Genomic DNA, 54,460 nt, shown 5'->3' with positions numbered 1-54,460 from the left:
TGAGCTCGGCATCGAACCAGAAGCCCAGGCCATTCAATATCCCGATATTCGCTTACACACGCGGACCGGCAAGCGATCGTCGGTACGTACGAGTCGAACGAAGGTCAAGTCGTCCACGCCTACGAGAAAGACGATAACATATACATTGAGATTCAAGACAATGAATTTGAAACTCGTTCCGTTAGCCCACGCGCATTAACGATCCAACTTCAAGGGGATGAACACCTGCTGCAATTCAACGACGGTCGACTGCAATTTGGGTTTCGCCAACTGCTGAGAAAAGCGTAACACTTGTCAAACCTTGTCCTTTTTTGACACATATTCCCCACCTAAGCCGAATAGTAATAAGAAGGCGGTGGGGTTTATGAATGCATTTATTGTGTTGCTTGAAGAGATGTTGGTGCTTTACTGCATTCTCATCTTTGGATGGCTTGCTCAGCGGTTTAAGCTGTTGCCACCCATGAGCAAGCTCGTATTTACGAGACTGCTCCTCTATGTCACCCTTCCATGTCTTATCGTTTCCTCCATGCACTTATCTTTTGAATATGAACGTGTGTATGCCGTTATTACGTTAATCGTAATGTCATTCCTGTTTCTCAGCATTACCCTTTTGTATGGACGGTGGCTCTCTAAAGCCATGCAACTCCCTGACTACCGATCCGGTGTTTTCAAAAACTTATTGCTTTTTGGCAACCAAGGCTTCATCGGCGTTGCCGTCGTTTTTCAACTGTTTGGTCACGAAGGGATGTTTCTAGCTGCAGTCTTTAACCTTATTTATTTCATCCTCATCTGGACGTACGGCATTGCTGTTATGAACGCACCTACCCACCAGTATGGAAGAATCCAGGACTTATTGCGACAGTCATCGGATTAGTCTTTTTCTTTCTTCCGATCTCTTTACCCGTTGCACTGCTCGCATCTATTGATGCGGTCGGACAGATGACCATCCCTCTGTCCATGATTGTCATCGGTGTCATCCTCTCAGAACAACATTGGCGCTCACTTGCGAGCCTCTTGAAAGATCGCTTATTATGGTTCGCCGTTTCCCACCGACTTCTCATCCTGCCACTACTCATCTTCTTACCTCTCGTCTTGCTCGACATCCCGTTTCAATGGCTTGCCGTCGGCGTACTCTTATCAGCAACACCTTGTGCACCCACCATTAGTTTGTATAGCGAGCTGTACGGCGGTGACACACCTTTCGCCTCGGTCGCTGTTGTGCTCACCACACTACTCGCCGCCTTCACACTCCCCTTACTCTACCTTATCTTTTTAGCCCTCACGTAAAAAAAGAAAGCGGACTGCTATCCGCTTTCTTGCAATGATTGAACGAGCACGACTTGATCACGGAGCTGGATGCCGTTTTCAAAGATCGGTTGTTCATATTCGTTTATAAAGTGATCATGTACGATGTGAGCCATCCGAAATCCGCATTTTTGATATACGTACAGTTGCGCTACTCCGGTACTACCCGTTTTTATCATAATCTGAGCAAATTTCATGCGCCTCGCTTCTGCAATTGCGTGTTTAACAAGCTGGGTTCCAAGTCCTTGACCTTGGAACCGCTCATCGACGGCGACATTCATGACCTCCACCTGATTGTCAGCCTGCGCCATTAGCACATAAACACCGACAATGGCACCGCCACGTTCCAATACATATACACACCCTAACGCTCCGTACGTTTGTATCTTCCCTTGATCAGGGTCGGCGAGGGAGAGCAGCACCACGGGTAGCGGCTCATCGCCTCTTAGCTGTCTTATACTGTGGTTCATTGTCGTTTTTTCTACCCTTCTATCAATATCTCGGAAAACGCCCTTGCTAGCCTCACTTGGCCTCGAAAGGCGAGCGCCGCCTCTTTCTCTAGATCTGAAACATCGCCATATTGAGGAAGGTGAGTAAGTACCAATTGTTTCACACCTGCCGCTTCAGCAAGTTCACCTGCTTGCTTACCGCTTAAATGACCTGGAATTTTCTCGATCATATGATCGTAAGTGGAAGCTTCACTCACGAGCGTATCAGAACCTTGGGCAAGACGTACGACATTCTCACTCCACGCCGTATCCGCAGTAAACGTGATCGAATAATTCTCCGAGTCGAAGCGAATTGCAAGGCAATCGACAGGATGAACAGTCTTCGTTGTCTTCACTACCCACGGTCCTATCGTTAATAACTGCTCTGCCTCTAATGAAATCCCCATTGACACCTCATGATAATTCAGCCTTGAAAACTGCTCCTTGTCATACGGGTGCGCATAAATCGGCAGTGTAGCCGTTCGCTTCCCTAGGTGAGAATCAATGAGTAACGCATGCTGTAAGCATCCAATATCCGCTACATGATCCGGATGGTAATGACTGACCACAACCGCATCAAGCTCATGAAGTGGTATTATTTGTTGGAGCGCTGACAAAACACCACTCCCACAATCAAACAAACATCGAAACCCTTTTTCTTCCAATAAAAAAGCAGAGGTGGCCTCCCCTCGCTTCGGGTACGCACCCCAAACACCGATTGGTGTGATGTTCATATGGATCAGCCTCATTCGAATGGTCGTCTATATGCGTTAAAAACGCGCTACTGTAAGTAAATCCAGCTTTCTCAAAAAACGCAGACTCACAACAAATCTCAGAAGAAACATACAAGAGCGTGATGGCTTCTTCCACCTTAAATTGCTTCACCGCATCCATTATACTTTCAAGAATCTTACGATCTCGATATTGCGGTGTCGTATAAGCACTCGTTATGACCGCATAAACATTTTGTTCTTGATCTGGGTAAGGAAACCCTCGAGAAACTTTCAATGACATCTGTCCAGTCAAACTTCCATCATCTTCTGCTACCCAAACATAATGCTCATCACTCAAAATAATTTCAAACAAGTAATTATTATACTCCTCATGGAAAACAGTATAACTACTCGCATCCAAACTACTGTCTTGTTCTTTTGCATCCGTCCAACGCATTACGATTAATTGCTCAACATCATCGAGCGTGGCAAAGCGGATTTCCATAGTTTCACCCCGTAATCATAATAGTATTGCTCGGCTGAGGTGTTCGCTTTCTACCTTACAAACCCATGGCAACAACGTGAAAGAATACCCTATCATTATAACAAAATTCTACACGTAAAGATGATGTTTTGTCGAAAAAGATCAATATTTCTTTCTATTCCTAATCTTTTTATGTTCTTTTCATAATATACGAATTTCTTTTGAGCCGATACTTTACAATGCATCTCAATCATACTTTCCATTGATACATAAGTCTAGCGTCCTTTGGTTATATTTTCTAGATTATAGGATGATTTTAATAGATAAAAGCCAATTTTACTACACTCTATACCCGAAAATCACACATACAAGTCATCTTTGAAATAAATTTTCAATCCAAACAAAAACCGATGCCCAGCATTGCCAAACTCTTCCGACTGTGCTAAGATATGAACGTGACGTCAAGCATACATATTCCGCAGTAGCTCAGTGGTAGAGCAACCGGCTGTTAACCGGTAGGTCGCTGGTTCGAATCCTGCCTGCGGAGCCATTTTATCGCTTCCTTAGCTCAGCTGGTAGAGCGCATCCATGGTAAGGATGAGGTCACCGGTTCAAGCCCGGTAGGAAGCTCCATCTAAACACTAATAACGACGCGGGTTTCAGCATTTGCTGGAACTCGCTTTTGTTTTGATATGAGGTCATTTGGTGCCAAAGTGGTGACCTTTCGTGAAGTGCAGTAGTAAAACACTGCTATTTTTTAACATTTGATAAAGAACGTTTGTTCGCATATAATGAAAATAAATTCCCGATCGAGGGGGTGCATGATGAGAAGAAATAAATTAACGCCGGGAAGCAACATGCGCTGGGAATCAATGCGAATGATCTTGCCGGAGCACCGGAAATGGAAATGCATTAGAAAACAAATGGAACCATCCCTATCGACACTGGAACTTCAAACCTGCCCCCAAAAAACATTTGCAAACTTTCTAATATTAGTTTATAATACAGAAAAATCACCCGATTGAACCGAAGGCTTGCGTTTATATGTGAGCTACTTAGTAGGTGATATTGGGTGGCTATTTTTATGTCTTTATTGTCGATAAATATTTATCAAAATGAATAAAAGACAAACACATAGATTAACCTAGTAACGTCCGCTCCAATTCCTGCTGTTGACACGTCCTTTTAGGGCGTGTCTTTTTTTAAGAATAAAATACCTATAAGGAACAACCAAACAAGCAATAACAACCCTACAGCCTCAGTAAATTCGTGGATGCTTTGACGACCAAACATTAAAAAGAACCAAGAACTCAAGTATGAAAAGATATGTAAACTACCAATAAATAGTCCCGATATAGCTATCCTAGGATGTAAATTTTTGAGCATCTTAGAATGTGACAGAATCCATACTCCAATTGCAAGATTGGACAAAATATAAACGCTTGTAGAAAAGCCACCCTCAATCATAGTCCATTCAAATAAATGTACTGCAAATTGTTGAGAGAATTCATTTGTTGCTTCGCTATACAGGTTTATTGAATAGGCTACACTTGCAGCTTGAAGCATGAGCGACAAAGAATAGAACATAAAACCTATTACACCAAAGATTAATCCAATAATGTTAGTTAACTTCTTACCTGGAATTGATTTTAAAAAACAAAATAAACCAATAGGAATAGCTACAGTAACGAGCATAATAATCGACTTACTCCCATGGTCTAAAGCCAAGTAGCCAACATGGGAAGAGTGATACTCTAGCCCTTTTTGACTTATTGACATTCCGCTATCGTGGATCAAAAAAGGGTTTTGGATAGAAAAAATTATGTTATATACCATCCAACCAACTATAATTATAATATGTATAAATGAAATGTAGCCTAAAAACTTCAAAAGTACACCTTCCTCATAAATGTACAGCATTTAGTATGTTTTTATTTCAACAATATCGTTTACCGCAAATACAAAACCCCCGCCATGACAGCGAGGGCATTTATCGGAAACGACCGTTCCCGACTCTCTCACCTTAAATTTACTGATTATTTCACCTCTTGTCAATCCGCTCATTTAAAGATCCGCCGTAACCCTCGACCGTGACCTTACCTGCTGCCCTTCTAGCGATGCGTAAACTATTTAAACAAACAAGCCCCGCTCACAAAGAACGGGGAATTTATCGGAACCTGCTTGACTAGTTCCGACTCTCTCCATTTAAATCTACATCGTTTTACACTCAGTTTCAATAAAAAATTAGAAAATTATAAATATAACTAGACATTCCCACTCCATCAATGTACATTATACTCATAGTGCGTGGGGGCGCATTGGCAATGTTCTTTGACGGATCGCCGTATGCCATGAAAGTGGCACGTGCGGTGAAGGCTCGTTATAAAGTTGAGATAGAGAGAAGGCATAAGACGAGAATAGCGAAGATGATGAGAATAGCTTATTGGCACCACCGGAAATTACTCCAGTAGATTCAGTCGTCGGCAGCTTCGTTACTTTTACATCTCAAGATAATGATTGGTTAGAAAGTTATCACAGTTTATCAGTTAGGTTACCCTCAGGTATAACTCATACAAACATTCGAAGAGATGTTACAGATGATATTATTAATTCTCGTATGACGGCTTCTGAGCCAATGGTTATGATTTTCACTTTTAGTCTCATGGTTATGAAGATGCGGAAGTAACAGTGAATGTGACTGAATCATATTAAGAGCACGCACTATGCGGGCTTTTTTTAATCCAAGTTACCCGTGCGGTCAAGCGCAGACGCAAGTTGCTCTCTGGTTACATACTCACCTGGTCGTTCGCCATTAAGCACACCGTTATTTTCAGCTTTTGTCCATGCGCCGATATGAGCGTCTGAAGGGTTGCTCCTGCTCGATCCATTAGCCATAGCCGCTTTTGCTAAAGTACCAAATAGATCGCTCTGCTTGAGTGTACCTGCTTTTAGCTTATCCTCCATATCACTAACGCCAAAGCGCCGCACAACGTCCTCAATCGCTTTATTATTGCTTAAAAAGTCCGCATCTAACACTACATACTCCTCCTCATCCTCTGTAGTCTCTGACTTAACCTGCTCCACTGCCCCAACACCAGCCAAAAACGACGCAAACCCCTCACGCAATAGCCTAGCCGGGCAGTTTTTACCTGTCTCCTGACGGTGTGTAGTGATGACACTAATGCCCAACGCTTGCAAATGAGCAATCAGCGCTTGAGCGTTAGCTTTCGTCTTTTGCCAGTTGCCGTCTGAGTTAACACATATCTCTATACCGACGCTATTAATATTGCCCGCGCCCGAGTGCCAGCCACGCTCGTTAATCGGCAAATGCTGGCGGATCTCCTTATCGTCAACTGTAAAATGCCAAGACACCGATCGTCTGCGTGCGTCTGCTCCTTTGACGTATCGACCGTGCATAGCCGCGTTGGCACCTCTTGATGCGTTGGCTGTCTCGTGTACAACGATCTTATTTGGCGTTTGCCAGTGCCCCGGCCGGTTGCTGGCAGACCGAGGGATCATATCAGATATAATGTTGACCATGCCTACACCTCTTGTTTATCTGCCGTCTGCATACGGTGCCATCCGTCCTGTATTTGAGCGCGGATGAGGTCATCAGACACCTCGATTCCGTAGCGCTCAAGTATTTTGGAGGCGTACTGTGTTGCCTCTTCAAACTTTAGCGCGCCGGACTCGCCGCTGAATTGCTCCTCGATGCGCTCAACCGCCACGTTTGTGATCTCAGCGATGATGCCGAGGTTGTCACGGTCTGCAGCGATTTCCAAGTACCGTTTGATTTTTGGTGTAAAATAAGAAACAGCCGCCGCAATTAAGATGCCGACAGCTGATAAGACTACCTCTATTAATGATGTTTGTAGTGCTTCTAACATGTGATCATCTCCCTCATTATTTAAAATGCTAACCTCTCTACGCCAAACGCCGCTGCAAAGATGATAAATGCGACGGTTAAAAACCACCACAATCTCGTCAGTGTTTGGTCCTGTAATTTAACGACATTCTTCGTGCTGTCCAAAACTTGATCTTGCTTTGTGCTAACCTCTGCCATTTGCACGGATGCTTCACTCATTTTCTCTTTCAATCCATTAACCGCCCGGCGTACTTCGATCATCTCGTCTTCAATCTTGTCGATACGCTTATTCGTTACTTTCGTGTCAGCTTTTGCTTCACTTCGTGCTCTCCCGAGTTCTTCCTCGAGTGTATCTAATCTTTTTGTAAGTGATTCTATTTCTAAGTCTCTTTGCACTGTCGCATCCAAGTTCCCACCCCTATCCATAAAAAAATAGCACCTCACCGGGCGCTCTGTCGCATCTCTCTCTTGATAACCTTGATAAAGCTAGGCAAATCGTGTCCAAACGTTACAGATAGCGAGCGACCCTTATCACGCTCGATCACCTCCTCGATATCCTCAATCCTTGCATCAAGGTTACGCCCCATTTGCGGTTTTGTACGGTCACAATGTCGCCTAAATCATAGTCAACCTCATATTTAAACGGAGAGCCGTCAATAATTTGGCAGGTGAACGACTGCTTGCGTGCCTTTTCTGCCAGTGATTCCTCGCCGCGTTGCCTAAGCTCTTCGTCAATATCTTCAACCGGACGCGGGACCATCTCGCCCGTATCCTCGTCCTCAATTTCCTCTTCGACATCTCGAGCATCAACAAACGATTCTCGCCGATCAAGTCCGTCCCCATCGCCGACAACCACTATACGACGCTCTGCGCCCTCGCCCTGTCCAGCTACATAAACTACTGAAGCGTAGTCAACAATGCTATCTAAAAACTGTTGCTCGGCGACGCTGTCAAACTCGGGGCTAAATATAACGGGCGGGTTATCGCTTTGTCCCTGCGTCAGGTCTCGACCCTCGGACACGTCCATAACCCACTTGCGTTGCTCATAATCGAGATAGCAGTACCACCCTAAGCCTGTGAGCGTCGACATGCGCTCGAGCTCAGCGTCCAGCTCTTTATATGAGGCTTGCCACTGGATGCGCCGCCCTCGCTGTTGATCCGGTGCGATGACCACTTGATCTTTGCGACGGATGCCTTTGTGTCGATCAGCTTCTTCCGGTGCGACCACGTTGTTGTTAAAATAGTGTTTCATGACCGTTTCTGCTGCTGCGGTTATCCGATCATAATCTCTACCGGAAGGGGCGAGAGTAAGCGAGTCTTTTGCAATGCCCTCTAACGTCACACCTTGTATGGTCCATAGCTCTGACTCTGCGCCCGCTTGATCCACCGCCGCCTCTCGGTGCAAGATACGCCCTACACGGTTTACATCGTTGCCAATCATAATCAGATTGTTTATTTCCAACTGTGATATATCCACCGAGTTTTGGTTGATGACGAGCTGAAAATCCCCGACGCCGGACCACCGCCGGGTGTGGATCATGGACTCGTACTGGTCAATCTCGGTCAACAACTCCACGTTCTTCGTAAATATGCGTAGAGGGTACATATCTCACCTCGTATTCTTTTACTTATACATAGAACTCTTTTTTTAATCTCTCGCGATACAAGTCCTGTAATTTATTCACAGATTCCACTAAATCATCATAGTGAATAGCAGCCTTGCTTGAAATAGTTTTAGTTTGTCTTAAGATCCCAAGATTGTTCTGAACCTCTCTCAACAGTATTACTTCGTCATCGTCAAGCCATATACCATATGTTATCTCAAATTCATTCATACGCTTCTCATAAACTGAAGCCCAGATGAATTTATCATTGTCGCCATCACTTTTCCACATCTCAATAATAATTCTTGACATTTTATCGTAGGCTTTTACTTTATTGTTTTTATATTCTCTCCTTATCTCATCTTTATACAAAGACTTCTTTGAGAAATGAGCGAACGCTTGTGGAACGATGGAACCTAAAATTGCTGAAGCAGCAGCTATAATTGCAATCTGTAATTCAATAATAATCATCCCCTTAATGTATTTAATGGAAATACTACTATACATCTTAGGAATTTGAACATAAAAAATACGCCCTACTCGGCGTTATCCTCATCATATTTTTGACCTGTGATCTGCTCAAACTCATCCTCGTTAAGCTTTCTAAACTCTACCGCTTCCACGACCATCTCCACTGTCCACGAGCCATTAGCATAAAAACGTTTAATCATATCAAACCAATTCAGCACGGAGCACACCACCTCTCATTAGCTCGTAGTATAGGTTGCCAATGTCTTTGTCATGTGAGTCGTTGCGGGCTGACTCATGCATGAGCATATACGTTATATGGGCTAGTTCATCTTCGACATTAGGAGGAGTTGGAGGTTCTTCGAGTTCGTCTTCAATCAACCCTTTTTCTTTCATCTTTCTATACCAAGCCCTAAAACCGTCAACCAAATAGCGCGCCCCTGTTCTTTCACAAACAAGCCATTTCCCGTCTTCATCTGTGTGTTCAAAGAAATTATTTTCCAATTTAGAACCTCCAATCATCATATATCGCCCAAACTTTCAAACGAGAACCCGTTCTAAAAGAACAATCGACTTCCGTATTATTTGCAGAAGCCACCGTTTCCTGCGGAACTACAATCTTCAACATTTTAGTTAAATTTACATTAGCTGTTGTTCTAAAGAGCGAAACATTACTGTTATTAAACTCAAGACTGACCGTCTTAATTTTTTCCGGTCCTTGGCTTGGAGGGCTTCCAACATTAGGGTCATTGCCAAAATGGTTATTTTGACTCCAATAAAATTCTAAAAAGCCTATTTTTTCAATAACCCAACCGTTTGAGTTAGCACTACTACCTGTATCCCAACCTCCCAAAATATTTCTAGCCGTCATATTAGTGGAGAATAGAAATACTTCTGTGTTATTACCGATTCTTAAATATGGTCTAATTCCCATATTATTCGAACCGTGTCTAGTTATAATATTAAAATTTAATCGGGAAGTTAATTCAAAACGTACACCTTTTGCATTCTGAGGAATTGGAACTTCTAACTCTTTTGTCCCGTTTGGTATTGCTTGATTGTGATACAACTCAATTGGTGTGTTTGCTCTTATTTGTACCCTTGACAACATTGGTGTCATATAAGAAGCGTTATCATCCCCGGCTATTGCCTGTTCGTTGGTTGCAATAGGGAAGTTTCGAACATTAGAAAAATCATCCCTAAACCGCTGAATCTCCGCATCAATATGCTCCATCGCCTCATCGACGTTCAAGTCAAGCAACGACCGCACCAACCCGCATACATCCTCATCATACCGCTCATCCGCAATCTGCGAGTCCTCTATAAACGACTGCCCGCCGATTACGTTGATGCGAGCAATGGAGAGCTCGTAGATCCACTCGTCGCGTTGTAGCTCCGGCGGCTCGTCCTCTGTGCCCTGCTTAATATGAGCACGGATATTGCGCTGATCCTCGTTAAGATTGAGACGCACGACCACACGATCAATGCGGTTGTTATCTGCTAGTGGCACGGTTAATGGCAACGGGGCGGTGTTTTCATACATATATCCACTAAAAAACGCCGCGCCCGCATCCACCTGTACTCTCATCTGGGCGTCGGACGTGACGGAAAGCCCTGCCTCGGCATTTTTGTGGTATAAGCCTGTGGTTAAAAACTTGGAAAAGTACCCTGCAAACCTCTCCGAATCATAGATCCGAGGGTCGTTTTGTGCACTATTAAAAAAGCTGTATCTCTCTGTCATAATGACCTCCTATATCCCGACATATCGCTTTTGATAGGTGATGATCACCGTTGCCTCATCTGCCCCCTCATCCGCGCTGTAATTGATCTCGTTTGTGCCTGGCACTAAATTAAAGAGCGAGGACTCAGGATTGATCCAACCCCAAGCGCTTTGTCTTGTGCCGTCCTCGTCCACGATCTCGATCTTTTTATCCCGACCTCTTGCCGTGTTGATCTCAAGGCGCTGTGTGGCGCTTATCTCTCGATTAATCTGTATAAATTCGCCCGTAGTAACGTTATCAATCCGTGGATTAAGCGCCGGACCTCTAAACTCGATTGTAATTGGGCAAGGCACGTCACCGTCGTTGTCGATGTAGGCAAAATCACCCGTTTGCCCAAATTCGATAGGAAATGAAAACGGAAACGTCCACAGCCCGAGGTAGGCGGTCATCGGTGTTTGAGACACCCTCACACTCCGCCAAAACGGGTCGGGGGCGAATAGATCAAGGGGCGCTTCCTGTATAAACACCCCTTGAACCTCATCCTGTATAAAATTCGGTGTACCATCAGCTACACAAGACATGATGTACTCGTCACCTGTGTCTAAAACGACATGCAATATGCCCTCTCCTAGCAAAGGATTAAATATCCGATTCATCAACCTCCGGCGCTCAATCTGCTCTTGCTTCGATCCTAAGATCATGAGATCAAATGTCATATCCCGAGGCTCAAACAACTGGTTGATAAGCGTTGCACCATTTTGATTAGGTGCTCGTTGAGATTGGAGGTCTGTCGGGATATGGCTCAATCCCTCGCGGCTACGTATGCGGTACATGTGGCGTGTGCCCTCACTAAAGACCACGCTATTTCCTGCTGCATTTGTAAAGCTAATCCGCATTACGCAAACCCCCAATCCCTTGTAGCGTTTTTCATGGCTTTCGACTGTTGGCGCTTCTCATCAGATGGGTTCGATGAGCGATTAAATGTCTGATGGATTTCGATGTTTTGCGGTTGGCGATCTTGACGCATAGGGATACCGCCACCCTCGCCGAGTCCAGTGCTTCGCACTGCCTTGAGCGCTTCCTCGTAAACGTCGCGGGAGACTGCCATTCCGCCAGTTGCAGTCGTTCCTTGTTTGCCATCCAAGTTATCGCTAATGGCAAAGCCTGTCGTGCCATGTTCAAACTCTACTCCAAGATCTTGCAGAGCTGACCGGATGCTACGCCCTGTATCGTTAAACGTTTGCTCATGAGCATTTGACACGGAACTCCCCGCCTTTCTCGCTTCCTCTGCTATATCCCTAGATGCTGACTTCACAGACTCCATTGACTCTCTGATTCCCTCTGCGATTTCCTCACCGAGCGTTTTCCCAACGTCCTTAAACTCCGGCATAAAGCCGAGCATTATCTGCACCGAGTCTTTGAGCGCTTTGTCAATCTCATCTTTTACTGATTGCATGAGTTCGCGCATAGCATGAGCGATAGGCTTTTCGCCTTTTTCGATGGATTTTGCCATTGGTCCGCCGAAGTCGAGTTTGTCCAAGTCACTCATCGGACCCTCTTTTGCAGGCGAAAACGGGAGCAAGTCACGAGCTGATTGCATGACACCCGTTACGGCTTCCGTTACGCTACTTGCGGCATTGCCGATCCCTTGAACAACCATGTCAATTAAGCCACGACCGGCTTCCCTGAAACTATCGAACATGCTTGTAATGACATTGAGTGCTGCATCCATCCCTTTTTGAACGGCATCTCGTACATTTTCAAAGGAACTAGTAACTGTATCTCTCAAACTGCTAAAGATATTTTGGAAGGTATCACGGATGTTGTTTAGCATGTTTGAGACGATATTTCTTGCGGCGGTTAGTACAGAATCTATCGTGCTTCTCACGCTGTTAAAGCGATCCGTAACCGTCGATAGCACGGTAGACAGTATGGTTGAGAAGATCGTCGAAATGGCATTTAGAACAGAATTGACAGTCTCTCTCGCTTGATTGATTCTGTCGGTAATGTTAGACACCATTTCCTGAAATCTCTCACGAACATTGGTGATGATTGTCGTAAGGACCGTAGCGAAAAACGCCTGTATTGCCGTCCATACGCTGTTGATTCTCTCTCTGGTGTTATTGATCCGATCAGTGATGGTTTGAAGCATGTTAAGGAAACGCTCACGGATGTTTGAGAGAATGCTAGTAAGAATTTCCGCAAAGAATGAACGTATAGAATTCCATATATTGGATATTAATTCACGAACATTTTGCATTTGATTGTTGATTGCATCTCTCATACCTTGAAAATCGCCACTTACAAGCGCAGACAAAAAGCTCAAAGCGTTTGAGAATGTATCTTGGATGTACGACCAGACCGATTGTATGATGTCTGCGATGGTGTCAAAAACTGTGTTCATTTCAGAACTCAGATTCCGAAACCAGTCAATCACACCGTCAACAAGCCCGCGCACAAAATCAATAACCCATTTGACTAAGTTTCCAAACCACTTAACAATTGCGTTTACCATATCTGGAATAATTGAATTGCCCACAAGCGTCATGTAAAGACCGTGGAAGTAGTCATAAATTGACGTGACCAAGTTTTTGAAGAAATTAGCAATGCCCGTCCATATATTTTTAAGGAAATTAATCGCTTGTTCTCCGGCTTTTCCGAGATAATCCCAAGCCGCCGACCAGTCACCATAGATAAAGCTAGCGATTGCCAACACAGTGTTAACGACCATATCAACAAGGTTGACTACGGCGTTTATTAATGGTCCGATAGCCGATACTGCCGCATTGAAGATGGAGATCGCCAATCCCCAAGCAGTGACTAACACCCCTCCTACAACGGATGCGATTAATGTCAATATCGGTTTCAAACTGGAAAATAGATTCTTTAATGACTCCCATATTGGACCCACAGACTCAACTAAATTAGTAAGAGCATCACGTACCCGATCAACCATATTCATGACGGTTTCGGTCACGGTCGCCCCGTGTTGATCCCAAAAACTCGTAATGTTCTCTAAGGCTGTTCCTATGAGTCCGCCAATGTATGAGAGTACCTCAGATACTCCGCTACGAATTAATTCGTATCCTGCTATAACTGTTGATAAAAGCGTATCTCCATGCCTATTCCAAAGATCAGTGATCCGATCAACAACACCCGAAATGAAATCTCTTACTCCGCCGATTGCGTTTCTAATCGTTGAGACAGCAGACATTGTTCTCTGTCCTAGATGCTCCTCAACTGATCCTCCGTACTGTTCAATTTGCTCCCGCATATCGTCGTATCCGCCAGTGATGTAACTAAAAGCTTCAACCCACGGCGTGATAAATCCCATTACAGCGCTCTTGATGCGCTCGAATGCCCCGATAACTCCGTCTCTAAACGCTTCGCTGTTGTTCCATAGTGCGACAAACAACAGAGACAATCCTGTTAGTACGCCAATTGCAATACCGACTGGACCGAGCAATGCACTAAATAACGGCGCTAGCTTTCCAATCGAAGTTATGAATTTTCCTGCCACAACAAGCGTAGGACCTATTGCGGCGGCAATGCCACTGATGATGAGTATGGAGTTTTGCACAGATGAGTTAAGTGAGTTAAAGCGTTCCCCTAACTTGCCTAAAAACTCACCAAACTGCACGATGGCAGGCAACATACGCTCTTGGATCGCTGGGAATAGCTGATTATTAAAAAACTCCATCACCTGTACGGCAATGGGTAGGAACATTCCTTTCATGACATTGGTCATCCGCGTCCATGATGTATCAAAGTCCATCGCGGCTTGTACAGCATCCTCGGACATGATAAGCCCCAGTTCCTCAGCTTCCTTACGGGCTTCCTCCATCGTCATTGATCCGTCTTGCAAGGCGGGCAGGAGTCTACGAGCAAGCTGTGTACCAAAGAGTTCAGACGCTACAGCAGAGCGTTCCTGCTCGTTCGTCATTCCGGCCAATGTAGACATTGCTGTCATCATTGCGTCCTCAGTGGACAGCGTGCCATTGCGTACATCGTCCATGTTAACGCCGACACCTTCTAGCGCCTTGGTGTACTTCTCGTTACCATCCGCCGCACGACCCATACGCTGATTGAGACGACCTAGCGCACGGTTCATATCCTGGGTGGCGACGTTGTTTTGTTCGCCCCAGTACGTCATATGCTGGTATGCCTCTACGCCTAACCCTGCTTGCGCTGCGTATTTAGACACTTGCACTCCGGTGTTAGAAAACCCTTTAGCGAGTCCAGTAAGACCCGCAGCCAATCCGACGATAGGACCTGTTACCATCTTGGTCATGCCCATGCCGACGTCGCTGACTTGCTTGCCGACATTTTGCATGCTTTGACCCATACCTTCAATACCCGATCTCGCTTCTGACAGTCCCGATTTCAACCCATCCACCTGTGACCTTATCGCAACAACCACTTCACTTATGGCGCTCATAGCTTCACCTCCCCGCCCATTGCTTTGGCTATGTTCATTGCAGCTAACTTCTGCTTATCTGCTGACTTGTTTCCGAGGTTCTTTTGTTTGCCCTCGAACCAATCAAAGGGATCTTTCATTTTGCTTTTTTCGCTCTTTTTCAACTTGCTATTGTGATACAAAGAAGCGAGCAATCCAGTGCGGTAGTCTTCACGCTTTTGAATCGCTCGCTCATATTCGAATTTTAGGTTGTGGCGATTCATTAGAGCCTTAAAGTGGACAATGGTTAATCCCCATAACTCATCTTCGCTTAAACCCAAATCAAAGCGCCCGATTGACCAGATATCTAGCCAACCGAGCGCTTTTTTGTTTTTTGTCTGTTTTTCACCGTTGGCAACGGCTTTCAATCCGTTATCCTCTTTCTCGGGAGCAATCTCACGCATGGCTTTTTCAATTGCTTTAAACACTTCTTCCATATTCCCGGGGTGGATAAAGTGCCCCACTTCTTTGATCGTGAGATCCGGATCTTCGTGCTTAAGTGCAGCCGTTACAAAATGCAGGATATCCCCGATTTTGTTTTCGTCCATTTCATCCATGCTCTTGCCAGTCGCTTCTTCAAATTCGTGCATCGCGCCGAGTGTGATGTACATTGTGCGTTTTTTGTCTAAGTCCACTTTAATTGGTGTAGGCATCTTTGCCATTAGTCTTCATCTCCTTCATAATCTGCGGTTACAGTTACGTTTTCGGTTTCTCCCTCAGTTAAATTCACTTCCGATGGATCAGTGCTAATTCCTTGTAACTCGGGTTCGGGTTCTCCAACCGTTACAGATACCGTTGCGGTTTCATCCTCGTAAGAAACTGTAATCTCCGTTTCTCCGGCACTCACAGCCGTAATTACGCCACTGTCGCTCACTGTGGCTATGTCTGTGTCGCCACTGGTATAACTGGCTTGCTCAGTTATATCTGCCATTTTTAATCCTCCTCATATACTGCTGTCACTTCTAATGATTGTGTATCCCCTACTGTCATAGATGCTGAGGATGGAGATACCTCAACACCTACGAGTTCAGGATCATTAGGGTGTATCGTTATCTCCGTTGCCGCCAGTTCCGTTAAAGCGTGGCTTGCCTGATACCTTCCAAGTAAACGCAACCTTCACAGCATCTTCAAGTTCGTTGGTAAACTCCATGCCTTGTACAAACGCCTCAAACTCAAAATAAGCACCGTCCGGCCACTCCAACCGATAGATTTGGTTTCCTCGGCTGTCGAAGTCCTCTAGTGCTTGCATATGGCTTGGTTGTTGGCGTAGGAAAAACGCTTCTGCATCCACACTCCCGCCGTCTTTTAACCCTCCGATATACTCCTTGTATCCATCTGGCTGTCGTGTCCGGTCACTTCGATTTCATCCTTTTCAAGAGACGGACCTCCGATATCATCAAGGCGTGCAATATCTTCAAAATCACTCTCACTTCCACCTAGATCACGACGCTTCAATTTCGTGCCGTAGGCGGCTTGCGCTCTTACTTCTTCTAGTGCTCCATTGCTATCTGGCATTTCATTCACTCCTCGTATAAAAAGTTAAATCAATTGATTTTTGGTAAATTCCAGTGTCTTGATCATGCATATCTGGGGCGATTCCGGACACAAAAACAGCCTTAATTTGACCGTTTGGTTCGCGGTATCCGTTTAAGGCTTCATTGATCTTATTCAGTTGCTCTGTTGCGACTCCGTATCCTTTACTAAACACCGTCACTTGTACAGTTTGATTAGCGAGTCGGACACTGCCTTGATGAGAGTAACGCTTGCTCCCTGTGATTACTTGGTACGTAACTCTAAAGTCCGTAGGCGATAGGTCGCCCGATGGAAATACCAACGCATACGCTGGCTGTCCTGTCACCTCTTGTAATATCTGCTGTAACTTGCGAATCATGAGGATGATCTGATGATGTCGTTAATGGATGAGTTAAAAACTGCAAGCACTCGTGACCGTGATGATTCAAGCGCAGGGCGTAGATACGGCTGTGCTGACTGATTGTACTGTCTTCCTAGGCTATCCGTGCCGATAAAACCAAACTCAATACGTGCGGCATATGGGACCTCGCTGAACGGACCCACAAGCGCATCTCCGTTCTGCACCTTGTGCGTGATCGATCTTTGAAGGGTATGGCTCTTTACCGGTACGCGGTTTTTAGCTTCGTTTTCAACTTCTAACGCGGCGGCAGATAGTGCGGCATCCATTGCACCGTCAACGCTTTGTTCTAAACGATCTAGTTTGCGTATCGCTTCATCGAGCCCCTTGATCTCCATGCTAAACATATCCTTCGCCATCAGATCTCCCTCCCCTCTGCTCGTATGCGTGTCTGAGAGCGCTGTGAGTCTTGTTCGCTCAATAGGATGGCGTATTTACCATCGTCCTCTACGTCAGCAAACCATCCCGCCTGTATGTCATATAGACCGGGTATGGTGATCATGTGCGTGTGCAATCCGTATGAGGTACTGCCGTTCCGCACCTCATCACCACCCGCAGGAGCGACATTGCATTCAAGACCCTCGAAGATCACTTCTTCTCCTTTTATCGGTTGCCCCCACTCATCCACGCTGTCGCCATCCGGATTAATGATCGTCACAATCTGAGGGTAAAGATCCGGCAACATTGCATACATCCTCGGATCAATGATTGGTGGTCTACGCATGGTGTCTCGCATCCCTCATACGCTTCTCACGCGCTCCAAAAACGTCATGAACCATCTCAGCAACCGCAAAGCCCGCTTCATCGTCTGACTCCTGCCGTAACTGTCGTGCGGCGTTACGTAGGTCTGCCGCTACTTGTGGACCGTTGGTGCTCGTGTCCAGTGTGCGAATGACTTTGAGTATGAGCGTTTGGCTGTTAGCGATGGTTTCAAGCGCTCGGGCGGCGGCTAGTTTTACATCACCTTCGAGATCTAAAAAAGCACGAATGTCTGTGTCATCAAACATTGCGTGCTCCTCGTTTGTGTCGGCGCAGAGTAGGCGCACCATGCCTAGATCGTCCTTAGGATTGTAGGTAAACGACATTAGTCATCACCGCCATCGTCAATGAGTTCGAGTAATGCGTCTCGTTGCTCTAAGGTAAACTGATTTTCTGCGTCTTGGCCATCTGCGCCATCTTGACCCGGTGGTCCTTGTTCGCCGTCTGACCCATTAGCACCGTCAGAACCCGCAGGACCTTGAATATTCGCAACCTGATTCCATGTTCCGTTTTCATTGGCGTATACGTCGCCGTTAGAGGTGTTTAAATACATATCTCCGGGTTGGCCTAGACTTCCATCAGGTTCACCTACTCCATCATGCCATCGCATACCGCCACCACCTCCTCCGGTTGACCCTCCGACTACTTCAACTTGGTATACTCCTTTAGTTGGCATTACATCCCTCCATGCTCATTAACAAGGGATTTCGTTGCATCTTTAGGCACTTCTGTTTGTGGCTCTTTTAGGCTTCTATGAAAGGTTTGATTAATGCTTGTATTGCCCCCTCGTTTCTCGCCTTGCTTTCTGATGGTTTGCAATTCCTTGTTCATGCCTTTTAGCTGATTATCGATACTTTGCAACACTTTTAAATGCGGATCTTTCGACATTCCTTTACACCTCCAAATAAAAAAGAGAGGTCATCTGACCCCTCTTACTTTTTAGCTTTCCCGGTTGTAGCAACACCTGACGTTCCCGCAGTGCCGCCAGAGCTATCAGACCCGACAACAAATAGGCGGTCAAGCTGAGTCCCACCGAATACATGACGGATTTTGTACGTGATGCTGTCCGTGGCAAAGTCACCTTGCATATAACCGACGTCACCACCACCGGCACGCTGAGCGTTTGGTGTTTTAACAAAGATTTCCGGCTCCTCATGCCCTCTTAGACGACCAAATTCAAGCGCTCCACGTCCTTCATTGGGATCAGCGAATAAGAACCACGGTGACGCTGAACCGCCTGTGACAATCGGAATAAAGCGATTGACCACAATTTGCAGTTGATTCATGTAGTTACTTGAAATAATGGTGCTATCGCCTTGTTGCATACGGATTTCAGTAGCGTTAACGAGCTGACGAGCGATAATCTCCAATTCTGGCGGCACGACAAGATACGTCGGGCTGTTAAGGATCGGCATATCGCTATGTGGATCGCGTTGATTACTCATCTGCAAGTACGCTTTAAGCAAACCGTCCATATTGAGGACTGGATTACCCTCTACAATATTCCCGTTTGACGAATTAAAGAAATTGGTATTTAAGCCATTTGCACCTACATACAAGCGAGTGACAAAGTTCTCCTCAGATCGAGATGCACCACGTCCGAGACGTTGTGGCATATCTGCAAAAGCGTCCAAGTCGTCATTGATAAATGTCTCCCACGAGAACGGCAATACCTTACCGTACTTGTGAACACGGTAGCTGTATGCTCCCTCATCCACGCTATCAGCAGGATACTCGGCTTGCTCCTCAACTTGATCTAGCAATCCATCCGCACCATCGACATATTTACGCTGCACGGGGCGGAAATCCCTCACGGTGGTTGTGCGCGTATACATCTGAAACGTTGACGGTGCTGAACGATACCCTGCCAATAACAGACGGTCCATAACATCACCAAACAGGATCGGGAAATCACTAGTCGTCATCGCCTCCTGTAGTTTGTAGGATGGTAGCTTTCCAGACAGCACACCGCCAAGCACACCCGCTGCCTCTGCAAATTTCTTTTGACGCTCTGGGCTTTGCTTGGCGTGATCTGCAACCTTTTTAATAGATTGCTGACTTGTCTCTGTAAATTGCTTATCCGCTTGTGTTGCGTCTACCTCTGCGCTTACGTCTTTTACTGCGTTGATAAGTGCTGTTTTGCTCATATTAGTAACCCACCTTCACATTGATAGTATCGCCTTCATTTGCTGATTGGAGAGCGTAGCCAAATCGGACGTTTGCGCTCGAATTATCGCCGCTTGTTTCTGCGTCCGTGGTTAAATCACCATCAGCTAAATATAAAATGTCGCCAACCTCTGTGGATGACGACACTTCCAAGTCATATACACCTTTAAAATCTACTGTCGCTTCTCCATTTTGTTCATCTGTTAATGCTACGCCCGGTAGCTGACCGATCACCACTGCGTCACCGGATGCTGTGCCGGACGGTACGGGTACGGTGAGTTGATATCCGTCAATAAATACCTTGTTTTTAGCCATGATTAAACTCTCCCTTGTGCGGCAATTTTTGCGTCATATTCGTTTAAACCCATCTGCCTAAAACTCTCTACAAGATCATCTTGTGATACTTCTTCTTGTTGAGTAGCAGACTCACCCATATTAATGCTGTGAGTTGTGCCAAGAGACTCAATGTATTTATGCTCAGCTTCAACACGAGCTTTAATGTCCTGCTCAGCCTTTTCAAAGTCTACTGCACCTTCTTTGAGTGGCACGCTATTCTTAAAAGATTCTTTGATGCGCGTAACCGCCACATCCGGCAGAGATTTCTCAACTGCGTGCTTATCAACGAGCTTTTCAATGTCTACTAGACCTTGCGCCTCCAACAATTCCTTGTTTTTCTTCGTGAGATCGTCAATGAGTGTATCCTTTTTGCTGACACTCTCTTTGAGTTCCTTCTGCGCCTCGTCCACTAGCTCTTTTCGGTTCTCTTTCAATCCATTGAGCGTAATTTCATTCCATTTCAAATCATCGTCCTCCTTTTGTTTTTTGCTCTCTCGCAACGACTCCATCATTTGCACGACCTCACCGCCACGACCGGGCAACGTTACAAAGTCCACGCTGATCACCTTATCAATGGACTCAATCACCGTACCCTCTCGACCATCAGCCACATCATGACTAGCCGTGCCAGTAGCGCGGTGTGATACGCCGATGTGCTGTCCAATCTCCTGCACAAGCTCCTTATAATCGCCAAATAACTTAGCCTCAGCGTAGATTCCGGGTCCAGACCGCCCGTTTTCCTCGTATCGACCATCTGATGCGAGAACACCTGCAAAGTCTCGTAATGATCGCTCCGGTCGCTCCCACTCCTCAGAATCCGTAGGATGATCCCAATACATCTGAGTACCCTCTCGGTACATGCCTGCGTAGTTGCGTAGCACATCCTCACTGTAATAACCGGACGAACCCCAACCGGGGCTAATCACCTTGATCGTAGCTACGCCGTCTGATCGAACGCTAGCCTCATTGAGATTGACTTGCTCGACAACCTCCGTCTTTTTCGGTTTGTCATCAGTCGATGTTGCCGACTCGCTGAATAGCTTTTTAAAATAGTTCTTCATCGTTTCACCTCGCCCTCCTCCTTAACTTCGTGCATCTGCAACCTGGGAACCTCAAAGGTCCATAATCGCCACTTGTAAATGGATTGTCATACGGTATCCATCCATCATCTTGATTTTCCCAACACTCCTCAGATACACGATCATCCTCAGATGTAAGCCATGCTTTTTCGAGTTGTATCCCCCACGACTGGATATTGTCGCTCGCTATATCTGCGCCGTGCTCAAACGCCTGCCCTAACTCCGTAATTGCCACAAGCTCAGCACGGTCACGCACGTGCTTGTCCTCTTGGCATCGCAAAGTCATAGAACCGATTGCGTATATCCCTCGCTATCGCCTGGTAGCTCTTACGTTCCTCCATACCCTGCTGCAAGGTGCGTCGGATGGTATTTCTAGTCGTGTCATCCACTCTCCTGACCAACTGCGCCCCGCGCTCGGTGATATAGTTAATCGGTCGCTCAGAGTCCACAAAGAATGATCTCTGCGGCGCAAACTCAGCAATGATACGTTTGCCGCCTCATCAAGTGCAATGCGAATACCTCGTTTCACAGCTTCTTGCATTGCCTCGTCCGTTGCCATTTCTGCGGCATTCATAGCCAATCGATTAATGTCGTCCGAATCAGACTCCTTAAAACGACGAAAAACGCTCTCGGCGAGAACGTCGATGCGGTGACGGTGCTCATGTAACACATCGAGATAAACATCCCTCTGATGCATGAACACTTTGGACATATCACGCTGTAGCTCTTTCTCAGTGGTGTGCAAGATACGCCATTTCTGATTAACATCAACCGACTCAGCCAGTTTTATGATTGCCTTGCTGATCGACATAGCGCGCTGCCTCCTTTAACTGAGATATTGATTCCGCAACCATATTGTTACTTACAGCTAGTGGGTCATCTCCATCCTCCTCACCCCCTTCGCGTTTAGGGAACTCCCATGTCTCCCCATCTGGGAACCACTCATCGAGCATTTGATCAATGTTCTCTTCGCCGAGCTCTCTTAGTAGCATTTCGCTCACCTTACGCATCGGTATGGTATTACCTCCCGTAAAGCCATTGAGGGTAGTCGCCGCCACAATTCCACTGATCATTTCGCGTGTATCGTGCTCGAGTAGGTTCGGGAACTGACCGTTATCTTCGCTTCTGTGTTTCCGTATCGTTTCCAAATGACGTAACGATAAATGTCTTGAAACACGTTCTTCCATAGTTCTTGGCGATTGAGAAACTGCAACTCCATCGGTCGTTCCATCGCCTTGGCTGTGGCAAGGTTTCCCGTACTCGGATCGCCAACCAAGTAATGATAAAAGATACCCGTTGCCGCACTGACCATGTGTACCATGTGCTGACCGTCTGAGGCGCTTGTCGTTGCCCCTGCTGTCCGCATAGGCTCAATGTCTGTTCCCTCGCTACCGATGAATGAGCTTGCTGTGAGTGGCGGTGCTCCATTGCCTTGTGGTCCTTGTTTCATTGCTTGCTGAGCATTGGCAACGCCCTTTTTACCGCCTTTAGTGGCAACCTTCCAAGCGTAACGACTGTGAGCCTTTACAATAGTCGCCCAATTTTCAAGAAATTCCTTATATGCTCGCGCCCAATCCAAGGCGCTGTACACCTCCGACACGCCACGCTTCATGTCAGATAGGTGATTGACCGACACATGATAGATAACTGCGTCCTGCCTTACATCGTGCTCGCCTATCCGCTTATGATTAGCTGCTCGATCACCTTCGACAACCCAATCCCTAAAATAAGTGACCTCATGTTTTGTCTCATACTGGCCAGTCGTAAAGTTCATTCGCTGAACGTCACGCTCTCGCTTATAAAACAAAGGTCGCTTACTGTCCTCGGGGTCCATGATGATGTCGGTAATCTCGTCAGCAGGGATAGAGCGTACAATCACTTGCTTAGTCGTCGGCAAGGTAACAAGCACAAAAAAGAGCTCCCCGAATAGCTGGAGCTCGTTCTCTTTTTGAGTCATAGATTGATGGGATGTAAGTTCACGCTTGTTTTCTACATTGTCTTTAAAGTCATCCATTGTCTGCTTCTCATTCGCGTGTTTTTCCTCGTCAACGACAGAGAAATCAACACCTTTACCAAACACGTAATTGCTTTGAGTGAGCACCGCACGTCGGATAAGAGGGTTTTTGAGGAACATCACCCTAGACAGGTTGCGGATTGTCATTAATCCCTGCTGACTAAACTCTTGTGAACTCTCCATCGTTAGCTTCTGCCAACCTTGATCTTCAAGTGCCAGTTCGAGAGTACCGATTTTTTCGGTCAAATACTGAAACTGATTGTCCATCCCCCGAGCGTATTCTTTAAGCTCCTTGTGGTTCATCTGATTAAATCCCTTTGCCATGATACACCTCCTGATTAGTATGGAGAAATAGCTTCTGCGTCTTCATAATCATCATGCTCCTGCCTCCCCTGCCCTTGCATCACCATCTCCTCAATGCGAGCTTGTACCACTGCTGCATAACTCGCCACATCCACTTGGTCATCGTTCTTAGCATTAGGAAAGCCTAGCAACTCTTTCTCAAACAACTCCACAAACTCAGCTGAGTATGGATGATACACGCTGCCCGCCTCGTACATGGCGGCAATAGGCAATGACCGCGTTACCTTGTCTTTGTCTGGCTTAAGCTCCACCACGGGCAATCCTGTACGCTGTAGCGTTTGAAATAAGGTAAGCCCCATGTTGGCAGGCTCGACACCTTGCAGGATTGGCTGCCATCGGTAGTAGGCGTCTCTGAAGAGTTGCGGCTGATCTGGACCCTCTAGTCGATCACGGTATATATTAAGCAACAACAACTCGTGATGAGGCGTGAGCGCCCATGTGCCCATCACAAAGTAGTCTGCTGTGCTCTTGGTGCTGCCGGCAGGGTCGCACGTTTGAAACACATAACACTCATGGCTGTTGAATCTTTTCTTTTTCCCGTCCTTTTGTTCTAGCGTGTAAATGCCATTTTCTTTAGTGAAATACCTAAAATTATGCCTTTTAAACAAGTTTCCGTCTGCGGCGGATGGGCGTTGCTGATGCATGGCGTTCCACTCATACGATCCCACTGTAGCCTTGATTTTAATGAGCTCTTTGAGTGGGTACTTATCCGGCCATAGCGCCTCGCCATCACTGCGTGGGTCTTGTGGATGCATCGGCTCCTCTGCCATTGCGGGTAGGTTAAGCACCGTCCACCGATCGGCTTTCGAGTCCTTCTTTTGCTTGTCTAGGAGTCGCCCTGCTAGGTCATCCTCATGCCACCTCGTTAGCGTAATGAGTATCTTACCGCCTTTTTCGAGCCTTGTATAAAACGTCGATACATACCAATCCCAGATAGCCTCACGGATGGTTGGCGACTCCGCATCCTTACGGTTTTTGATCGGATCATCAATAATCCCGTAGGTCATCCCCATACCCGTGATTGCACCGCCGACACCCGAGCTCTTATACACACCGCCATACCCGACAATCTCAAAAATGTCTGAGTTCCGTAGATAGCTCCCTGTAGCGATTGTGCGGACGTTGGAGTTATTAAGCCCTACACTCGGAAATAGCTCATGATACGTCTCAGAGTCGATAATGCGTTGCACGTCACGGTTCATTCGGCTCGCTAAATCCGAGCCATACGATGCCGATATGATTTGAGCGTGAGGATCGTTGCCATAAATAAAAGCCGGTAGCCTGCGTGACACAAGCTCCGACTTCCCATAACGTGGCGGCATAAACACCATAAGGCGATTGAGGTCGCCGAATACAAAATCATCCAAATATGAGGCTAGGAGGTTATGATGCCAACTCGCTTGATAGCCGGGAAAGGTATGTTGCGTAAACGGCATGAGGTTACGGCGTGAGAGCTCTTTGCTTGCCTCTCTAGCGATCATCCTCCTCTTTTCCTCCGTCATAGTTAGCAAGGCGCTTCAACTCCTCTGTACTTAGGCCAGACATGTCTATGTTGCGTTTGTCATACCGCCACTATGCTGAATGTCCTGCTTGTCTCGCCACTTCTCAGGCTGTCGATTTTTTAGCCAGAATATCTGTGCGGTTGTATCTGGACTAACCTGTTTGACTACTCGCTTTTCTAGAATTTCTTTCGTCTTAGGAATGGACATAATGAACCGATCACGCTCACCCTGTGTGGAGTTCGGATTGTTCTTTTTCCATATATCTAATTCAATTTCTACCCTAAGATCATGTTCCTCTTGATTGGCTTCAATAGATACATAGGTTTCCTCACTGTATTCATAGCCGAGCGCGCGCTTGAACAAAGCATCTTCGACTGCATAATCAGCTTCTTGCTTCCCTCTTTTTAAGGCATCCGATAATTCCACATATTCGTTTTTATACTTTGCGAAAGAGGACATCGCAACGCCTAGACGCTTTCTTATTTCGTCCTCAGTAAGCCCATCCCTACACCAGTGCTCTATACTCTTCAAATGGGGAGCGACGTGTGTATAGTATTTGTTTTTTCTTCCTGCCATTACATATCAACTCCCTCCTAGTCATTTGACGTTATGCATGCATTAAAAAAGCACCCGAATGGGGCGCTCCAAACTAATATTTGCTTAAAACTCCTGTAATTACTGATTTATATTCTTCCTTGAACCCATTCTGTATTGTATCGGCGAGCGAATCTAATCTAATGAATTGGTCATCTACAAAGTTAATTATCAAACTATATTCACCGTTTTCGCTCGCGAACTCTGTGTTTATAATCTTGTCCACTTTCCGCTTAATAATTTTATAATCGTACTCATTTCGCGGAAGTTGTAGTTCTATAATCTGTTCATCCGTAAATAAGAAAATTGTGAAACTATTTTTATTCTGATCAAACATGTCTTTGGGATAAATGTAATTAACGTCTTCTGCCTTAAAATTTAATAGATGCATAGCATCGACAATGCGATTTCTTCCTCCTGTAAGAAAGTCAGAAGCTTTATCTTTTATTATCAAATCTTCATAAGTTAATTCATCCACTCCGTACAATATAATACCCCCTATAATTTGGTTTATCTACATTTTCGACAAAGGGGCCTATATTCCTGCATCATGAACCCAATTGCAACCAAGTTGGCGCATTTTATCTTCGTTTTCTAATGAAAAATATTCGATCTCCTAATGCTTTACAACTTAGAACTGTATCCGAATGTTCATTTAGCCAATTGTATGTGTGATTTGATATAATTAAAATTCCCTCAGAGTTATTGTAAAGTTTATAGTTAAATAAGAGAAAAAGCGGGTTTAAATACGTCAAATTATTCTTAACATATATGAAACCCATTAACAAAAATAAAAATCCGTTAGCTAAAATACTTGATAATACTGTTACATCCATTGATAACAAAGGAATTATATAAGTTACAATATAACTTAGAATTTCCTCATTTCTTTCTTTCACTATACCAAACTTGCGATGTCTGTTGTGTTTTCTTGTAACAATATATATGAGGAATAAAGGAGATAAAACTAACAAAAACAAAAGAGTGTAAAATGTGATATCAGCTGTTAGTGTTTGCCCTAGCTCTAAAAAATCTTCGTAATTAATAATGAACAGTATTATATACAGTGGTAAAAAAGATGATATAAACATTCCAATTCTATATAAAACACCTATTTTTACCACCTCTTCCTAGTGGGTTGCGTCTACTCTGTCTTCCTCGCCTATATAGCTTTGGTAATATGAGTCTCTTATCAGCCTGGCTATTTCCATCAATTGATCTTTATTTTCATAGACAATCTTATCACCGTTTAAATTAATTGGCAGTTCAAAAATCTTGATTACTTTTCTTACATTATCGAAGTTCTGAAAGCACCTTTCAACTTTTTCTTCTTCATTCATTAGTTTTGTAAATGCCCTAATAACTCGACCGTCAGACAAACAATCTTCATAGAACTGGTCAAAGTTTTCAATACCTTTGGTTTCTTTAACAATATTCAATGCTTTTTTTGCGGTATCTTTGAAATGATCTTTTAAATCAAAAATTCGTTCTAAAGAGATGTGACTAAGAACCAAAGCCTCTCCGTTATATATTACTACGTCCACATTGCTATCAATACCAATAAGATGGTGCGGTTCTAACTTAATGAAATCTTGACCTCTAAACTCACCTAATAACCCTTTTCTTAAATTACTCATTTTGTTAATTCTTCTTAGAATGTGAATTTCTTCATATCCGTCTTGTTTTGCTATTCTTATTCTCAGTAAATAAAAATCTAATCTTGCTATTTCATCAGTGCTAATTTTAGAGCTATCTCGAATTTCTTGATTAATACTATTAACAATTTCTGTGTAATTATTAATGTTGTTAGAATCAATTTTCTCTAATGTTTGATCAGCAACACCAACTGGATTATATTCCTCCTGAGGGTATTCTTTAACATGATCTAAAGAACTAATTACCAAATCAAGCAATTCCTCTTTTAAGCCAGGATCTACATCAGGGGAAAAAGAGTAGTATTTGTTATTCGTCCTTTTTCGTGAAAGGTAGAAAGTAAGATCTACATTTCCTTTTTGTTGTTCCAACCTCTGAATTAAATTATTTATATCCATAAAAACCCTCCTTCTATGTCTACTCGCCACACTTCGACAAGAAGGGTATATAGTCCTGCAAAATTCTCTAAAAAATTCCAAAAAGCCACAACGACCAACCTCGCTGTGGCTCAATAGAATGGCTCTCATATATAGGTGGCGGGCGTAAGACAAAATAAGCGAATTATAGTGACAGCTTGTTAATTGTAATGCTGGCGTTGAGTACATCCACCCCGTCTTCCTCGTCCGGCAGCGTGTCTGGAGTGGTGCCGGCATTGTTTAGCGTAACGATTGCCCCTGCTGGCAAAGACAACAATCCTGAACCGACCAATTGTTGATCCAAGTTTTGAGCACCTGCAGCTATAGAGTCCCCATAGATCACCGTCGGCTGACTAACTCCATTGACCTGGATCGTGTACGCAGAAGCCAATGATTCGGACTCTGTAGTCGTTAATAAAATAAACTGTATTGTGTAATCCCCAGCATCATTAATAACGATCTCGCTGTGCCTGGCGCATGTGTGATGTTATTTAGAACTCCGCTATCACTGAAAATGACATTAGCGCCAACAGGAACTACCTGTGTGCCGTAATTACATACAAATCCATATGCAGGGGTTGACCCTCCTCCTGTAGCCCCAGTGGCTCCTGTTGGTCCAGTATCACCCGTAGGTCCTGTAATGCCCGTTGTCCCAGTTGGTCCTGTGATTGCCGTTATACCCGTAGGTAACGTCGGCTGTGTCGGAACTGTAGGAAAAGTGGGCAGAGTCGGGAGGTAGGTGAAGTCGGTATCCCTGGCCCATTAATTAAATTGTTGTTGATATGGATATTACACGAGCACCCTTTACGATTCGGGTTATACAAGTGTCTATTGCAGTCCATTCTAAAACCTCCAAAATAGTCAGTTATGTATTTAGCTTATTAAAGAGGTGGATGTTTTGACTTTGTGTTTACCTATTCACTACACACTATTTTATTTATTACATACAATGTATTGTTCACCTTTTTACAACCCCATTTCTTTCACCTTATTTTAGCGCCTTTTTGGCGCTTTACATAAAAAACCTCATCCCACAAAGGAGAAGAGGCTTGTAGCGATTTGACTATTCACTTTCAACTCCGCCCGTTCTAACTGCCTTTGAACGGTGCCTTTCTTAACCCCTAGATAACTTGCCGCTTTTTCCATTGAGAGCAACTCTGCCTTGACCATTATATAAACCTCACGCTCTCTAGCCGTAAGCATAGATAAAGCGTCGTCGATGCGAAAATGGTCAGCCTGGCTAATTTGTTTGTCCTCTGACATATTATGCTGTAATCGCTCTAATGCGCTAGGTCCATATAAATTGTGCGCTGGTGAACAGACCGCCGATCAATATCCCGCTTCGCCCCCGGCCGCCTGCTCGTCTCCATCCATTCAATTGCGTACTCCAAGTCTCGGATCATCGCACCCACGATCTCATGCTCATTCTTCTCGGCTTTAAGCTCTGTCCACTCCGCCACGGTCTCCATAGGTTTGCGTTGCAATGTCTCCCGATACTTGACCAACTCTTTACGCTTTTGCTTGTACTCGATCAATAAGTCCAACATCCAACCCGCCCTTTGCTCTATTTGCTCCGTAATGCCCCGCCCTTGCCTCTTTTCAATGTCTGCATATCTGAGTTCATGAGCCACCGTAAATCCTTGTCAGTGAGCTTCTCTTTCGCCTTCTCGCTTTTCTTCTCCGCCATCCAATCCCTCCAATAAAAAAGAGCACCAACCAACACAGCTATTGCTGCATCAATCAGTGCCCGCGGTTTTTCCGTAAGGCTATATTTAAAAATCAATCTCTCTGCGCCGGGACACCTCAACAATCTCAAGAATGTCCCTGTATCTCTCTTTGTTTAGCTTTTGATAAAATAAGTGCTCTACATCCCTCACGTCTGTTGCCGTCGTCACGATGTGTATCTGCCTGAATACTTGGTCCCTGCCCACCCATAAAACTACCCAAAACTGATATGTGGCAGCTAAGACTATCACCTCCAGTTAATACCTAATTACATAGGTATATTTGACTGGGGATATTCTGTATTAAAAAACTAACACCTTGTTACAAAAGTATTAAGCCTTATATCTCACTCTGCCCGTTGATCCTTACTCGCTCCTGCCGATTTACATCAAACACTGCTCCGTCTCTCCAAATAACCTCGTCCACCCCAAATGGCTTGGGCGTTACTGTCGTCATCTGCCCATCCTTTATAATCAACACCGCATCTCTGCTCAAATCAATCTCCGCCGTCTTAAACAATGCGACCCCTCCCGATGTGATATACTTTACCTAGCGACAGGCTCCGAGAGGGGCCTTTGTTTATTTCTTTTTCTTCTCTGCATATATTATGAATGCAACAATAAATGGTAGCAGGATTGCTATCAGTATAGGTAGCCATATAATATCCATTTTGGTCACCTCCTATGATAACCTTTACCCTAAAACCCTCCGCGCAATCTCTTTGGCACGCTGTTCCGCCTTGTCCGCCTCGATTTCAGCTTTTATCACTTCACGTTGCCACTTGATCTGCTCACTGTTTTTCTGTTTCATGTCGTTTCCTCCTTAAATGTCCGTAAAATTTCGATGACTTGTTGTTTTGTCTGGTCATCTAAGAAGCTCGACATCACACAAGTCACTGCGATATTGATTGCTGTTTCTTCACTCATTGCGATTCCTCCTCGAATTTGACATCCCCTATCAAAAATTCCCGAAACTCTCCATCCAATTTTGCGACTACAATGGGGTATACAAGAACCCCTCCAGGGTAGCCTCCAACCATCGGTGATCTATCCACCGGCTTAGAATACTGATAGATTCCTATATATTCGGCTTTGACCCATTCCTTTTTAATTCGCACATAGCAGGAATCACTCACCGCTCTCATCTCCCATCTCAGCAAGCGCAAAATACGTATCTTGCTTTATATCCTCCAGCACCTTAAACGCTTCCCTCGGTGTCTTTCCTTCGTCCTGGACCATGCTCGCCAATGCCGCTATAATCAACTGCACGTTTTTGTTGTTTTGGTCAATTCTCACTCCAACCCCTCCAATGCGCCACGCGCTGAATCCTCTGCATCTTCGAGCGTGTCTGCTTTTAAAAACCTTTCCCATTCGCCGGATATATAGCGCAGAGATTCCTCATATCGTTCGACTTTCTCCGCTTGTTCAATAAGGAATTCCAAATCTCTTTCAAACTTGTCTGTATACGTTAAGAGAGTGGTTGATCTGCACTTCATAACTTCAAATTCTTTTTTGATATCTTCCAACCGATCACTCATTCCGCTCCCTCCTCATCAGATTTCCTTATCACCGTAAACTTACCTTCTGGGATAGTTAATGGTTTACCATCAGCTGTTAAATGATGGACATTGCTTAATGCGTTATCAAATAGATAGGTCTTGTACATTAAAGACTGGAAGTATCCGCTATCAATGTTGAAATTTATAAGAACTGAGCATTTTCTTTTTCTCAGGTACCAAATTGCCAATTTTTCAATCATGTGATCACCTCACGATTTTTAGCGTTAGATCCGGATACTGCTTCTCAAACATTTTTCGTTTCAGCTTAAACACCTCGGTTTCCATGCCCTTCACATCAACAATTTCTACCGACCGTCGATGTGATACACCTTAAAATCCGCTTTATACTTAATCGCCCGGTGCGTCACTCCGTTTTTGCTAAATCCATCTTGAAGCAGGTACTCCGGCTGTAAAACAAAATCTTGTATATCACCGGCTCGCTTCCGTAACATCAGATCTTGGTAGTATCTTGCCTCTCGCTTGCTGTCAAACGTAATGCCGTCCACCTCAACGCGTTTGTTGTGGTATTTACTACGCCTCTTACGCTGACGCTTGTTATACTCCTCAGCTGCCATCCTAAGCTGTGCCATGATTATCCTCCAATAAGTGCGGGTGAGTGTGGATGTTGCCGATTACTTGGACGTAACTCCAACTCAACTTTTCTAACTCGCTCAGAAATTTGAAATCATACTCAACCACAGCTTTTTTACCTATCGTTTCATGAAATAATACATCCCCCTCATAGACCTCAACGCCATGCTTATCCTTGATTCCGGTGTATTGCCCGACCGTCTCAGGATCAATACCCATCCACCAGGCATGAGCGATATACTCTGAATCAACGTCAACAATATCGCCAACGATAAAAGGATGATCTCCATTTTCAATAAGATTGCCGTATACCCATCCATTTTGATGCTCAACACCACGCTCATCCATTTCATCATTGCTCAAAGTTGATTTTCCGCGAAACTTAATCTCTCCACTCATCGCCCGCCGCCTCCTCGCTCAACTCTTTTCGCAATAATGCGTATAGTTGCTTACTTATAGGAAAATGAATTACGCCTTCTCTGGTGTAAACTGATAAAGAATAATCTTTACCGTCACTGTCAATGTCCATTGACATCCATAACTCATCGCATAGATTGACCTCCATATCTTCCACTCACTCCGCCTCCTTTGCTCGCTTCTCTGGTAACTCTGGTGTACTCGGTAAAGATCTGACAGCATCTATAACCTCGTTTTTCTTGGTATCAAATGCCTGTAAAAGTTCTTCAAGGTTACTCACATCCATACGGTGCTGTTCCTTCTCGATAATTTTCTTAACGGCTTTTTCGAACGAACCGCAATAGGATATATTCGTCCACGCAAAATCACCTGTAGGTTTACCATCCTTTCGCTTTTCGCGGCGCTCATAAACTACATAATTCAACGGCACGGTTGTGATCTTGTAGTAATCAGTAATGTGTATATCCACTCACTCCACACCCTCTCTCCGTAATTTCCTCTTTTGCGCTGTAACCCACGTCGCCGACCTCCCAAACATCTTGCCGATCTCCTCACGTTTGAGCCTTGCTCCGACCACTCTCGATATTGCTCTGCTGTAAACGCAGGCGGAACATAGTGCCCATGACGGTCACCTTGCATAGTGCCTGACTCTGCCACGCCCCATTTCCGCCGCATCGACCGTAGCTCGCCTGGCGTTATCTGATAGCGCTCAGTGATCTGGGCGTCGCTCATGTCGTTGATTACTGCATCTGCGTACTCAGTTAGTGTCATGCCCTTCTCCCTCTCTTACTGCGTCTTTAAAGCTCCTAGCTCTAAACTTGCTCATCTGCCATGGCCGTGTTGCCGCATCCTGCTGGCTCATGCCTTTAGCGCGTCTTTGACAATATGCCTCTAAGGTGACGCCATCCGGTAAATCCTCTTCCCGCACCTCATACTTGTAATTTTTATACCGCTTAGGCGGCTCTGTGGTCGCTCGCTCAACTGACCATCCAAGCGCCAGACGTGTGTGTACGTGGTCGGGGCTGATACCGATTTGACTGGCTTGGTCGTATTGTTCTGGGGTTACGTATTTGGTCATGAGATAGCCTCCTTTTTATACTCCGCAGAATCCTTCACACTCGTTGTTAAAGTAGTCGATGAGGTCCATCTGATCCTCTTGAAAGTAGATTTCATCCAACGGCAACGCCGATCGGTGGAGATAGATTTGATCCTTAAAATTGGCATGGTTGCGGATCGCCTTATCAACAGCAACCGCGTCTCCCATGATTTAGGATCGTTTAGCTTAATCTCCCGCCAAGTGTAATTATTGTGAAAGGGGCATCCGATGCAGCTGGATTTTGGAGGTACGCTGTAACCCGCGCGCTCGATGTAATTCATACAGTCGAGTCGATTCATGTTTTTATCAATCAACGGATGCTCGTAAGCGATCCACTTGTCCTCACTGCCCTTCACACGCTGGATCTCATCTGTGCTAATCCCCCGCCACATATGCACTGTCTCTTTAATCTTTTGTCTAGTCTCATACCCTAGCTCTCGGCGTACAAAGTCCTTAATCGGCTTAATTTTGTACTCGTGTGTGCACTGCCGCATAACCATCCCCCTCATGTTTGTCTGGGTTGTAGGTAAAGTACGGGAGTGACGCCATGCGTTTGCCTGTGCGTGCGCTCTCAAGCATGTCGTCTTTGATATTGCCGTTATTAACGATGACTAACTCTTGTCCGTATCGCTCACACTCTCGCTTTAAAAACTCCACGTGGTCATAAACGTCTTGCGGCTCCCAACCTGTATCCGCAAAGACGATGTAGTCTGGTTTAGGTAGGTCGCCTCTCAAACTCATGTAGAGCATCGCTGTTGACTGTACTCCTGCACCTAGCGATAAAACGTGTACATCTTTCACACCGCCCACCTCCTCATATCCGATTCCCACTTTGCGAGCAACCGCGCCCGCTCTTCTTGTCTGCGCCGCCGTTCATCGTCCGTGCAATCCGGGCATTGGCTGACCGTGCTACCGTAGCTGAGGTCTGTCCATGTTGCCCCGGTGTCGTCGCATGTTTTGCACATTACATAGCACCTGCCAATCTGTGATTAAGCTCAAATCGATCACCTTGTATCGTCACGATATAGTCCTTGCACATCTCAAAAATCCGAGTACCTAGTGCCTCATCGACGTTACACAGGGCGTTTATATCAAGCTCAGACGATACCATGACCGGCTTGTGATTGAGATACCGGTGATTGATTACTGCGTACATTTGGTCTACTTGCCAAGGCGTTGCCCGAGGATCTCCTTTTGCAGGTTTGAATAAGTCATCAATTAACAACACATCTACACGTTGCATCCGGTCAATCTTTCCGTCCAATGCACTCAGATCATCTCTCAAGTTATTAAACCCTTCGACAAACGGGAAGTACTGCACCGCCACGCCTTTTTTGCGTATGAGGTTATTTGCTAGAGCTGATAATAGATGCGTTTTGCCGCTACCCGGTTGACCGAGCAAGGCAATGCTGTTTTGTCGATCCTCGCGCACCTCATCAAATGCCGTGTAGTAATCGTGCGCCGTTTGGTAGGCGTCCTTGATGGCTTGTGGCTTGCCCTCAATCTCAAATTGTGAGAATCCTAGCTTTTTGAACTCCTCAGTCATCTGACTGCCTGCGAGTAACTCCTCGGCTTTGCGCTGTTTAAGGCACGGGCATTTAACATAAAACTCGCGCTTATCGTCCGTAGACTCGACCACCCGCCAATATCACGGCAACGGGGGCATTTATGCACGCTTGTATCGTCCGACGAACTCCGGGACGAATTGCTCTTGGCCTGTTCTGCCTTTGCCCATATCTCGCTGAGGATTGTTCCCATGTCTCGCATTTGGTTTCACCTCTTTCGCTTGATCTTTAGCTAAATGCTGTTCATGCCTGCTCTCGATATACTTCATGCAGTATTTAAAACTCTTAATCGCTCCATTAGGATCACGCTCTTGATACTCTTCAAAGCATTGGTCCAGCCATTTGATTGTTTGTGGCAACGGTATACCACGGGCGACAACCTGGGCGATGGCATAATAATCGCTAATGCTCGGATAAATCTCTTTGCCTTCCTGCATCGTTCTCAAATCTGCATATCGTTCTGCTATGGCATCCACAGCATGATTTGATTTTTGTTCACGCGTATCATCAACAACAACATAATCATTCTTGTCATTCTTTACATTCTTGTTTGTATCCACGGACTGTTCCCTTGCTGTTCCCTCGCTGTTACTTTCGTTGTCTTTTGTTTGATAAGATTCCCAGTTTATAAGGGTTACAAGTGTATACTTGGTGTTACCTTGACCGTTACTCACTTTGATCATGCCCTGATCCACTAACCACTCCAAAACCTTTGAAACTGTCTTGGGATTGAGCTCTTTAAACTGACCGCGCTCGTACCATCCGACCCCTCTTGCAATCTTTCTTATCGATGTGAGATGTTGTCCGGCTTTAATGGTCATGAAGCTCTCATCCATCGGTATCCGCTTATCTTGATGATTGACCATATACTTTAGGTACTGCCATATACGATGGTAGTGAGGGGGCATCATCCATATATCGCTATCGAGCTCTTTGCGGTGGTCTTTGATGTATCCCTGCACGATCCCCCTCCTCCCTATCGATTACGCCTACATATCGCATAACTGCCTTTAACACTCGTCACCTTGTACTCCGGTCGCCCTTTGGCGACATAACTAATGACCGACTGCTTAAACTGGGATTCTTCCTCCCGCCTAATAGCTACTAGCCAAGGAGGGAGGAGGACCCGGTATTCGTCATTCATTACTCAAATTCCAGCGCGATGTCTTCTGCGCTCTCTTCTTTTGTTGGTTTCTTTTTATCTTTTGGTTTCTCTTCTTCAGGCTCGTCGTCCGGTACATCAATGGTGTTCGGTGTTTCATAGTTCGGGAGATCGATGATGTTGTCTACCTTTTCAGCTTCTTCTGTAATGTCTCGGCGAACTGTTTCATCTTGTGCAGCATGTTGTTGGATCTCGATACTGATCGGCAAGTATTTAAACATCCGACGGACAACCGTCTTTTTTGCCATTTCCTCGTAGTCTGTTTTCCACGGACCGAAGTTCCCTGCCTTGCTACGCTTTTTCACTTGGTCAATATCATGCTTGCTAAACACCTCAAACTGGTATCCGCCATCCGTAAAGTGAGCGACTGCATAGGCGTATTCCATGGCTCCTCTATCACCTGTGGCGGGCTTGTGAACGAGTTTAGGCTCTAGCCCTAGCTCATATTCAAACTCATCATTCTCGTGCACAGTGTGAGCGTATATGCTCTTGATATGACCGGACCGGCGAGCGAGGTCAATCATGCCTTTGTAGCCCATGATGAATTGCACATCTTTTTCCCAATAATCTTTGCCATCTGCGCCTTTCTTCTTGTTGTTGAACGGAACAAGATAGCAATGACCAATTAATCCGGGTTCCAGTCCAAGTTGCGCCGCTTGCATAACGGCACCCATTAAAGATGGTATCGTCGCATCAAGTAATGCCGGATTTTGCCGTATGGTAGTCAATGCGATTCTGCTAAGCCGATCTGCGTCCATGTGCTTCGGCATCGCACGCTCAAACTCCGGTCCCATCTTTTTGAGATACGCCGCTATCGTGTTTGCTGGGGTGTTATCTTGTTTAGCTGCATCATTATTTTTTTTGTTTGCCAATTCACCTTTTACTGAGTTGTTCGTAGCCATTATTTAGCCTCCTTAATGGTCATGCGTCGATAAGATGATGCTTTGCTATACTCTTGATACAAATCCGGTTTTTCAAGCTTCAAACGCTTGCTATCGATACGCTCTGAAGTCACTGGTTTCCAATTGACAATGTGATCTTTGACATAGCCACGTTCATGCTCGCCAAGATGCGTTTTTAACCTGTTCTTCGCTTCATCCTTGCGCTTCTTTGCGTCCTTCTCGTCTTCCTCAGCCTGTTTCCAATCGTTAACGAGTGTTTCTGCGTCCACTGGCAACTCTGTCTCAGAATCGGGCTCTGAGTCCTTATACAACGCATCCATAAATTCCGTTGATGCTTGTGATCCGTCCGGTAATGGGGGATTGTTAGCAAGCACATGATTTTCCCAAAAGTCTTTTTCAATGGCGATAAGATGGTCAATTAGTTCCTCATCGCGCTCGATTTTCTTATAGATAAACTTATTTCCACCGACGAGAACAGCGATCCACCAAGCATCTGCATCTGTCACTGCCATGTAGTGCTGACATTGGAGTAAATACGAGGCTGGAATCTCCTCGGCTTCCCAGTCGCCTTTGAGGTACTCGGATGCAGTTTTGCACTCAAGACCCTCATTGCGACCGACTACCATACGGTCAACGTTAGCAAGCATCCAATCATGGTCCTTGTGTTGCAGTAGAGCATTGCGCCTACGGACTTTTAGTCCTGTGCGACGAGTAAACTCTTTAGCAACGGTGTCCTCCATCACATTGCCCCAATAGGCCGCTTCACTGTTTGATGACTCAGATTTGATTTCTCCGGTCTTTTCCATATACACGACGATTGGCGATTTCCAACGGTTAAGTCCAGCAACGGCAGATGCGTCCGATCCACCTATACCACGCTTACGTTGTTCGAGCCATTCTGATTGACTTAATTCCGCTGTGTTTAAAATGGCTTGTGTCATGCCGTCGGGTCCTCCTTTATTTGCAGTAGTTCTTCGTAATCGTCTTTTTTAATAAGCAAATGGTCTTCGAGGTTGACCTCTAAACTTAATTCATTGCCATACCAATACTTTTTATAAAAAGCAATTTCGCTCGTAATTTCATAAACCTGTTCTTTATTAACGCAAACACGCACTTCCGCATCCATATCATGTTTGATAAGCTCTTCTATTAACTCTCTTACTGTCATTCTGAATCACCTACCACCCTTGCGGTATAATGAGTCTCTTCTGAAAAGCGCTTCGTAACGGCATCACCTTGTGCGTTTTTATGCTTCGCTCTGTTAATTGCAGCATCTGCGCTTTTTGCTTCCACTTCGATATCTTTTCTAACATCAATTACTACGGTAACGTTATATTTGGTCATTCTGCCGCCTCCTGTGCCCAGTTGATAACCGCGGGGTCATACGGTATACTGGGGATATAATTTATTGTGTTTAACCCCCGAGTCGTTTTGAGTGCCCGCTCAAACGGCTCTTTTTTTGTCCAAATAAATGTCCACGATCACTTGCTCGTCAAAGCCTAACCTCATTGCCACCTGCCTAATGCCTCGTTTTAAGCCGAGCACCTTAATGTGATTGACGATGTAGTATCTAACGTCCCTATCCGTTATCATCTGCGCACTGCCACCTCTCTAATATGATTTGCGATGCAAGTTGTGTCATCGTGAAGGAGCACGTCGTCGATTTCCAAATGTTCATCGTTTTCATGTACATTGTCGCTACAGCCTTCGCATTTGCCGACTACTATTGGCTCGACCGGGTCCAAGTACTTGTGCGGGAGTAGCATTGTGTTTTCGATCATCAGTCTCGCTCCTTTAGTAATTTGTCGATGTACCATAGCGCCGCGATAAGATCCCTGTTTTTCACTGACACCATCGCATCTGGCGACATTTCCTTTGATGCTTCTTGCAAATTCCCTAAAGAGTTAACCAATTGATTTACATACATGTCATCCCTCCTAAAATACGTAATCAGCTACAACAACTGCGGTTATTAATGCTGCGGTAAACAGCCCGACGACCAAACGGCCTTGTACTTTTTCGCTCATATGATCACTCCTAACATCGTGATAAATCCCGCTACGCCTGACAGCGTCTCCACCATCTGTTGGATGACCACCGGGGCATCAGTGCCTAAAAAGTTGATCATCACTGCATCTTGGCAATTGAGTTGCCTCGCCCACTCACGTGTAGTGTAAAAATCCGGGATCATCTTACTGCTCTCGACACGAGATACTATAGCCTGGTCTATGTTGAGCATTGCCGCTAGTGCTAGTTGTGTTAAGCCTTGTTTTTTGCGAGCCTTTCTAAATATTTTGCCTAGTGCTTGCGTGCCGTCCACATCTTCTCACCTCCCAAATATGATGGATTGTCATAAATGACTGTTTGTCATAGATTGCAGGCTGTTGCTCACGGTATGCTGAATTATGAGATGAGGTCAGCGTTGTTCTCCATCCATTGATATAACTTATCTCTTGATATGAAAATCCTCGTCTTCCTGCCTTCCTCTCTCGTATGCGGAAACCCCTCAGCGTGATTCGCCATCTCTCTCACTCGTGTCTCTGACACCCTCAGTATCTCCGCCGCCTCTTTGACCGTCAGCCGTCGAGGGTAGGGATCGTTATGCACTTGTAACTCATCAAACCGCCTTTCAAGTGGCTCGATTGCTTCCTTCACGGCTTGTCGGATCGTATCCTCAATGCTCATCCTTTTCTCCTCCTTTAAGTTGGTCAAGACTTGCGCATATCTCATGTTGCCAGTCGTCATCTCCTGTGGCGTAGGCAACAAACGACATTGCGTTTAACTTGCTATACTCCCAAGCGTAGTTTTCGAGGTACGTTGCACTTTCGTGTAATTCAGTAAGTTCCATATCACTGAGTACTCGCCTTTCACTATCAAGCATCAGCTCTTCAAATCGATCTTTGACAACTTCATAGCTCACGGGGATCACGCTCCTAACTGACTTGTTTTTCTTGCAGTAGTAGCTCGATAATCTTCAATTGCCCTTTGCCTGTGATTAATGTCGTGCTTGTGTGAATATCTTTTTCAACCCGGCTGATGACCTTTGGGACTGACTCAAAGAGACCTTGCTCGATGTACTTTTGCTTGGGGTTGTTGCGCTCACGACCTTGTGCAATGAGATAGCCTTTCTCTCTCAACCAATAGAACATCTTGTTTCGGCCCATCTTAATCCCGTGTTTTTCATAGATGATTTTTGCAAATTCTCCAATGTTGATTGCCCCATCACTACTGGAGACTGCCCTACCGTATTGCGTATACGGTTGATCCAATTGAATCCGATGTTCCAATGTCTCAATTTTTTGTTGCTGAAAGTCCATCGCCCGTTTGATCACCATATCTGGACTATTCCAGAGCTTTTCGAGATTGATGAAATACTGCCTAGCTTCCTTGCCCCGGTCGCTACGTTGCAGCATTGCAATCTCTTTGGCCGCGTCTAGCTTGATGTGGTGGTCCATTAAATTCCTTGACGCTCCGTTATTTACAACCGTACTTTTTTGTACACTTGTGAAATCTACATCTTCGGTAAAGCCGTATCCAAGCATCCTGCTAAACCATTTTGAATACCGCTCGTTGCTTTCGAAGTAATCATGTAGATCTCTGCCCGAAACGAGAATCTCGCCGTTATCGTTTGTTTGGGTTTTGATGAGTTCGTTCATTTGAATTCCTCCTAAGCTGTGGTTTTATTGCGCGAATCGCGAACATTTTCATTAAAAAAAAGCTCGTATTCGGAAACACCAAGTATTTCAGCTAACAAAGGTATTTGATCTGCTTTTAATTGCCTTCTGCCCATTTCAATATCATTGAGACTAGACGGTGACTTGTATCCTAGTTTCCTAGAGACAAAAGATTGTTGGATACCTTTGCTAATTCTTATCTCTCTAGCCTTTTTTCCAACCATTCATGAGCACCTCCTTCATCGCGTATCGCGAACTTCTTAATACTTATAATAAATGCTCGTTACGCGAATGTCAACATTCAATTGCTCAATTTGCGAATTTAATTTCTCTTTACGTGAATTTATATTAAAATAAGGGGTGAGAACAATGAACGGAGTGGTCGTAGTGATAGAAATCACAGCAAAACGTCTACGGCATTTACGCGAAACGCGAGGTTTATCGCAAACTTTCGTTGCTGAAAAGATCGGCGTTAAAAACAATACGTTATCAGGATACGAATCAGGACGCAGAGAGCCGGATTCTACCACTCTTAATAAGCTTGCTGACTTTTATGAAGTAACATCTGATTACTTACTAGGTCGTTCTGACGTCAAAAACTTCGATGAAACAGATGTGAGCATATTTGCTTCCGGTGGATTTATGGATGTGGGATCAGAGGAAAAAAAGCGTAAAGTAGAGGCTTTTCTAAGGATTCTTGAAGAAGAGGAAGAAAAGGAAGAGAAAAAGAAGAAGTGATTTGACTCTTCCTGTAATCAATATTCTTATATTTTAAATCATAGGAACATCTTTTGTAACGTGACTTTTGGTTGTTTTAAAGGCAACTTCTACCATTGAAGTTATTAATGAAATCATTAATATAAATAAAATGTACTATGGGGGGCTTTTTTTTGAAGAAGTACTTATTATCTATTGGATTAGGATCAATGTTAGTTTTAGCAGCTTGTGGAGATGACTCAAGTGAACCGTCTGACACTGACTTAATTGATGAGGCGGATGCATCTGAAGAAGATGACGATACAGTAGACGACGATGAAGTTGATGATGACGAAGATGATCTTGAGGACGATGAGCAAGTTAATAATGAAGAATCTGATGATGCCCCTGCGACTGAGGGCGGTCATGTTGTAGGAGAGACTGTTTCCGATGAAAACGGAGAGCAAACTTTAGTGAGCTTAAATGAAGATATTGATACCATCGAGTCCGGCCCTATTGTTTTGGAAATTGAAAAGGTAAACGGAGTTTCAGCAGTTTTTGAGGGCATGGCAGCAGACATGTTAGATGATCCTGAAGTAGAATATATCCAAGTTGATATGGTTGTGGAAAATACTAGTGATGATGATGTTACATTCTACGCATCTCAAGCTAAACTAATTACTGATACAGGCGAACAATTAGATCCAGATATGTGGTTTAGCGACCATTTAGATGGAGATTATTTCGGTAATGTGACAAAATCTGGATCATCAATTTATATTTTAGAGAATTCAATGGCAGAAGATGTGACTAGTGTTGAACTTCGATATAGCGCACCTTTTGATACGGATTCATGGGATGATCTTGGTGAAGACATAAAAATAGAAATCGATCTATAAACAAATTGCCCTGTTCAATCAGGCAATTACTTCACCTTAAATACGAACATACATTCCCAAAAAGAGGTGATTATCATGTTGCATGCTAATATGGAAGAATATGTTGATGCTCTTTTTAAAGAGAACCATATTCATTCTGTTTCATGTTTAACTTTGGATAACCTATCTGAAATATTTAACATTAAGCTACGTTATTCTGACTGGACTTCTGGTAGCATCAAACGTACTAACGGCTTATCGATCATTATCATTGATTCTACCAAAGCAAAATTATCCAACGCAAAGAGTACTTTCACGAGCTCGGCCATATTAAAACACAAGATGGCAGACAGGATAAATCTCTTCCAATCCAAGCTGACTATTTAGAGAATACAGCTGAACGATTTGCCTATAACGCTTCTATGCCCCGCCATTTGGTGGAAAAAGTCATTAAAAAATCTTCCGGAAGGAATGCTGTGTCAATGGTCACCAATAAGTTTATTGTGCCTTATGGAGATGCTGAAAAACGCGTGCAACAAATACGCAGGGACAAGCAGTATATGTGGGGGATGAGATAAATGAGAGGATACATACAAAAACGCGGCAGTAAATACTCTTTTCAAGTAACCGTAGGTTACGACAAACGTACAGGTAAACGAATCAGAAAGCGTGTATCGGGTTTTTTTAGAAAAGAAGATGCAGAAAAAGCAATGAACAAACTCATTGCTGAGATCGAGGCAGGAGAATATCAAGAGCCTGACCAAACTTCTTTTGAGGATTATCTGAAAGCGTGGTTATACACAAAGCGAAACACGCTAGAAACTGGCACAATTAAAAGTTATCAACATAGCATTGACCTACACATTAATGAATATTTAGGGCATGTCACGCTTGCTGATTTACGTGTCGATATGTTTGATACCTTTTATGACCATCTCTATAATGAGAAAAAACTATCCGCCGCCACGATCCGAAAGATGCACCACAGCATATGTAAAGCATCATTAAACTCAGCCGTTAAAAAAGGGAAGTTGAAAATGAACCCTGCTGCGTTGGCTGATCTACCCGCAAGCAAAACGCCTGCAATTAAGGTATGGGATCGTGATGAGGTGAAGCACTTTTTGAAAGTGGCCGAGGGTACACAATATTATATTGCTTTTCATCTAGCTTTAGCCACAGGGATGAGGCAGGGGGAAATCCTCGCTCTGACTTGGGATAAGGTTGATGTTACGAGGAAAACGCTATCTATTGAGGGGTCACTTAAACGTGACGGTACTGTAGGTGCTACGAAAACAGCGACAGGTAAGCGACTTGTATCGATTCCACAAGAAACAATTGATGCTTTAAAGAAGCACGATAAAATGCAAAAAGAGGAGAAAATGAGGATAGGATCAGCATATGATGATCAAAACATCGTGGTTGCAACATCTCTAGGTACTTACGTGTCCTCGCGAAACCTTGTAAGGACATGGTTCCGCTTACTCGACGAATCCAAAAATAAGAAAATACGTTTTCATGATTTACGCCATACTCATGCTACTCAATTACTACGCCTCAACTTCCACCCGAAAGTGGTGCAAGAACGACTCGGTCATTCATCTGTCCAAGTAACCATCGACACATACTCTCACCTTTTACCCGGCTTACAAGAAGCTGCAGCTAAGGAAATCGGTACAGAGTTATTCGGCGAAGATTACACTAAGAGGGTGACTGGTTTGGTGACTTGATAAAAGAATATAGACTGAGATTACATTACAAATCATTGATTTAATAGTATTTCAGGGGTGGTGACTGGAAAATGAGATGTTACGACAAAAAAAGGTTTTTTATCCTTGCACGGAGATGGTAAGGATGAGGTCACCGGTTCAAGCCCGGTAGGAAGCTCCATCTAAACACTAATAACGACGCGGGTTTCAGCATTTGCTGGAACCGCTTTTGTTTTGATATGAGGTCGTTTGGTCACAAATTGGTAACCTTTCGTGAAGTGCAGTAGTAAAACACTGCTATTTTTTAACATTTGATAAAGAACGTTTGTTCGCATATAATGAAAATAAATTCCCGATCGAGGGGGTGCATGATGAGAGGAAATAAATTAACGCCAGGGAGTAACATGCGCTGGGAATCAAGTCGAATGATTTTGCCCGAGTGGCGCGAGGCGTGGCTGGATCATCAGAAGGACCATAAAAAGGTCGCCAAGCCCGTTCTGGATGAGCAGCAGTGGGATGAGTTTGCTCTCGTCCTTAATGACTGCATGGAGCATAACCAGTTGATTAAGTTTACTTACTGGCAGGATGGGTTGTTTTTTGAGGTGCTCGGTCACTGCCATTATGTTAATCACGATCAACGGCAGTTTCATGTGTTGGCTGGCGAGGATGTTCACTACTTAAAGTTTGATGTGGTTAGCAATATATGGGCTAGGTGATGAAAGCCAATACTTAAAATTAAAACTTATCCACAAGATAAACGGAACTCTTACCTCAGCTATATTGTAGGTAAATATTGTATAATGTATAATATTTACCTAGGAAGGGGGTCGGAGTAAATGGAATATATAATATATTGCGATGAATCAAGTAGTAGAGGTGCTAAATTTAGTCATTTTTATGGAGGAGCCTTGTGCGCTCTACCCACATAGATGAGGTACGCAATGCTTTAGATTTATATAGGTATCAGAATAACTTGAATTCTGAAATGAAATGGTCAAAGGTTTCTGCTTCATACCTGGAAAAATATAAGGGCTTAATGGACATTTTCATGAATTTTGTTATTGAGGACAAAGTAAAAATGAGAGTAATGTTTTTACAAAATGAATTTAGTGATCATTTGGTTACGAAATATGCAAAAGAACAACTCGAAGACTCATATTTTAAGCTATATTATCAGTTCATAAAGCATGCTTTTGGTCTAAAGTATTCTTCTATTGATGAGCCGATTAACGCAAGGTTTTTCTTTGATCAATTCCCTGATAAAAAAGAAAAAGTTGATGAATTTAGAGAATTTATCTATAATCTCCAATTCTCTTCTGAGTTTCAAGACGCTTGTTTAAGAATCAGATATGATCAAATTGTCGAGGCAGATTCAAAGGATCATACTATTTTGCAATGCGCTGACATTGTCACAGGAGCAATGAATGGTAAATTAAATGGGGACTTCTTGAAAATCCCACCTGGTAAGTCTCGGCGCGGAAAGCGTACAATAGCTAAAGAGAAACTTTACAAACATATCTCCAGTTATATTAGAGAATGGAAGCCTAACTTTAACGTAGGAATGAGCACCGGAAATGGAAATGCATTAGAAAACAAAATGGAACCATCCCTATCGACACTGGAACTTCAAACCTGCCCCCAAAAACATTTGCAAACTTTCTAATATTAGTTTATAATACAGAAAAACCACCCGATTGAACCGAAGGCTTGCGTTTATATGTGAGCTACTTAGTAGGTGATATTGGGTGGCTATTTTTATGTCTTTATTGTCGATAAATATTTATCAAAATGAATAAAAGACAAACACATAGATCAACCTAGTACCGTCCGCTCCAATTTCTGCTGTTGACACGTCTTGAAAGACGTGCCTTTTTTATGCAATTTGTACAACGGTCAAAGACCTACCAATATAACCTAATATCGTTTCTGAAGATATACTAACTCCAATGATATCCCCAGCAGAAAGATCAGCCTGAACAACAAAACTTGTACTTGATCGAGTAGGGACTTGAAACAGAGAAGTAACATCACCAAATATAGGTGATCCATTAACTGTAATTAAACCAGATAAAAAAGGTAGGCTCAAATCTGGCTCTGCTGATACTTCGGCGGATACAGAAATAGTTATCTGATATAGACCATCGTTCTCAATCACCAATTCGTTTCCTGATGGACTAACTCCAATACCAGATAAACTCCCCACTACATCGAATGGCACTGAATCACCAATTATAATAGGATTTTGAATTGAATCTCCTCTCAATGACCCAAAAGCTAGAGATGTAGGTGCTACACCACCCGTAGGACCTGTTGGACCTGTTGGACCTGTAATACCAATACCTGTTGGACCAATTGGCGGTTCCGTACCCGCCTCACCAGGACCATTAATTAGATTGTTGTTAATATCATAATAGTTTACACACCGTCTGTTGTTTCCTAAATGATGGTTATCCAAAATCAGTCTCTCCTTTACATAAGCAATAAATAATTATATGTAGCAATGAGTTGGAGAGTGCGTCTTTTTGTGCATAAAAAATCCCTGCATGGGCTACAGGGATAAAAGCCCGATAAACGAGCAAAAGATGGATTTCAATTATAACACAAATTGACAGACATTTTGATTCTTTTTTACTAGTAATATATTCCAATCCGCTCATTTAAAGATCCGTCTCAAGCCTCGACCCGTGACCTTACCTGCTGCCCTTCTCGCTATGCGCTTGCCTACTGTTCCTCTTTTAATGGCATTAATGTCTCCCAAGATACGGGCTAGCTTGTACAGGTTGCTTCGAAACTTGTTCATCTGATCCACTCCCTTATGTAGCCCGCAAGCTATGAGGCTTATTGATCGTACGGTCTGTACTTCTCTCTCAGCGCTTCCTGCTCTTTCGCTCGCTCTAAAACTTCGTTATTTAAGAAGAGTCTTGGTTTTTATTATATCGGCTTTAATATCCCTTAGTTTAACATTGCACCTATTCGTGCTTTTGTAACATTTAATAGCTCTGCCGCTTCGTTGGTCGAGAGTACATTGCCTTTAGGGTATTCGACAAATTTGTCTGTGGTTTCAAAGTTGTATTGCATTTCAACGCCCCATCTAAATGACTTTAATAAGGTGCAAAAACTATATGATCAGTGTACCGGCAAAGATAGAGATATTAATTTAATCAATCATGACCGGATTATACCAATCGACGAAGAAATACATAATCGCTAATACCATCACTTAGATCCAATCTTTCTTCAGCGTTGCGAAAAACGATTCTATCGTGATGTTGTCGTAAGTGTTGCCTTTTCCGCTCATGCTTCTCAAGATCTTATTGGATTTTAACAGCTTCCGATGATTATTTGAACAGTACTGCGCCTCTCGATCCTAATGATGAATAATCTGGCGGGGACTGCTCCGCGTCAATCGCTAGCTGAAGAGCTTCGATCGAAAGTCTTTTCTCATATGAGTTGCGAAGGCTGTTACAACGTTTTTCTCCGTATAGGCATCGATGATTACCCCCGGATTCCTTCAGATTCTCGGTCACCCAAGACACCCTTGCCTTTCGCTAACGACTACAGCGACCTTCGCCGTTCGAGACTTCAACCCTAGAGCCCATGCACATGCCGGGCGCAACAAAAAGCAACCTCTCTATCAATTAGGAGAGGTTGCTTTTTTTGTCGACTAGCGTTCCAACACGTCCTCGAAGAGGAGTCCCCGGTCTTCACCATCGTCCGTTGTGGCAATGATTTTCAGTCGTTGATCGTTTTTGATGAACACCGATTTGTATTGTGGGACACCGTCATTTTTATATAAAATAACTCGACTGCCGCCTTGATTGTTTTCTACAGTTACCTCACTAAAATCCGAGCCAATCTCTTCATCAACAACGTCTAGCTCAATCATTTCATCACGATGGTTTTCGAAGAAACCTTCATTTCCTTGAACTGCCCCGCACCCCATTAACAAGGCGATACTTACGAATATCATCCATACTCTCATATAAACGAACTCCTCAACAAATGGTCTCTACCTACCGTATCATATCAAAAACGACAGCAACTTTCTTTCTCCTACAATCTTTTATTGACGAATGTGGTCTGATATAGTAATATTCCGCTGACTAATCGGGTATAAGAGAAGAGCATTGCTACTACTGAAAAATATAAATATTGAGGTGTATGATCTCGTTGATCACATTTAATGGAGTAGACAAGTCGTTTACAGAGAATAGAAAAGCAGTAAAGGGATTATCTTTTACGATTGAACGCGGCGAGTTTTTTGTACTCATTGGTCCGAGTGGGTGCGGGAAAACGACGACCCTCAAGATGATTAATCGGCTCATTGATGCGTCGAGTGGCACCATCACGATAAATGGTTCACCACATACAGACGTTGATATCCATGAGCTACGTTGGAACATTGGGTACGTGTTACAGCAAATTGCACTATTTCCGCACTTGACTGTTGCTGAAAACATTTCCGTTGTGCCAGAGATGAAGAAATGGAAGCAAAAAGACATTGAACGTCGCGTTGATGAATTACTCGATCTTGTTGGGTTGGACCCGGCTACGTACCGCGATCGTCTGCCTGAGGATTTATCCGGCGGGCAACAGCAACGCATCGGTGTCGCACGGGCTCTTGCTGGAGATCCCGACATCATTCTGATGGATGAACCGTTCAGCGCACTCGATCCTCTCGTTCGTGAGCAGTTGCAAACCGACATTAAAGCATTGCAACAACAAATTAAGAAAACGATCGTGTTCGTAACGCATGACATGCGCGAGGCGATAATACTCGGTGATCGGATTGCGATGATGGAAGAGGGCGAACTTCAACAAGTCGGTACAGCAGAAGAGTTGCAACAAAACCCGGCAACACCAGCTGTGTCAGCTTCATGGGGCGTTTTTCCAGTCAAAGAAATCTCACATTAAAAGAGGTGTTCACTCCTACTGAAAAGAGTGAATACATTCAACCGAAATTCGATACACACTTACAACATGTACAATTTATCGTTGATGAGCACGGCGAGTCGTTTACAACGATTAACGATGGGGCAAAACAACAAACCGTTGACGCGATTGATCATTCCAGCTCAATAAAAGTAGCCTTTCGTTTTCTAGAGTCGAACGAACTCGCAGCGGTACCCATTCAAGAAAACGGGAAAATTATCGGAACTGTTTCCTACAAAGATTTAGCGAGAGTCTCAATAGATAATGAATGATTATGCACCCTCCTAGTGCAAGAATAGAGGAATGCGCATTCAATTAGGAATGGAAACAACATTGAATGTCGCAAAACGATATGGAAAATTTTATGGAGTCTTACGTTTCACTGTTTCAAGAACGGTCTGATCTCCTCCTAAATTCTTTTTGGGAGCACGTCCAACTTTCACTCGTATCGTTACTTATTGCTGTCGCCATTGCATTGCCTCTTGGCATTTTGCTCACGCGTTACACACGCTACTCAGAATGGGTCATCGGCGTAGCCGCTGTTTTACAAACCATCCCGTCACTCGCTTTGCTCGGTTTTCTCGTTCTATTCGTAGGAATCGGTCCAACACCTGCAATTATTGCTTTGACAGCCTATGCGTTGCTGCCAATCTTAAGAAATACGTACACCGGCATTCAAGAAGTGAATCCGGCCATCGTTGAAGCAGCCAGAGGGATGGGAATGAACTCCTTTCGAAGCTTAAGAAAGATTGAATTACCGTTAGCGATGCCAACCATTATGGCAGGAATTCGGACGTCAATGGTGTTAATTGTCGGTACAGCAACGCTTGCGGCACTCGTTGGCGGCGGCGGGCTCGGTCAGATCATTATGACCGGTATTCAGCGAACGAATAATGAATACATTTTATTCGGCGCACTGCCTGCAGCCTTACTTGCCATTTTGCTAGACCTCGTTTTACGTCTAACCGAGCGAAATGCAAAGAAACGTCGAGGCGGATCTTTAAAGCCAATCATAAGTATTGTTACGATCGCCCTTTTCATCGTACTCATTCAACCGGTTATCTCGCTATTCCAAGATGAACCTGATGTCGTTATAGGCGGGAAATTAGGGCCAGAACCTCCAATCTTAGCGAACATGTATAAGATACTCATTGAAGAAGAAACCGATTTAACCGTTGATGTTGTGGCACCACTCGGGGCAACGAACGTGAACTTCAACGCGTTAATCTCTGGGGATGTTGATATTTATCCTGAGTTTAGCGGTACAGTATTAGCAGATTTATTAAACGAAGAAGATTTCAGCTATGATGAAGAAGAATCATACGAACAAGCAAGAGAAGGAATATATGAAGAATTCGGTTTCCATTTCCTAGCTCCAATGGGCTTTCAGAATACGTATGCCCTCGCGATGCCAAGAGATCTCGCTGAAGAACTAGACGTCGAGGCAATCTCCGATTTAGTGCCTCACTCTAGTGATTTAAGTGTTGGTTTTACATTTGAATTTATGGACCGTGAAGACGGGTACGCAGGATTTGAAGACGTGTATGGGTTTGAATTCACAGATGTAACGTCCATCGACGTGTCCACCCGTTACCAAGCGATTAGTAACGGCAGCATCCAAGTGAGTGATGTGTTCTCTACCGACCCACAACTCGTAGAGTTCGACATGGTTGCACTAGAGGATGATATGGATTTATTTCCTCCTTATCAAGCCGCACCGCTCGTCACAAACTTCTTGCTGGAACAACACCCAGATATTGAACCGATCTTAAATCAACTTGAAGGTTACGGAACAGTAGAAGAAATATCTGAACTTAACTACCGCGTTGATATCGAGGATGAAGATCCGTATGATGTTGCCTTAGACTTTTTAATTGAGCAAGGTCTTATGGACTAAAACTGATGAAAAGAGCCGTATAAGCACGTCTCTTTTCATCAGTTTGTTCTTTCATAAAAAATCACAACCCATATGAGCTATGCTAATAATTAAATATCTCGATATCCAATCTATGAACTAACTTGAGATGAGCTATCCAACACGACGTTTCTTTTTCTTAACTGTTACCCACTAGCATTGCACTAATTAATTCTAAATAGTGGAAAATCACCCACTGTTCAAAAATTGATGGATTGTTATACAAAAAATCCTTTTTACTGGAAAGACAAGTGGTTTCTGTCCAAATCCAATATAAAGGATCATCACTATGGATAAGAATACACGACTTTCATCACAAGTAGAACATTGATCCCAAGACGCCTATAGTAAGAAGCTGACGACAGAATCCTACATAAAGCTATTTCTCTATGCACCGCTTTGCGGGGGCCCCCATGCCTTAAGTGGCGGAATGCTGGATGAGCCTGGGCTTGAATACCATCAGTATTTCGCAGTTATCTCGGCAAAATAACAAGCTTCATTCGCAGGCCTTGTCAGGCAAATTTGGACGTTTCATCTTGCAAAACCAGCGCCAATGCCCATAGAGGTGATTGAATCCAGTACATTGCCGTTACCTCTTACCCACGCTCCTTGGTTGACGTTTCGAAAATCAAAGCCGGAGTGAAGCTGCATTTACGTCTGGTCTTTCTGGATCCCGACACGGTGTATCCAGAAAAAGCCAACATCACCCCAGCGGCCGAACATGATCGTAACCAACTTGAGGTTCTTGTGGATGACCGTGTGGCGATGGATGTGTTTGACTTTGGTTACATTGATGTTAAACAGTTTGATCACTTTGCGGATGACGACTGCTTCTTCGTGTCAAGGGTAAAGAAAAATATGGTCGTTTTGGCTCAGCCCAAAAACGAATGGTAAACGTCTTTCGCTTGCTCGAAGTGAACGATTCAAAGGGCAATCGCTTACGGCTGATCACCAATCTTTTTGACCTAAAGGCGGGTGAATGAACTGTATTGATCTCGATGGGAGATTGAACTTTTCTTCAAATGGGTAAAGCAACATGTTCCAATTAATCACTTTTACGGGATGAGTGAGACGGCCGTTCAGAATCAAATCTACTTTGCGCTCATTACGTATTGCTTCAATGTGTTGATTTAACTAAAATGAAAAGCGAAAAATCACTTCTTCGCATCACACGCTGGCTGAAGTCCGCTCCTTGAAAGCCTTCACATACCTGGACGGGCAAATTCGCCAATCGAGACGATCCATAATGGCAACTTGACCGCCCCTCCTGACAAGAAATTGTATACTATTACCAAATGGACAGGGCCCCTCTGCTTCAGGTCTTATCCTTGGGACTGGATTGTTGATTACGCTTTCTGAAGTGCTCAGCCTACCTCAATTAAGCCCGGGAAGAAACGAAGAATGTTAGCAATCGTTTCTTTTCGTCTGTTTATTATTAATTGATAAATAAATAATGATAACGACTTCAAACAAAGGAGAGTGAACCATGTTTCAGCCCATGGTCACTGATGCGCTTGCTTCTATTAAAGGAGTTTTGCAGCGAGAATTTGCACTTGTTATGACTGGAGTAATTAGCCTTATCTTTGCTGTTATCGCAGTCATTATTATTTTCTTCAATGGCACGGAAGTTCCTCCAGAGGGAAACATGGAAAATGTATTTTCTTTTTCAGCAGCTACAGGAATCTTTATCATTTCGCTAGCAATTATTTTTCCTGAAACACGTCTGAATTTACAATTAAGAAAGCGTATTTGATGGTCTATAATTATAACTATTCTCTACTTTTATGCGATTGAATTTGTGCAAAATTATAGGGGGTTTAATCCTCGTTTTACTCGAGAAGGAACGGTAATTGACATCATGGCAGGAGCAATATTTGGGGTTGGTTCATTATTCCTTGTTGCTATTCTTGTTTTTCTACTCGTTCATTTTATGAGAATAAAAACACCGGAACGGGGAATTTTCCATTTAAGTATTCGTTATGCACTGTTTTCAGTATTCCTAGCGAATCTAGGTTGGCTTGTCATGGACGCGTTTCAAGGTCGATACATCGGAGAAACTGGAAACTTTATTGTGCTTCACGGTTTAGGTTTTCATGCGCTGCAAGCACTCCTCCTCATTGGATGGTTATTAGAAAAATCTAAGCTACACGATCAGAAACAGCGTATGATCACACATACAGGGTGCACAGCATGGACGATTGCTATATTCATAGTTGCTCACCAGACAAGTATAGGTAAGACGGTTTTTGAAATCAGTGTGTTTCCATTATTAACTGTTTTCTTCTTATTAATTTGGCTGCTGATCATTATTCATTCTTTTATTCAGTATATGTTAGCGAATAGAAGTACTCGTCCTCATTAATTGATTGATGGTTTTCCTGCTCCTGGACTAAAACTCGACTACCCGTTGCCCTTGGAATTGGGCAACAGGCAGTTTAGGGATTATGATATTTACTATTTCATATTTTAGAGCTAGCCTCACCGTTCAGTACGATATCTCCTCGTTTTGACTTTCTTAATTGATACCAAAACACTGCAAGGAGTAGGGCGATTGCAAATGCTGTTGTAGTCAGGTTCGGAATTAGGAATAGGACCGCTGCCCCAAACATGACCACTCTCTCCACAATATTCATTCGCTCTAAAAACCAGCCTGACGTCGAGATTGACAAACTGATAACGCCGATGATCGCAGGCACTAACGCTGCAGCGACCTCTATCGCACTGCCTTCCCCTAATAAGCTTGGATTGTATACAAACATAAAGGGAATAATATATCCCGATAACCCTAAGCGCCAGGCACTTACACTCGTTTTTAATGCATCCCCATTCGCAATACCTGCTGCTGCAAATGCGGAGAGTGCCACTGGTGGCGTAATAAATGACATGATTGCAAAATAAAGGATAAACATGTGTGCAGCAATTAACGGAACTCCCAAAGATACTAATGCTTGTGCACCAAGAACGGCTGTGATAATATACGCTGCGGTTGTCGGCAGGCCCATCCCTAGTATAATACAGGCTAGCATCATTAGTAATAATGCAGGGATTAGCATCCCACCAGATAGATCAATGAGCCCTTGTGAAAATCGAATTCCCAAGCCAGTTGCACCAAAAATTCCAATGAGCACGCCGGCAGTGGCACATGCAACACTTACAGGTACTAATATTTCAGCCCCTCTTTTTAGCACATTGTACGTAGATTTAATGGGTATTGTTCGCTCTTTAATTGCACTTTGAACAACTAATATCATAAACGTTGCGACAATTGTTATGAGTGCTGAAAGTGATGGACTTAATTCTAAAACGACGAGACAATATATTAAAACGACTAAAGGTGCAAAAAGATAAAAACCATTTTTCAGCGTCGCAGGAATGCTAGGCAGCTCTGACTTATGCTTCTTTTCTAACCCAGCCTTTCTTGCTTCAAAATACACCGCTGATGATAATGCTACATAGAATAGAAACGCTGGAATTACTGCAGCAAGTACGATTGTAGCATATCCAAGACCTGTTAAATCAGCCATGACGAAAGCTACCGCACCCATTACAGGCGGGACAATTTGACCTCCAGTAGATGCTACTGCTTCAATCCCACCTGCAACTTCCTTTGAATAGCCTGTTTTTTTCATTAAAGGGATCGTAAAGTTTCCCGTTGAAACGACATTGCTCACTGAGCTTCCTTGAATTGATCCCATTAATGCACTGGATACGACTGCCGTCTGAGCTG

At 44.1% G+C, this 54,460-nt stretch carries 77 protein-coding genes, 2 tRNA genes and 4 pseudogenes (2 of these 83 only partly in view); 16 read left to right on the top strand and 67 right to left on the bottom strand.

From position 1 onward, the window contains the following. From JCM19039_RS09195 to JCM19039_RS09185, 3 genes are all read left to right on the top strand, one after another. Window positions 1–199, top strand: the end of a protein-coding gene (locus tag JCM19039_RS09195; RefSeq protein ID WP_238544983.1) for a serine hydrolase. Its footprint begins 1,067 nt before the window's first position; 199 of the gene's 1,266 nt are visible here — the last part of the coding sequence; the start codon falls outside the window, past its left edge; it ends in the stop codon at window positions 197–199. A gap of 165 nt (window positions 200–364) precedes the next feature. Beyond that, window positions 365–874, top strand: a complete 510-nt coding sequence (locus JCM19039_RS09190; protein ID WP_042426271.1) for an AEC family transporter — start codon at window positions 365–367, stop codon at window positions 872–874. Continuing rightward, window positions 790–1,287 carry an AEC family transporter gene (locus JCM19039_RS09185; RefSeq protein WP_081834427.1) on the top strand — a complete coding sequence of 166 codons (498 nt, stop codon included), beginning with the start codon at window positions 790–792 and terminating at the stop codon, window positions 1,285–1,287. The genes JCM19039_RS09190 and JCM19039_RS09185 overlap by 85 nt, the downstream gene beginning before the upstream one ends. Before the next feature lie 17 nt (window positions 1,288–1,304). Here JCM19039_RS09185 and JCM19039_RS09180 read toward each other — a convergent pair whose 3' ends face one another. The 3 genes from JCM19039_RS09180 to JCM19039_RS09170 are packed head-to-tail and all read right to left on the bottom strand — an operon-like array spanning window position 1,305 to window position 3,011. After that, entirely contained in the window at window positions 1,305–1,775 is a 471-nt protein-coding gene (locus JCM19039_RS09180; RefSeq protein ID WP_042426266.1) for a GNAT family N-acetyltransferase, read from the bottom strand. Window positions 1,776–1,786: 11 nt separating this feature from the next. Further along, window positions 1,787–2,527, bottom strand: a complete 741-nt coding sequence (locus JCM19039_RS09175; RefSeq protein WP_042426263.1) for an MBL fold metallo-hydrolase — start codon at window positions 2,525–2,527, stop codon at window positions 1,787–1,789. After that, complete coding sequence (locus JCM19039_RS09170; RefSeq protein WP_042426259.1) at window positions 2,427–3,011, bottom strand: GNAT family N-acetyltransferase; 585 nt, start codon at window positions 3,009–3,011, stop codon at window positions 2,427–2,429. The genes JCM19039_RS09175 and JCM19039_RS09170 overlap by 101 nt, the downstream gene beginning before the upstream one ends. 454 nt (window positions 3,012–3,465) lie before the next feature. On the opposite strand from JCM19039_RS09170, the gene JCM19039_RS09165 reads away from it, so the two are divergent. Beyond that, window positions 3,466–3,540: transfer RNA gene (locus JCM19039_RS09165), tRNA-Asn, on the top strand. A 7-nt stretch (window positions 3,541–3,547) separates the two neighbouring features. Next, a tRNA-Thr gene (locus tag JCM19039_RS09160) sits at window positions 3,548–3,623 on the top strand. Window positions 3,624–4,175: 552 nt separating this feature from the next. On the opposite strand, the gene JCM19039_RS09150 is transcribed toward JCM19039_RS09160, so the two are convergent. The 61 genes and pseudogenes from JCM19039_RS09150 to JCM19039_RS08860 form a co-directional block, all read right to left on the bottom strand. Further along, window positions 4,176–4,880: a hypothetical protein gene (locus JCM19039_RS09150; RefSeq protein ID WP_042426252.1), complete on the bottom strand. Its 705-nt coding sequence runs from the start codon at window positions 4,878–4,880 to the stop codon at window positions 4,176–4,178. 846 nt (window positions 4,881–5,726) lie between these two features. Further along, window positions 5,727–6,530, bottom strand: coding sequence for an N-acetylmuramoyl-L-alanine amidase family protein (locus JCM19039_RS21935; RefSeq protein ID WP_052398661.1), 804 nt, complete (start codon window positions 6,528–6,530; stop codon window positions 5,727–5,729). Window positions 6,531–6,532: 2 nt separating this feature from the next. After that, the gene (locus tag JCM19039_RS09140; RefSeq protein ID WP_042426249.1) at window positions 6,533–6,877 is read right to left on the bottom strand and encodes a phage holin; all 345 of its coding nucleotides are present in this window, start codon (window positions 6,875–6,877) and stop codon (window positions 6,533–6,535) included. A gap of 20 nt (window positions 6,878–6,897) precedes the next feature. Further along, on the bottom strand, window positions 6,898–7,263 hold the full coding sequence (locus JCM19039_RS09135) for a hypothetical protein (protein ID WP_042426246.1): 366 nt from the start codon (window positions 7,261–7,263) through the stop codon (window positions 6,898–6,900). A gap of 133 nt (window positions 7,264–7,396) precedes the next feature. Then, entirely contained in the window at window positions 7,397–8,461 is a 1,065-nt protein-coding gene (locus tag JCM19039_RS09130; protein ID WP_052398660.1) for a siphovirus ReqiPepy6 Gp37-like family protein, read from the bottom strand. Between the two features lie 22 nt (window positions 8,462–8,483). Beyond that, window positions 8,484–8,930: a hypothetical protein gene (locus tag JCM19039_RS09125; protein ID WP_152550151.1), complete on the bottom strand. Its 447-nt coding sequence runs from the start codon at window positions 8,928–8,930 to the stop codon at window positions 8,484–8,486. A 65-nt stretch (window positions 8,931–8,995) separates the two neighbouring features. Next, window positions 8,996–9,148 carry an XkdX family protein gene (locus JCM19039_RS23130; RefSeq protein ID WP_238544982.1) on the bottom strand — a complete coding sequence of 51 codons (153 nt, stop codon included), beginning with the start codon at window positions 9,146–9,148 and terminating at the stop codon, window positions 8,996–8,998. Next, window positions 9,132–9,431 carry a hypothetical protein gene (locus JCM19039_RS09120; RefSeq protein WP_042426241.1) on the bottom strand — a complete coding sequence of 100 codons (300 nt, stop codon included), beginning with the start codon at window positions 9,429–9,431 and terminating at the stop codon, window positions 9,132–9,134. The genes JCM19039_RS23130 and JCM19039_RS09120 overlap by 17 nt, the downstream gene beginning before the upstream one ends. Window position 9,432: 1 nt before the next feature. Next, window positions 9,433–10,668, bottom strand: a complete 1,236-nt coding sequence (locus tag JCM19039_RS21930) for a hypothetical protein (protein ID WP_052398659.1) — start codon at window positions 10,666–10,668, stop codon at window positions 9,433–9,435. Between the two features lie 9 nt (window positions 10,669–10,677). Beyond that, on the bottom strand, window positions 10,678–11,544 hold the full coding sequence (locus JCM19039_RS09110) for a phage tail domain-containing protein (protein WP_042426238.1): 867 nt from the start codon (window positions 11,542–11,544) through the stop codon (window positions 10,678–10,680). Beyond that, window positions 11,544–15,086 carry a DUF4239 domain-containing protein gene (locus JCM19039_RS09105; protein WP_042426235.1) on the bottom strand — a complete coding sequence of 1,181 codons (3,543 nt, stop codon included), beginning with the start codon at window positions 15,084–15,086 and terminating at the stop codon, window positions 11,544–11,546. The genes JCM19039_RS09110 and JCM19039_RS09105 overlap by 1 nt, the downstream gene beginning before the upstream one ends. Further along, complete coding sequence (locus tag JCM19039_RS09100) at window positions 15,083–15,766, bottom strand: hypothetical protein (protein WP_042426232.1); 684 nt, start codon at window positions 15,764–15,766, stop codon at window positions 15,083–15,085. Before JCM19039_RS09100 ends, JCM19039_RS09105 begins: the two co-directional genes overlap by 4 nt. Then, entirely contained in the window at window positions 15,766–16,035 is a 270-nt protein-coding gene (locus tag JCM19039_RS09095) for an Ig-like domain-containing protein (RefSeq protein WP_052398658.1), read from the bottom strand. The genes JCM19039_RS09100 and JCM19039_RS09095 overlap by 1 nt, the downstream gene beginning before the upstream one ends. Window positions 16,036–16,140: 105 nt before the next feature. Next, complete coding sequence (locus tag JCM19039_RS09090; protein ID WP_042426229.1) at window positions 16,141–16,395, bottom strand: hypothetical protein; 255 nt, start codon at window positions 16,393–16,395, stop codon at window positions 16,141–16,143. A gap of 14 nt (window positions 16,396–16,409) precedes the next feature. Then, the gene (locus JCM19039_RS09085) at window positions 16,410–16,619 is read right to left on the bottom strand and encodes a hypothetical protein (RefSeq protein WP_042426227.1); all 210 of its coding nucleotides are present in this window, start codon (window positions 16,617–16,619) and stop codon (window positions 16,410–16,412) included. Between the two features lies 1 nt (window position 16,620). Beyond that, a complete protein-coding gene (locus tag JCM19039_RS09080; RefSeq protein WP_042426224.1) occupies window positions 16,621–16,995 on the bottom strand; it encodes a hypothetical protein in 375 nt (124 codons plus the stop codon). Beyond that, the gene (locus JCM19039_RS09075) at window positions 16,992–17,393 is read right to left on the bottom strand and encodes an HK97-gp10 family putative phage morphogenesis protein (protein WP_042426221.1); all 402 of its coding nucleotides are present in this window, start codon (window positions 17,391–17,393) and stop codon (window positions 16,992–16,994) included. The genes JCM19039_RS09080 and JCM19039_RS09075 overlap by 4 nt, the downstream gene beginning before the upstream one ends. Then, entirely contained in the window at window positions 17,393–17,758 is a 366-nt protein-coding gene (locus tag JCM19039_RS09070; protein WP_152550150.1) for a hypothetical protein, read from the bottom strand. The genes JCM19039_RS09075 and JCM19039_RS09070 overlap by 1 nt, the downstream gene beginning before the upstream one ends. Then, entirely contained in the window at window positions 17,751–18,041 is a 291-nt protein-coding gene (locus tag JCM19039_RS09065; protein WP_152550149.1) for a hypothetical protein, read from the bottom strand. The genes JCM19039_RS09070 and JCM19039_RS09065 overlap by 8 nt, the downstream gene beginning before the upstream one ends. A gap of 77 nt (window positions 18,042–18,118) precedes the next feature. Then, window positions 18,119–18,469 carry a hypothetical protein gene (locus tag JCM19039_RS09060; protein WP_042426214.1) on the bottom strand — a complete coding sequence of 117 codons (351 nt, stop codon included), beginning with the start codon at window positions 18,467–18,469 and terminating at the stop codon, window positions 18,119–18,121. Next, on the bottom strand, window positions 18,469–18,681 hold the full coding sequence (locus JCM19039_RS09055; RefSeq protein WP_042426212.1) for a hypothetical protein: 213 nt from the start codon (window positions 18,679–18,681) through the stop codon (window positions 18,469–18,471). Before JCM19039_RS09055 ends, JCM19039_RS09060 begins: the two co-directional genes overlap by 1 nt. A 44-nt stretch (window positions 18,682–18,725) precedes the next feature. Next, a complete protein-coding gene (locus JCM19039_RS09050; RefSeq protein ID WP_042426209.1) occupies window positions 18,726–19,940 on the bottom strand; it encodes a hypothetical protein in 1,215 nt (404 codons plus the stop codon). 1 nt (window position 19,941) lies between these two features. Beyond that, on the bottom strand, window positions 19,942–20,274 hold the full coding sequence (locus JCM19039_RS09045) for a DUF2190 family protein (RefSeq protein ID WP_042426206.1): 333 nt from the start codon (window positions 20,272–20,274) through the stop codon (window positions 19,942–19,944). 2 nt (window positions 20,275–20,276) lie between these two features. Then, the gene (locus tag JCM19039_RS09040; protein ID WP_042426202.1) at window positions 20,277–21,356 is read right to left on the bottom strand and encodes a hypothetical protein; all 1,080 of its coding nucleotides are present in this window, start codon (window positions 21,354–21,356) and stop codon (window positions 20,277–20,279) included. Window positions 21,357–21,360: 4 nt separating this feature from the next. Beyond that, a complete protein-coding gene (locus tag JCM19039_RS09035) occupies window positions 21,361–21,660 on the bottom strand; it encodes a phage minor head protein (RefSeq protein WP_081834426.1) in 300 nt (99 codons plus the stop codon). Window positions 21,661–21,684: 24 nt separating this feature from the next. Next, window positions 21,685–22,185, bottom strand: a complete 501-nt coding sequence (locus JCM19039_RS09030; RefSeq protein WP_042426196.1) for a hypothetical protein — start codon at window positions 22,183–22,185, stop codon at window positions 21,685–21,687. Further along, complete coding sequence (locus JCM19039_RS09025) at window positions 22,151–22,384, bottom strand: hypothetical protein (protein ID WP_152550148.1); 234 nt, start codon at window positions 22,382–22,384, stop codon at window positions 22,151–22,153. The genes JCM19039_RS09030 and JCM19039_RS09025 overlap by 35 nt, the downstream gene beginning before the upstream one ends. Before the next feature lie 59 nt (window positions 22,385–22,443). Further along, window positions 22,444–23,712 (bottom strand): phage portal protein, encoded by a 1,269-nt coding sequence (locus JCM19039_RS09020; RefSeq protein WP_042426190.1) that lies wholly within the window; start codon window positions 23,710–23,712, stop codon window positions 22,444–22,446. A 14-nt stretch (window positions 23,713–23,726) separates the two neighbouring features. Continuing rightward, window positions 23,727–25,232, bottom strand: a complete 1,506-nt coding sequence (locus tag JCM19039_RS09015; protein WP_193744189.1) for a terminase large subunit domain-containing protein — start codon at window positions 25,230–25,232, stop codon at window positions 23,727–23,729. Between the two features lie 66 nt (window positions 25,233–25,298). Next, window positions 25,299–25,829 carry a hypothetical protein gene (locus JCM19039_RS09010; RefSeq protein ID WP_042426187.1) on the bottom strand — a complete coding sequence of 177 codons (531 nt, stop codon included), beginning with the start codon at window positions 25,827–25,829 and terminating at the stop codon, window positions 25,299–25,301. A 73-nt stretch (window positions 25,830–25,902) separates the two neighbouring features. Further along, a complete protein-coding gene (locus JCM19039_RS09005) occupies window positions 25,903–26,325 on the bottom strand; it encodes a DUF3908 family protein (protein WP_238544991.1) in 423 nt (140 codons plus the stop codon). 652 nt (window positions 26,326–26,977) lie between these two features. Then, window positions 26,978–27,898 (bottom strand): Kiwa anti-phage protein KwaB-like domain-containing protein, encoded by a 921-nt coding sequence (locus tag JCM19039_RS08995; RefSeq protein WP_042426180.1) that lies wholly within the window; start codon window positions 27,896–27,898, stop codon window positions 26,978–26,980. Window positions 27,899–28,061: 163 nt separating this feature from the next. Then, window positions 28,062–28,307: a hypothetical protein gene (locus tag JCM19039_RS23725; RefSeq protein WP_042426178.1), complete on the bottom strand. Its 246-nt coding sequence runs from the start codon at window positions 28,305–28,307 to the stop codon at window positions 28,062–28,064. A gap of 635 nt (window positions 28,308–28,942) precedes the next feature. Continuing rightward, complete coding sequence (locus tag JCM19039_RS21920) at window positions 28,943–29,179, bottom strand: sigma factor-like helix-turn-helix DNA-binding protein (protein WP_052398655.1); 237 nt, start codon at window positions 29,177–29,179, stop codon at window positions 28,943–28,945. Between the two features lie 17 nt (window positions 29,180–29,196). Further along, a complete protein-coding gene (locus tag JCM19039_RS21915; protein ID WP_193744188.1) occupies window positions 29,197–29,547 on the bottom strand; it encodes a hypothetical protein in 351 nt (116 codons plus the stop codon). Window positions 29,548–29,980: 433 nt separating this feature from the next. Continuing rightward, window positions 29,981–30,160: a hypothetical protein gene (locus tag JCM19039_RS08970; protein ID WP_042426170.1), complete on the bottom strand. Its 180-nt coding sequence runs from the start codon at window positions 30,158–30,160 to the stop codon at window positions 29,981–29,983. Window positions 30,161–30,768: 608 nt separating this feature from the next. Further along, entirely contained in the window at window positions 30,769–30,936 is a 168-nt protein-coding gene (locus JCM19039_RS24340) for a hypothetical protein (RefSeq protein WP_193744187.1), read from the bottom strand. Beyond that, window positions 30,933–31,178 carry a hypothetical protein gene (locus JCM19039_RS08960; RefSeq protein WP_042426164.1) on the bottom strand — a complete coding sequence of 82 codons (246 nt, stop codon included), beginning with the start codon at window positions 31,176–31,178 and terminating at the stop codon, window positions 30,933–30,935. Before JCM19039_RS08960 ends, JCM19039_RS24340 begins: the two co-directional genes overlap by 4 nt. Then, window positions 31,175–31,399 carry a hypothetical protein gene (locus JCM19039_RS08955; RefSeq protein WP_042426161.1) on the bottom strand — a complete coding sequence of 75 codons (225 nt, stop codon included), beginning with the start codon at window positions 31,397–31,399 and terminating at the stop codon, window positions 31,175–31,177. Before JCM19039_RS08955 ends, JCM19039_RS08960 begins: the two co-directional genes overlap by 4 nt. 4 nt (window positions 31,400–31,403) lie before the next feature. Continuing rightward, window positions 31,404–31,774, bottom strand: a pseudogene (locus JCM19039_RS08950) (DUF1064 domain-containing protein). A 1-nt stretch (window position 31,775) separates the two neighbouring features. Further along, a complete protein-coding gene (locus JCM19039_RS08945; RefSeq protein ID WP_042426159.1) occupies window positions 31,776–32,189 on the bottom strand; it encodes a YopX family protein in 414 nt (137 codons plus the stop codon). Next, on the bottom strand, window positions 32,173–32,364 hold the full coding sequence (locus JCM19039_RS08940) for a hypothetical protein (protein ID WP_042426157.1): 192 nt from the start codon (window positions 32,362–32,364) through the stop codon (window positions 32,173–32,175). Before JCM19039_RS08940 ends, JCM19039_RS08945 begins: the two co-directional genes overlap by 17 nt. Continuing rightward, complete coding sequence (locus tag JCM19039_RS08935) at window positions 32,365–32,676, bottom strand: hypothetical protein (protein WP_042426155.1); 312 nt, start codon at window positions 32,674–32,676, stop codon at window positions 32,365–32,367. It lies immediately after the preceding gene. Window positions 32,677–32,964: 288 nt separating this feature from the next. After that, window positions 32,965–33,285 carry a hypothetical protein gene (locus JCM19039_RS08930; protein ID WP_042426152.1) on the bottom strand — a complete coding sequence of 107 codons (321 nt, stop codon included), beginning with the start codon at window positions 33,283–33,285 and terminating at the stop codon, window positions 32,965–32,967. 15 nt (window positions 33,286–33,300) lie between these two features. Continuing rightward, on the bottom strand, window positions 33,301–33,471 hold the full coding sequence (locus JCM19039_RS25370; RefSeq protein ID WP_238544981.1) for a hypothetical protein: 171 nt from the start codon (window positions 33,469–33,471) through the stop codon (window positions 33,301–33,303). Window positions 33,472–33,765: 294 nt separating this feature from the next. Next, complete coding sequence (locus tag JCM19039_RS25365; protein WP_238544980.1) at window positions 33,766–34,104, bottom strand: hypothetical protein; 339 nt, start codon at window positions 34,102–34,104, stop codon at window positions 33,766–33,768. Continuing rightward, complete coding sequence (locus JCM19039_RS24335; RefSeq protein WP_193744193.1) at window positions 34,101–34,268, bottom strand: hypothetical protein; 168 nt, start codon at window positions 34,266–34,268, stop codon at window positions 34,101–34,103. Before JCM19039_RS24335 ends, JCM19039_RS25365 begins: the two co-directional genes overlap by 4 nt. Beyond that, window positions 34,268–35,061 (bottom strand): annotated as a pseudogene (locus tag JCM19039_RS08920) (ATP-binding protein). Before JCM19039_RS08920 ends, JCM19039_RS24335 begins: the two are co-directional and overlap by 1 nt. Next, entirely contained in the window at window positions 34,970–35,830 is an 861-nt protein-coding gene (locus JCM19039_RS21910; RefSeq protein WP_052398653.1) for a hypothetical protein, read from the bottom strand. Before JCM19039_RS21910 ends, JCM19039_RS08920 begins: the two are co-directional and overlap by 92 nt. Window positions 35,831–36,011: 181 nt before the next feature. Further along, window positions 36,012–36,932, bottom strand: a complete 921-nt coding sequence (recT, locus tag JCM19039_RS08905; protein ID WP_042426149.1) for a recombination protein RecT — start codon at window positions 36,930–36,932, stop codon at window positions 36,012–36,014. Next, window positions 36,932–37,873, bottom strand: coding sequence for a YqaJ viral recombinase family protein (locus tag JCM19039_RS08900; protein WP_042426147.1), 942 nt, complete (start codon window positions 37,871–37,873; stop codon window positions 36,932–36,934). Before JCM19039_RS08900 ends, recT begins: the two co-directional genes overlap by 1 nt. Beyond that, window positions 37,870–38,100 carry a hypothetical protein gene (locus JCM19039_RS08895; RefSeq protein ID WP_042426144.1) on the bottom strand — a complete coding sequence of 77 codons (231 nt, stop codon included), beginning with the start codon at window positions 38,098–38,100 and terminating at the stop codon, window positions 37,870–37,872. Before JCM19039_RS08895 ends, JCM19039_RS08900 begins: the two co-directional genes overlap by 4 nt. After that, window positions 38,097–38,276, bottom strand: a complete 180-nt coding sequence (locus tag JCM19039_RS08890) for a hypothetical protein (protein ID WP_042426141.1) — start codon at window positions 38,274–38,276, stop codon at window positions 38,097–38,099. The genes JCM19039_RS08895 and JCM19039_RS08890 overlap by 4 nt, the downstream gene beginning before the upstream one ends. A 99-nt stretch (window positions 38,277–38,375) precedes the next feature. Then, window positions 38,376–38,525 carry a hypothetical protein gene (locus JCM19039_RS24330; protein WP_193744186.1) on the bottom strand — a complete coding sequence of 50 codons (150 nt, stop codon included), beginning with the start codon at window positions 38,523–38,525 and terminating at the stop codon, window positions 38,376–38,378. Beyond that, on the bottom strand, window positions 38,522–38,713 hold the full coding sequence (locus JCM19039_RS08885) for a hypothetical protein (RefSeq protein WP_042426138.1): 192 nt from the start codon (window positions 38,711–38,713) through the stop codon (window positions 38,522–38,524). Before JCM19039_RS08885 ends, JCM19039_RS24330 begins: the two co-directional genes overlap by 4 nt. Further along, window positions 38,713–38,859 carry a hypothetical protein gene (locus tag JCM19039_RS24325; RefSeq protein ID WP_193744185.1) on the bottom strand — a complete coding sequence of 49 codons (147 nt, stop codon included), beginning with the start codon at window positions 38,857–38,859 and terminating at the stop codon, window positions 38,713–38,715. The genes JCM19039_RS08885 and JCM19039_RS24325 overlap by 1 nt, the downstream gene beginning before the upstream one ends. A gap of 96 nt (window positions 38,860–38,955) precedes the next feature. Continuing rightward, window positions 38,956–39,252, bottom strand: coding sequence for a helix-turn-helix domain-containing protein (locus JCM19039_RS08880; protein WP_042426135.1), 297 nt, complete (start codon window positions 39,250–39,252; stop codon window positions 38,956–38,958). Window positions 39,253–39,335: 83 nt separating this feature from the next. Continuing rightward, window positions 39,336–39,617: a helix-turn-helix domain-containing protein gene (locus JCM19039_RS08875; RefSeq protein ID WP_042426133.1), complete on the bottom strand. Its 282-nt coding sequence runs from the start codon at window positions 39,615–39,617 to the stop codon at window positions 39,336–39,338. Further along, window positions 39,607–39,852 carry a hypothetical protein gene (locus tag JCM19039_RS23720; protein ID WP_052398652.1) on the bottom strand — a complete coding sequence of 82 codons (246 nt, stop codon included), beginning with the start codon at window positions 39,850–39,852 and terminating at the stop codon, window positions 39,607–39,609. Before JCM19039_RS23720 ends, JCM19039_RS08875 begins: the two co-directional genes overlap by 11 nt. 13 nt (window positions 39,853–39,865) lie before the next feature. Further along, window positions 39,866–40,588, bottom strand: a complete 723-nt coding sequence (locus tag JCM19039_RS08865) for a phage antirepressor KilAC domain-containing protein (protein WP_042426131.1) — start codon at window positions 40,586–40,588, stop codon at window positions 39,866–39,868. Window positions 40,589–40,599: 11 nt separating this feature from the next. After that, entirely contained in the window at window positions 40,600–40,830 is a 231-nt protein-coding gene (locus JCM19039_RS08860; protein ID WP_042426128.1) for a helix-turn-helix domain-containing protein, read from the bottom strand. A gap of 145 nt (window positions 40,831–40,975) precedes the next feature. On the opposite strand from JCM19039_RS08860, the gene JCM19039_RS08855 reads away from it, so the two are divergent. The 6 genes from JCM19039_RS08855 to JCM19039_RS08830 all read left to right on the top strand — a co-directional run bounded on the left by JCM19039_RS08855 (window position 40,976) and on the right by JCM19039_RS08830 (window position 45,549). Next, window positions 40,976–41,344: a helix-turn-helix domain-containing protein gene (locus tag JCM19039_RS08855; protein ID WP_042426125.1), complete on the top strand. Its 369-nt coding sequence runs from the start codon at window positions 40,976–40,978 to the stop codon at window positions 41,342–41,344. A 152-nt stretch (window positions 41,345–41,496) separates the two neighbouring features. Next, window positions 41,497–42,201: a DUF4352 domain-containing protein gene (locus tag JCM19039_RS21905; RefSeq protein WP_052398651.1), complete on the top strand. Its 705-nt coding sequence runs from the start codon at window positions 41,497–41,499 to the stop codon at window positions 42,199–42,201. 269 nt (window positions 42,202–42,470) lie between these two features. Beyond that, the gene (locus tag JCM19039_RS27895; RefSeq protein WP_152550156.1) at window positions 42,471–42,758 is read left to right on the top strand and encodes an ImmA/IrrE family metallo-endopeptidase; all 288 of its coding nucleotides are present in this window, start codon (window positions 42,471–42,473) and stop codon (window positions 42,756–42,758) included. Next, window positions 42,759–43,907 (top strand): tyrosine-type recombinase/integrase, encoded by a 1,149-nt coding sequence (locus tag JCM19039_RS08840; RefSeq protein WP_042426118.1) that lies wholly within the window; start codon window positions 42,759–42,761, stop codon window positions 43,905–43,907. A gap of 350 nt (window positions 43,908–44,257) precedes the next feature. Beyond that, window positions 44,258–44,602, top strand: a complete 345-nt coding sequence (locus JCM19039_RS21900) for a YolD-like family protein (protein WP_052398650.1) — start codon at window positions 44,258–44,260, stop codon at window positions 44,600–44,602. 194 nt (window positions 44,603–44,796) lie between these two features. Then, a complete protein-coding gene (locus tag JCM19039_RS08830; RefSeq protein ID WP_238544979.1) occupies window positions 44,797–45,549 on the top strand; it encodes a DUF3800 domain-containing protein in 753 nt (250 codons plus the stop codon). Window positions 45,550–45,759: 210 nt separating this feature from the next. On the opposite strand, the gene JCM19039_RS08825 is transcribed toward JCM19039_RS08830, so the two are convergent. Further along, window positions 45,760–46,341 (bottom strand): hypothetical protein, encoded by a 582-nt coding sequence (locus JCM19039_RS08825; RefSeq protein ID WP_052398649.1) that lies wholly within the window; start codon window positions 46,339–46,341, stop codon window positions 45,760–45,762. A 1,209-nt stretch (window positions 46,342–47,550) separates the two neighbouring features. Beyond that, window positions 47,551–47,868, bottom strand: coding sequence for a hypothetical protein (locus tag JCM19039_RS08810; RefSeq protein ID WP_042426111.1), 318 nt, complete (start codon window positions 47,866–47,868; stop codon window positions 47,551–47,553). Window positions 47,869–48,056: 188 nt separating this feature from the next. Between JCM19039_RS08810 and JCM19039_RS08805 the strand changes: the two are divergent. The 5 genes and pseudogenes from JCM19039_RS08805 (at window position 48,057) to JCM19039_RS21885 (ending at window position 53,095) form a co-directional block, all read left to right on the top strand. Beyond that, window positions 48,057–49,090: pseudogene (locus JCM19039_RS08805) on the top strand (ABC transporter ATP-binding protein). Between the two features lie 92 nt (window positions 49,091–49,182). Beyond that, window positions 49,183–50,715: an ABC transporter permease/substrate-binding protein gene (locus tag JCM19039_RS08800; RefSeq protein ID WP_042426383.1), complete on the top strand. Its 1,533-nt coding sequence runs from the start codon at window positions 49,183–49,185 to the stop codon at window positions 50,713–50,715. A gap of 657 nt (window positions 50,716–51,372) precedes the next feature. Beyond that, window positions 51,373–51,867, top strand: a pseudogene (locus tag JCM19039_RS27890) (transposase). 352 nt (window positions 51,868–52,219) lie between these two features. After that, window positions 52,220–52,486, top strand: coding sequence for a hypothetical protein (locus JCM19039_RS21890; protein ID WP_052398646.1), 267 nt, complete (start codon window positions 52,220–52,222; stop codon window positions 52,484–52,486). A 45-nt stretch (window positions 52,487–52,531) separates the two neighbouring features. Further along, window positions 52,532–53,095: a hypothetical protein gene (locus JCM19039_RS21885; protein WP_152550145.1), complete on the top strand. Its 564-nt coding sequence runs from the start codon at window positions 52,532–52,534 to the stop codon at window positions 53,093–53,095. A gap of 97 nt (window positions 53,096–53,192) precedes the next feature. On the opposite strand, the gene JCM19039_RS08785 is transcribed toward JCM19039_RS21885, so the two are convergent. Then, on the bottom strand, window positions 53,193–54,460 hold the 3' portion of the coding sequence (locus JCM19039_RS08785; protein WP_052398644.1) for a TRAP transporter permease. Its footprint extends 619 nt past the window's final position; 1,268 of the gene's 1,887 nt are visible here — the last part of the coding sequence; the start codon falls outside the window, past its right edge; the stop codon is at window positions 53,193–53,195.

Source organism: Geomicrobium sp. JCM 19039 (assembly GCF_000698145.1).
In the GTDB taxonomy this organism is placed as follows: domain Bacteria; phylum Bacillota; class Bacilli; order Bacillales; family Marinococcaceae; genus Geomicrobium_A.
The sequence above is the reverse complement of the archived record's forward strand: the minus strand, read 5'-3'. Positions and strand labels throughout refer to the sequence as shown.

Excerpts from the sequence above, each read along its gene's own strand:
- JCM19039_RS09190 (WP_042426271.1), top strand. The coding sequence starts at position 365 with ATGAATGCATTTATTGTGTTGCTTGAAGAGATGTTGGTGCTTTACTGC.
- JCM19039_RS09180 (WP_042426266.1), bottom strand. The coding sequence starts at position 1,775 with ATGAACCACAGTATAAGACAGCTAAGAGGCGATGAGCCGCTACCCGTG.
- JCM19039_RS09175 (WP_042426263.1), bottom strand. The coding sequence starts at position 2,527 with ATGAACATCACACCAATCGGTGTTTGGGGTGCGTACCCGAAGCGAGGG.
- JCM19039_RS09170 (WP_042426259.1), bottom strand. The coding sequence starts at position 3,011 with ATGGAAATCCGCTTTGCCACGCTCGATGATGTTGAGCAATTAATCGTA.
- JCM19039_RS21935 (WP_052398661.1), bottom strand. The coding sequence starts at position 6,530 with ATGGTCAACATTATATCTGATATGATCCCTCGGTCTGCCAGCAACCGG.
- JCM19039_RS09140 (WP_042426249.1), bottom strand. The coding sequence starts at position 6,877 with ATGTTAGAAGCACTACAAACATCATTAATAGAGGTAGTCTTATCAGCT.
- JCM19039_RS09130 (WP_052398660.1), bottom strand. The coding sequence starts at position 8,461 with ATGTACCCTCTACGCATATTTACGAAGAACGTGGAGTTGTTGACCGAG.
- JCM19039_RS09125 (WP_152550151.1), bottom strand. The coding sequence starts at position 8,930 with ATGATTATTATTGAATTACAGATTGCAATTATAGCTGCTGCTTCAGCA.
- JCM19039_RS21930 (WP_052398659.1), bottom strand. The coding sequence starts at position 10,668 with ATGACAGAGAGATACAGCTTTTTTAATAGTGCACAAAACGACCCTCGG.
- JCM19039_RS09110 (WP_042426238.1), bottom strand. The coding sequence starts at position 11,544 with ATGCGGATTAGCTTTACAAATGCAGCAGGAAATAGCGTGGTCTTTAGT.
- JCM19039_RS09105 (WP_042426235.1), bottom strand. The coding sequence starts at position 15,086 with ATGAGCGCCATAAGTGAAGTGGTTGTTGCGATAAGGTCACAGGTGGAT.
- JCM19039_RS09100 (WP_042426232.1), bottom strand. The coding sequence starts at position 15,766 with ATGGCAAAGATGCCTACACCAATTAAAGTGGACTTAGACAAAAAACGC.
- JCM19039_RS09095 (WP_052398658.1), bottom strand. The coding sequence starts at position 16,035 with ATGGCAGATATAACTGAGCAAGCCAGTTATACCAGTGGCGACACAGAC.
- JCM19039_RS09085 (WP_042426227.1), bottom strand. The coding sequence starts at position 16,619 with ATGCCAGATAGCAATGGAGCACTAGAAGAAGTAAGAGCGCAAGCCGCC.
- JCM19039_RS09080 (WP_042426224.1), bottom strand. The coding sequence starts at position 16,995 with ATGATTCGCAAGTTACAGCAGATATTACAAGAGGTGACAGGACAGCCA.
- JCM19039_RS09075 (WP_042426221.1), bottom strand. The coding sequence starts at position 17,393 with ATGGCGAAGGATATGTTTAGCATGGAGATCAAGGGGCTCGATGAAGCG.
- JCM19039_RS09070 (WP_152550150.1), bottom strand. The coding sequence starts at position 17,758 with ATGCGTAGACCACCAATCATTGATCCGAGGATGTATGCAATGTTGCCG.
- JCM19039_RS09065 (WP_152550149.1), bottom strand. The coding sequence starts at position 18,041 with ATGTTTGATGACACAGACATTCGTGCTTTTTTAGATCTCGAAGGTGAT.
- JCM19039_RS09060 (WP_042426214.1), bottom strand. The coding sequence starts at position 18,469 with ATGCCAACTAAAGGAGTATACCAAGTTGAAGTAGTCGGAGGGTCAACC.
- JCM19039_RS09055 (WP_042426212.1), bottom strand. The coding sequence starts at position 18,681 with ATGTCGAAAGATCCGCATTTAAAAGTGTTGCAAAGTATCGATAATCAG.
- JCM19039_RS09050 (WP_042426209.1), bottom strand. The coding sequence starts at position 19,940 with ATGAGCAAAACAGCACTTATCAACGCAGTAAAAGACGTAAGCGCAGAG.
- JCM19039_RS09045 (WP_042426206.1), bottom strand. The coding sequence starts at position 20,274 with ATGGCTAAAAACAAGGTATTTATTGACGGATATCAACTCACCGTACCC.
- JCM19039_RS09040 (WP_042426202.1), bottom strand. The coding sequence starts at position 21,356 with ATGAAGAACTATTTTAAAAAGCTATTCAGCGAGTCGGCAACATCGACT.
- JCM19039_RS09035 (WP_081834426.1), bottom strand. The coding sequence starts at position 21,660 with ATGACTTTGCGATGCCAAGAGGACAAGCACGTGCGTGACCGTGCTGAG.
- JCM19039_RS09030 (WP_042426196.1), bottom strand. The coding sequence starts at position 22,185 with ATGTCGATCAGCAAGGCAATCATAAAACTGGCTGAGTCGGTTGATGTT.
- JCM19039_RS09025 (WP_152550148.1), bottom strand. The coding sequence starts at position 22,384 with ATGCGTAAGGTGAGCGAAATGCTACTAAGAGAGCTCGGCGAAGAGAAC.
- JCM19039_RS09020 (WP_042426190.1), bottom strand. The coding sequence starts at position 23,712 with ATGGCAAAGGGATTTAATCAGATGAACCACAAGGAGCTTAAAGAATAC.
- JCM19039_RS09015 (WP_193744189.1), bottom strand. The coding sequence starts at position 25,232 with ATGATCGCTAGAGAGGCAAGCAAAGAGCTCTCACGCCGTAACCTCATG.
- JCM19039_RS09010 (WP_042426187.1), bottom strand. The coding sequence starts at position 25,829 with ATGGCAGGAAGAAAAAACAAATACTATACACACGTCGCTCCCCATTTG.
- JCM19039_RS08995 (WP_042426180.1), bottom strand. The coding sequence starts at position 27,898 with ATGGATATAAATAATTTAATTCAGAGGTTGGAACAACAAAAAGGAAAT.
- JCM19039_RS21920 (WP_052398655.1), bottom strand. The coding sequence starts at position 29,179 with ATGTCAGAGGACAAACAAATTAGCCAGGCTGACCATTTTCGCATCGAC.
- JCM19039_RS08960 (WP_042426164.1), bottom strand. The coding sequence starts at position 31,178 with ATGAGTGATCGGTTGGAAGATATCAAAAAAGAATTTGAAGTTATGAAG.
- JCM19039_RS08955 (WP_042426161.1), bottom strand. The coding sequence starts at position 31,399 with ATGATTGAAAAATTGGCAATTTGGTACCTGAGAAAAAGAAAATGCTCA.
- JCM19039_RS08945 (WP_042426159.1), bottom strand. The coding sequence starts at position 32,189 with ATGAGTGGAGAGATTAAGTTTCGCGGAAAATCAACTTTGAGCAATGAT.
- JCM19039_RS08930 (WP_042426152.1), bottom strand. The coding sequence starts at position 33,285 with ATGACCAAATACGTAACCCCAGAACAATACGACCAAGCCAGTCAAATC.
- JCM19039_RS25370 (WP_238544981.1), bottom strand. The coding sequence starts at position 33,471 with ATGGGAGACGCGGTTGCTGTTGATAAGGCGATCCGCAACCATGCCAAT.
- JCM19039_RS24335 (WP_193744193.1), bottom strand. The coding sequence starts at position 34,268 with ATGTGCAAAACATGCGACGACACCGGGGCAACATGGACAGACCTCAGC.
- recT (WP_042426149.1), bottom strand. The coding sequence starts at position 36,932 with ATGGCTACGAACAACTCAGTAAAAGGTGAATTGGCAAACAAAAAAAAT.
- JCM19039_RS08900 (WP_042426147.1), bottom strand. The coding sequence starts at position 37,873 with ATGACACAAGCCATTTTAAACACAGCGGAATTAAGTCAATCAGAATGG.
- JCM19039_RS08895 (WP_042426144.1), bottom strand. The coding sequence starts at position 38,100 with ATGACAGTAAGAGAGTTAATAGAAGAGCTTATCAAACATGATATGGAT.
- JCM19039_RS08890 (WP_042426141.1), bottom strand. The coding sequence starts at position 38,276 with ATGACCAAATATAACGTTACCGTAGTAATTGATGTTAGAAAAGATATC.
- JCM19039_RS24330 (WP_193744186.1), bottom strand. The coding sequence starts at position 38,525 with ATGATAACGGATAGGGACGTTAGATACTACATCGTCAATCACATTAAG.
- JCM19039_RS08885 (WP_042426138.1), bottom strand. The coding sequence starts at position 38,713 with ATGATCGAAAACACAATGCTACTCCCGCACAAGTACTTGGACCCGGTC.
- JCM19039_RS24325 (WP_193744185.1), bottom strand. The coding sequence starts at position 38,859 with ATGTATGTAAATCAATTGGTTAACTCTTTAGGGAATTTGCAAGAAGCA.
- JCM19039_RS08875 (WP_042426133.1), bottom strand. The coding sequence starts at position 39,617 with ATGAGCATTGAGGATACGATCCGACAAGCCGTGAAGGAAGCAATCGAG.
- JCM19039_RS08865 (WP_042426131.1), bottom strand. The coding sequence starts at position 40,588 with ATGAACGAACTCATCAAAACCCAAACAAACGATAACGGCGAGATTCTC.
- JCM19039_RS08860 (WP_042426128.1), bottom strand. The coding sequence starts at position 40,830 with ATGGTTGGAAAAAAGGCTAGAGAGATAAGAATTAGCAAAGGTATCCAA.
- JCM19039_RS08855 (WP_042426125.1), top strand. The coding sequence starts at position 40,976 with ATGAACGGAGTGGTCGTAGTGATAGAAATCACAGCAAAACGTCTACGG.
- JCM19039_RS08840 (WP_042426118.1), top strand. The coding sequence starts at position 42,759 with ATGAGAGGATACATACAAAAACGCGGCAGTAAATACTCTTTTCAAGTA.
- JCM19039_RS21900 (WP_052398650.1), top strand. The coding sequence starts at position 44,258 with ATGAGAGGAAATAAATTAACGCCAGGGAGTAACATGCGCTGGGAATCA.
- JCM19039_RS08810 (WP_042426111.1), bottom strand. The coding sequence starts at position 47,868 with ATGAGAGTATGGATGATATTCGTAAGTATCGCCTTGTTAATGGGGTGC.
- JCM19039_RS08800 (WP_042426383.1), top strand. The coding sequence starts at position 49,183 with ATGGAGTCTTACGTTTCACTGTTTCAAGAACGGTCTGATCTCCTCCTA.
- JCM19039_RS21890 (WP_052398646.1), top strand. The coding sequence starts at position 52,220 with ATGTTTCAGCCCATGGTCACTGATGCGCTTGCTTCTATTAAAGGAGTT.